The organism is Dactylosporangium salmoneum, from assembly GCF_039532525.1.
GTDB lineage: Bacteria > Actinomycetota > Actinomycetes > Mycobacteriales > Micromonosporaceae > Dactylosporangium > Dactylosporangium salmoneum.
This window is the reverse complement of the sequence record NZ_BAAARV010000067.1, coordinates 115344-171501: the sequence shown is the minus strand read 5'-3', so window position 1 is coordinate 171501 and position 56158 is coordinate 115344. Positions and strand designations below refer to the sequence as shown.

58 protein-coding genes, 1 tRNA gene and 1 riboswitch (2 of these 60 only partly in view) are annotated in these 56158 nt (G+C 71.0%); of the genes, 30 read left to right on the top strand and 29 right to left on the bottom strand.

Going from position 1 to position 56158, the window contains the following annotated elements; genetic code table 11:
* From ABD352_RS34785 to ABD352_RS34770, 4 genes are all read left to right on the top strand, one after another.
* On the top strand, positions 1-198 hold the 3' end of the coding sequence (locus ABD352_RS34785) for a response regulator transcription factor (protein WP_344616812.1). It extends 486 nt beyond the left edge of the window; only the last 198 of its 684 coding nucleotides appear in the window; the start codon falls outside the window, past its left edge; it ends in the stop codon at positions 196-198.
* On the top strand, positions 191-1549 hold the full coding sequence (locus ABD352_RS34780) for a sensor histidine kinase (protein WP_344616769.1): 1359 nt from the start codon (positions 191-193) through the stop codon (positions 1547-1549). The genes ABD352_RS34785 and ABD352_RS34780 overlap by 8 nt, the downstream gene beginning before the upstream one ends.
* Positions 1550-1558: 9 nt before the next feature.
* Positions 1559-2188, top strand: a complete 630-nt coding sequence (locus ABD352_RS34775; RefSeq protein ID WP_344616768.1) for a hypothetical protein — start codon at positions 1559-1561, stop codon at positions 2186-2188.
* A gap of 192 nt (positions 2189-2380) precedes the next feature.
* Entirely contained in the window at positions 2381-2719 is a 339-nt protein-coding gene (locus ABD352_RS34770; protein ID WP_344616767.1) for a hypothetical protein, read from the top strand.
* A gap of 74 nt (positions 2720-2793) precedes the next feature.
* On the opposite strand, the gene ddaH is transcribed toward ABD352_RS34770, so the two are convergent.
* On the bottom strand, positions 2794-3597 hold the full coding sequence (gene ddaH, locus ABD352_RS34765; protein WP_344616766.1) for a dimethylargininase: 804 nt from the start codon (positions 3595-3597) through the stop codon (positions 2794-2796).
* A gap of 68 nt (positions 3598-3665) precedes the next feature.
* Here ddaH and ABD352_RS34760 point away from each other — a divergent pair, with 68 nt between their 5' ends.
* Both ABD352_RS34760 and ABD352_RS34755 read left to right on the top strand, forming a co-directional pair.
* Positions 3666-4157, top strand: a complete 492-nt coding sequence (locus tag ABD352_RS34760) for an Lrp/AsnC family transcriptional regulator (RefSeq protein ID WP_344616765.1) — start codon at positions 3666-3668, stop codon at positions 4155-4157.
* A gap of 1 nt (position 4158) precedes the next feature.
* Entirely contained in the window at positions 4159-6012 is a 1854-nt protein-coding gene (locus tag ABD352_RS34755) for a beta-propeller domain-containing protein (RefSeq protein ID WP_344616764.1), read from the top strand.
* 3 nt (positions 6013-6015) lie between these two features.
* Here the strand turns inward: ABD352_RS34755 and ABD352_RS34750 are convergent, their stop codons facing one another.
* Together ABD352_RS34750 and ABD352_RS34745 are read right to left on the bottom strand one after the other, a co-directional pair.
* Positions 6016-7113 carry a T3SS (YopN, CesT) and YbjN peptide-binding chaperone 1 gene (locus tag ABD352_RS34750; protein ID WP_344616763.1) on the bottom strand — a complete coding sequence of 366 codons (1098 nt, stop codon included), beginning with the start codon at positions 7111-7113 and terminating at the stop codon, positions 6016-6018.
* Between the two features lie 98 nt (positions 7114-7211).
* Positions 7212-8087, bottom strand: coding sequence for an NTP transferase domain-containing protein (locus ABD352_RS34745; RefSeq protein WP_344616762.1), 876 nt, complete (start codon positions 8085-8087; stop codon positions 7212-7214).
* A 456-nt stretch (positions 8088-8543) separates the two neighbouring features.
* Between ABD352_RS34745 and fdhD the strand changes: the two genes are divergently transcribed.
* Positions 8544-9395, top strand: a complete 852-nt coding sequence (gene fdhD / locus ABD352_RS34740; protein ID WP_425553774.1) for a formate dehydrogenase accessory sulfurtransferase FdhD — start codon at positions 8544-8546, stop codon at positions 9393-9395.
* Positions 9396-9585: 190 nt separating this feature from the next.
* Here the strand turns inward: fdhD and ABD352_RS34735 are convergent, their stop codons facing one another.
* The 4 genes from ABD352_RS34735 to ABD352_RS34720 form a co-directional block, all read right to left on the bottom strand.
* Positions 9586-10755, bottom strand: a complete 1170-nt coding sequence (locus ABD352_RS34735) for a DUF4192 domain-containing protein (protein WP_344616761.1) — start codon at positions 10753-10755, stop codon at positions 9586-9588.
* 81 nt (positions 10756-10836) lie between these two features.
* Entirely contained in the window at positions 10837-11370 is a 534-nt protein-coding gene (locus ABD352_RS34730) for a GNAT family N-acetyltransferase (protein WP_344616760.1), read from the bottom strand.
* A gap of 216 nt (positions 11371-11586) precedes the next feature.
* Positions 11587-11787, bottom strand: a complete 201-nt coding sequence (locus ABD352_RS34725) for a DUF397 domain-containing protein (protein WP_344616759.1) — start codon at positions 11785-11787, stop codon at positions 11587-11589.
* A 29-nt stretch (positions 11788-11816) separates the two neighbouring features.
* Entirely contained in the window at positions 11817-12656 is an 840-nt protein-coding gene (locus ABD352_RS34720; protein WP_344616758.1) for a helix-turn-helix domain-containing protein, read from the bottom strand.
* A 173-nt stretch (positions 12657-12829) separates the two neighbouring features.
* Between ABD352_RS34720 and ABD352_RS34715 the strand changes: the two genes are divergently transcribed.
* A complete protein-coding gene (locus tag ABD352_RS34715) occupies positions 12830-13090 on the top strand; it encodes a hypothetical protein (protein WP_344616757.1) in 261 nt (86 codons plus the stop codon).
* 6 nt (positions 13091-13096) lie between these two features.
* On the opposite strand, the gene ABD352_RS34710 is transcribed toward ABD352_RS34715, so the two are convergent.
* On the bottom strand, positions 13097-13816 hold the full coding sequence (locus tag ABD352_RS34710) for a hypothetical protein (RefSeq protein ID WP_344616756.1): 720 nt from the start codon (positions 13814-13816) through the stop codon (positions 13097-13099).
* Between the two features lie 335 nt (positions 13817-14151).
* Here ABD352_RS34710 and pdhA point away from each other — a divergent pair, with 335 nt between their 5' ends.
* The 6 genes from pdhA (at position 14152) to ABD352_RS34680 (ending at position 22223) form a co-directional block, all read left to right on the top strand.
* Entirely contained in the window at positions 14152-15285 is a 1134-nt protein-coding gene (gene pdhA, locus ABD352_RS34705; protein ID WP_344616755.1) for a pyruvate dehydrogenase (acetyl-transferring) E1 component subunit alpha, read from the top strand.
* A complete protein-coding gene (locus ABD352_RS34700; protein WP_344616754.1) occupies positions 15285-16268 on the top strand; it encodes an alpha-ketoacid dehydrogenase subunit beta in 984 nt (327 codons plus the stop codon). The genes pdhA and ABD352_RS34700 overlap by 1 nt, the downstream gene beginning before the upstream one ends.
* A 12-nt stretch (positions 16269-16280) precedes the next feature.
* Entirely contained in the window at positions 16281-17678 is a 1398-nt protein-coding gene (locus ABD352_RS34695) for a dihydrolipoamide acetyltransferase family protein (RefSeq protein ID WP_344616753.1), read from the top strand.
* Positions 17679-17914: 236 nt separating this feature from the next.
* The gene (locus ABD352_RS34690; RefSeq protein ID WP_344616752.1) at positions 17915-18049 is read left to right on the top strand and encodes a hypothetical protein; all 135 of its coding nucleotides are present in this window, start codon (positions 17915-17917) and stop codon (positions 18047-18049) included.
* Positions 18050-18219: 170 nt separating this feature from the next.
* Positions 18220-20388 (top strand): hypothetical protein, encoded by a 2169-nt coding sequence (locus ABD352_RS34685; protein ID WP_344616751.1) that lies wholly within the window; start codon positions 18220-18222, stop codon positions 20386-20388.
* Positions 20385-22223: an NHL domain-containing thioredoxin family protein gene (locus ABD352_RS34680; protein WP_344616750.1), complete on the top strand. Its 1839-nt coding sequence runs from the start codon at positions 20385-20387 to the stop codon at positions 22221-22223. Before ABD352_RS34685 ends, ABD352_RS34680 begins: the two co-directional genes overlap by 4 nt.
* Before the next feature lie 126 nt (positions 22224-22349).
* On the opposite strand, the gene ABD352_RS34675 is transcribed toward ABD352_RS34680, so the two are convergent.
* The 3 genes from ABD352_RS34675 to ABD352_RS34665 all read right to left on the bottom strand — a co-directional run bounded on the left by ABD352_RS34675 (position 22350) and on the right by ABD352_RS34665 (position 24795).
* Complete coding sequence (locus ABD352_RS34675) at positions 22350-23243, bottom strand: LamB/YcsF family protein (RefSeq protein WP_344616749.1); 894 nt, start codon at positions 23241-23243, stop codon at positions 22350-22352.
* Positions 23244-23350: 107 nt separating this feature from the next.
* A complete protein-coding gene (locus ABD352_RS34670; protein WP_425553784.1) occupies positions 23351-24187 on the bottom strand; it encodes a 5-oxoprolinase subunit C family protein in 837 nt (278 codons plus the stop codon).
* Between the two features lie 14 nt (positions 24188-24201).
* Entirely contained in the window at positions 24202-24795 is a 594-nt protein-coding gene (locus ABD352_RS34665; protein ID WP_344616747.1) for a 5-oxoprolinase subunit B family protein, read from the bottom strand.
* A 118-nt stretch (positions 24796-24913) separates the two neighbouring features.
* Here ABD352_RS34665 and trhA point away from each other — a divergent pair, with 118 nt between their 5' ends.
* On the top strand, positions 24914-25546 hold the full coding sequence (trhA, locus tag ABD352_RS34660; protein WP_344616810.1) for a PAQR family membrane homeostasis protein TrhA: 633 nt from the start codon (positions 24914-24916) through the stop codon (positions 25544-25546).
* Positions 25547-25630: 84 nt separating this feature from the next.
* Here trhA and ABD352_RS34655 read toward each other — a convergent pair whose 3' ends face one another.
* Entirely contained in the window at positions 25631-25891 is a 261-nt protein-coding gene (locus tag ABD352_RS34655; RefSeq protein WP_344616746.1) for a DUF6458 family protein, read from the bottom strand.
* An 87-nt stretch (positions 25892-25978) separates the two neighbouring features.
* Between ABD352_RS34655 and ABD352_RS34650 the strand changes: the two genes are divergently transcribed.
* Complete coding sequence (locus ABD352_RS34650; RefSeq protein WP_344616745.1) at positions 25979-26455, top strand: SixA phosphatase family protein; 477 nt, start codon at positions 25979-25981, stop codon at positions 26453-26455.
* 60 nt (positions 26456-26515) lie between these two features.
* Here ABD352_RS34650 and ABD352_RS34645 read toward each other — a convergent pair whose 3' ends face one another.
* The 4 genes from ABD352_RS34645 to ABD352_RS34630 all read right to left on the bottom strand — a co-directional run bounded on the left by ABD352_RS34645 (position 26516) and on the right by ABD352_RS34630 (position 32598).
* Positions 26516-28369, bottom strand: coding sequence for an acyl-CoA dehydrogenase (locus ABD352_RS34645; protein ID WP_344616744.1), 1854 nt, complete (start codon positions 28367-28369; stop codon positions 26516-26518).
* 527 nt (positions 28370-28896) lie between these two features.
* On the bottom strand, positions 28897-30003 hold the full coding sequence (locus ABD352_RS34640; protein ID WP_344616743.1) for a PP2C family protein-serine/threonine phosphatase: 1107 nt from the start codon (positions 30001-30003) through the stop codon (positions 28897-28899).
* A 65-nt stretch (positions 30004-30068) separates the two neighbouring features.
* Positions 30069-30629 carry a septal ring lytic transglycosylase RlpA family protein gene (locus ABD352_RS34635; protein ID WP_344616742.1) on the bottom strand — a complete coding sequence of 187 codons (561 nt, stop codon included), beginning with the start codon at positions 30627-30629 and terminating at the stop codon, positions 30069-30071.
* Between the two features lie 202 nt (positions 30630-30831).
* Positions 30832-32598: a proline--tRNA ligase gene (locus tag ABD352_RS34630; protein ID WP_344616741.1), complete on the bottom strand. Its 1767-nt coding sequence runs from the start codon at positions 32596-32598 to the stop codon at positions 30832-30834.
* 170 nt (positions 32599-32768) lie between these two features.
* On the opposite strand from ABD352_RS34630, the gene ABD352_RS34625 reads away from it, so the two are divergent.
* Together ABD352_RS34625 and ABD352_RS34620 are read left to right on the top strand one after the other, a co-directional pair.
* Entirely contained in the window at positions 32769-33539 is a 771-nt protein-coding gene (locus ABD352_RS34625) for an endo alpha-1,4 polygalactosaminidase (RefSeq protein WP_344616740.1), read from the top strand.
* Positions 33540-33585: 46 nt separating this feature from the next.
* Positions 33586-35538, top strand: a complete 1953-nt coding sequence (locus ABD352_RS34620) for a DUF6311 domain-containing protein (protein WP_344616739.1) — start codon at positions 33586-33588, stop codon at positions 35536-35538.
* A gap of 165 nt (positions 35539-35703) precedes the next feature.
* Here ABD352_RS34620 and ABD352_RS34615 read toward each other — a convergent pair whose 3' ends face one another.
* The gene (locus ABD352_RS34615; RefSeq protein ID WP_344616738.1) at positions 35704-36585 is read right to left on the bottom strand and encodes a TolB family protein; all 882 of its coding nucleotides are present in this window, start codon (positions 36583-36585) and stop codon (positions 35704-35706) included.
* 13 nt (positions 36586-36598) lie between these two features.
* Here ABD352_RS34615 and ABD352_RS34610 point away from each other — a divergent pair, with 13 nt between their 5' ends.
* Positions 36599-36838 carry a hypothetical protein gene (locus tag ABD352_RS34610; RefSeq protein ID WP_344616737.1) on the top strand — a complete coding sequence of 80 codons (240 nt, stop codon included), beginning with the start codon at positions 36599-36601 and terminating at the stop codon, positions 36836-36838.
* 29 nt (positions 36839-36867) lie between these two features.
* On the opposite strand, the gene ABD352_RS34605 is transcribed toward ABD352_RS34610, so the two are convergent.
* The gene (locus ABD352_RS34605) at positions 36868-37158 is read right to left on the bottom strand and encodes a hypothetical protein (protein ID WP_344616736.1); all 291 of its coding nucleotides are present in this window, start codon (positions 37156-37158) and stop codon (positions 36868-36870) included.
* 342 nt (positions 37159-37500) lie between these two features.
* On the opposite strand from ABD352_RS34605, the gene ABD352_RS34600 reads away from it, so the two are divergent.
* The 3 genes from ABD352_RS34600 to ABD352_RS34590 all read left to right on the top strand — a co-directional run bounded on the left by ABD352_RS34600 (position 37501) and on the right by ABD352_RS34590 (position 38560).
* Positions 37501-37872 (top strand): type II toxin-antitoxin system RelE/ParE family toxin, encoded by a 372-nt coding sequence (locus tag ABD352_RS34600; RefSeq protein WP_344616735.1) that lies wholly within the window; start codon positions 37501-37503, stop codon positions 37870-37872.
* Positions 37873-37897: 25 nt separating this feature from the next.
* Positions 37898-38188, top strand: a complete 291-nt coding sequence (locus ABD352_RS34595; protein ID WP_344616734.1) for a helix-turn-helix domain-containing protein — start codon at positions 37898-37900, stop codon at positions 38186-38188.
* A gap of 69 nt (positions 38189-38257) precedes the next feature.
* On the top strand, positions 38258-38560 hold the full coding sequence (locus ABD352_RS34590) for a hypothetical protein (RefSeq protein ID WP_344616733.1): 303 nt from the start codon (positions 38258-38260) through the stop codon (positions 38558-38560).
* Positions 38561-39056: 496 nt separating this feature from the next.
* Here ABD352_RS34590 and ABD352_RS34585 read toward each other — a convergent pair whose 3' ends face one another.
* The 3 genes from ABD352_RS34585 to ABD352_RS34575 form a co-directional block, all read right to left on the bottom strand.
* On the bottom strand, positions 39057-39401 hold the full coding sequence (locus ABD352_RS34585) for a type II toxin-antitoxin system PemK/MazF family toxin (RefSeq protein ID WP_344616732.1): 345 nt from the start codon (positions 39399-39401) through the stop codon (positions 39057-39059).
* Positions 39398-39655, bottom strand: coding sequence for a hypothetical protein (locus tag ABD352_RS34580; protein ID WP_344616731.1), 258 nt, complete (start codon positions 39653-39655; stop codon positions 39398-39400). The genes ABD352_RS34585 and ABD352_RS34580 overlap by 4 nt, the downstream gene beginning before the upstream one ends.
* Before the next feature lie 192 nt (positions 39656-39847).
* Positions 39848-40285 carry a DUF6228 family protein gene (locus tag ABD352_RS34575; protein ID WP_344616730.1) on the bottom strand — a complete coding sequence of 146 codons (438 nt, stop codon included), beginning with the start codon at positions 40283-40285 and terminating at the stop codon, positions 39848-39850.
* A 632-nt stretch (positions 40286-40917) separates the two neighbouring features.
* Here ABD352_RS34575 and ABD352_RS34570 point away from each other — a divergent pair.
* Complete coding sequence (locus ABD352_RS34570) at positions 40918-43593, top strand: Hsp70 family protein (RefSeq protein ID WP_344616729.1); 2676 nt, start codon at positions 40918-40920, stop codon at positions 43591-43593.
* 505 nt (positions 43594-44098) lie between these two features.
* Here the strand turns inward: ABD352_RS34570 and ABD352_RS34565 are convergent.
* A tRNA-Gly gene (locus tag ABD352_RS34565) sits at positions 44099-44169 on the bottom strand.
* 9 nt (positions 44170-44178) lie between these two features.
* On the bottom strand, positions 44179-44685 hold the full coding sequence (locus ABD352_RS34560; RefSeq protein ID WP_344616728.1) for a pyridoxamine 5'-phosphate oxidase family protein: 507 nt from the start codon (positions 44683-44685) through the stop codon (positions 44179-44181).
* A gap of 67 nt (positions 44686-44752) precedes the next feature.
* Here ABD352_RS34560 and ABD352_RS34555 point away from each other — a divergent pair, with 67 nt between their 5' ends.
* Together ABD352_RS34555 and dcd are read left to right on the top strand one after the other, a co-directional pair.
* Entirely contained in the window at positions 44753-45238 is a 486-nt protein-coding gene (locus ABD352_RS34555; protein ID WP_344616727.1) for a MarR family winged helix-turn-helix transcriptional regulator, read from the top strand.
* Positions 45219-45797, top strand: a complete 579-nt coding sequence (dcd, locus tag ABD352_RS34550) for a dCTP deaminase (protein WP_344616726.1) — start codon at positions 45219-45221, stop codon at positions 45795-45797. Before ABD352_RS34555 ends, dcd begins: the two co-directional genes overlap by 20 nt.
* Before the next feature lie 46 nt (positions 45798-45843).
* On the opposite strand, the gene ABD352_RS34545 is transcribed toward dcd, so the two are convergent.
* The 4 genes from ABD352_RS34545 to ABD352_RS34530 form a co-directional block, all read right to left on the bottom strand.
* Positions 45844-46839, bottom strand: a complete 996-nt coding sequence (locus tag ABD352_RS34545; RefSeq protein ID WP_344616725.1) for a C40 family peptidase — start codon at positions 46837-46839, stop codon at positions 45844-45846.
* An 11-nt stretch (positions 46840-46850) separates the two neighbouring features.
* A riboswitch (cyclic di-AMP (ydaO/yuaA leader) is annotated at positions 46851-46994 on the bottom strand.
* 111 nt (positions 46995-47105) lie between these two features.
* Positions 47106-47708 (bottom strand): LamG-like jellyroll fold domain-containing protein, encoded by a 603-nt coding sequence (locus tag ABD352_RS34540; RefSeq protein ID WP_344616724.1) that lies wholly within the window; start codon positions 47706-47708, stop codon positions 47106-47108.
* Positions 47709-47945: 237 nt separating this feature from the next.
* On the bottom strand, positions 47946-48968 hold the full coding sequence (locus ABD352_RS34535) for a hemolysin family protein (RefSeq protein WP_344616723.1): 1023 nt from the start codon (positions 48966-48968) through the stop codon (positions 47946-47948).
* Positions 48965-50290: a hemolysin family protein gene (locus ABD352_RS34530; protein ID WP_344616809.1), complete on the bottom strand. Its 1326-nt coding sequence runs from the start codon at positions 50288-50290 to the stop codon at positions 48965-48967. The genes ABD352_RS34535 and ABD352_RS34530 overlap by 4 nt, the downstream gene beginning before the upstream one ends.
* A 193-nt stretch (positions 50291-50483) precedes the next feature.
* On the opposite strand from ABD352_RS34530, the gene ABD352_RS34525 reads away from it, so the two are divergent.
* A complete protein-coding gene (locus tag ABD352_RS34525; RefSeq protein ID WP_344616722.1) occupies positions 50484-50717 on the top strand; it encodes a hypothetical protein in 234 nt (77 codons plus the stop codon).
* A 110-nt stretch (positions 50718-50827) separates the two neighbouring features.
* Here ABD352_RS34525 and ABD352_RS34520 read toward each other — a convergent pair whose 3' ends face one another.
* On the bottom strand, positions 50828-52975 hold the full coding sequence (locus tag ABD352_RS34520) for a (Fe-S)-binding protein (RefSeq protein WP_344616721.1): 2148 nt from the start codon (positions 52973-52975) through the stop codon (positions 50828-50830).
* A gap of 314 nt (positions 52976-53289) precedes the next feature.
* Positions 53290-53577, bottom strand: a complete 288-nt coding sequence (locus ABD352_RS34515; RefSeq protein ID WP_344616720.1) for a cell division protein CrgA — start codon at positions 53575-53577, stop codon at positions 53290-53292.
* A 130-nt stretch (positions 53578-53707) separates the two neighbouring features.
* On the opposite strand from ABD352_RS34515, the gene ABD352_RS34510 reads away from it, so the two are divergent.
* The 4 genes in view from ABD352_RS34510 to ABD352_RS34495 are tightly spaced (at most 17 nt apart) and all read left to right on the top strand, a layout consistent with a single transcriptional unit that may run on beyond the window.
* On the top strand, positions 53708-54517 hold the full coding sequence (locus ABD352_RS34510; RefSeq protein ID WP_344616719.1) for a DUF881 domain-containing protein: 810 nt from the start codon (positions 53708-53710) through the stop codon (positions 54515-54517).
* Between the two features lie 17 nt (positions 54518-54534).
* Positions 54535-55503 (top strand): class E sortase, encoded by a 969-nt coding sequence (locus ABD352_RS34505; RefSeq protein ID WP_344616718.1) that lies wholly within the window; start codon positions 54535-54537, stop codon positions 55501-55503.
* Positions 55504-55508: 5 nt separating this feature from the next.
* The gene (locus ABD352_RS34500; RefSeq protein WP_344616717.1) at positions 55509-55781 is read left to right on the top strand and encodes a hypothetical protein; all 273 of its coding nucleotides are present in this window, start codon (positions 55509-55511) and stop codon (positions 55779-55781) included.
* A gap of 9 nt (positions 55782-55790) precedes the next feature.
* Positions 55791-56158 carry the 5' portion of an aminodeoxychorismate/anthranilate synthase component II gene (locus ABD352_RS34495; RefSeq protein WP_344616716.1) on the top strand. The gene runs 277 nt beyond the window's last position, so 368 of the gene's 645 nt are visible here — the first part of the coding sequence; its start codon is at positions 55791-55793; its stop codon lies off the right edge, out of view.

The window sequence follows — 56158 nt, the reverse complement described above, 5'->3', positions numbered from 1 at the left end:
TCCCTGCTGGCCCACCTCATGGGGCGGCCCGGCCGGGTGTTCACGCGGGAGGAGCTGCTGGGTTCGGTCTGGGGGTACGCCGCGCACAGCGGCACCCGCACCGTCGACGTGCACGTCGCCCAGGTGCGCGGCAAGCTCGGCGACGCCGCCGCGGTGATCCGGACCGTGCGCGGCGTCGGGTACACCGCCGATGCTTAGGTCCCTCGCCGCCCGCACCGCGCTCGTCACCTGCGTCGTGGCGATCGTGGCGGTCGTCGTCACCGCCGCGGTCGGCGCGCCGCTCACCCTGACCCGCGACAACAAGGCCGCCCAGCAGCGGCTGGAGGACGACGCCACGCTGCTGACCGAGCTGCTGCGGCCGAAGCTCAACACGACCCGCAACCCGGCCGACGAGGAGGTCGTCGCCAAGCGCCTCGCGGCCCGCAACATCGACGTGTACCTCATCCGGGCCGGCCAGCCCGACCGCCCCGGGCTGCCGCCCCTGGTCGTGAAGACCATCGCCGGCGGGCAGAACGTCAAGGCGAGCCGCCGCATGGTCGCCGGCGACGTGCGGATGCTCGTCGGGCGGGCGATCGGCAAGGACGGCAACGGGTTCGTGGTGACCGAGCCGCCCCCGAGCGGTACCTTCGCGCGCTTCTTCGGCCAGCTCTGGGTGGCGCTGCTCGCCGGCCTGGCCGCCGGGCTGATCGCCGGGCCGCTGCTGGCGCGGCGCATCTCCCGGCCGATCCGCGACGTCGCCGCGGCGGCCAAGCGGCTCGGCGCCGGGGACCGGAGCATCACGCTGTCGCCGGACGGGCCGGCGGAGGTCGCCGAGCTCGCGCACGCGGTCAACGGGCTCACCGCGGCGCTGGCCACCAGCGAGGGGCGGGAGCGGGAGTTCCTGCTGTCGGTCTCGCACGAGCTGCGCACCCCGCTGACCACGATCCGCGGCTACGCCGAGGCCCTCGCCGACGGGGTGGTCGGCGAGGAGGGCGCGCAGCGGGCCGGCCAGACGGTGCTCGACGAGGCCGGACGGCTCGACCGGCTCATCGCCGACCTGCTGGTGCTGGCCCGGCTGGAGGCGGCCGACCTGCCGATCGAGATGCTCGACGTGGACCTGACGCAGCTGCTGGCCAAGACCGCGGAGGCGTGGGGCGGGCGGGTGGCCGCGGCCGGGCTGGTGCTGCGCACCGAGCTGCCACCCTTCGCCGTGCCCGTGGTCACCGACCCGGGCCGGATCCGCCAGATCATCGACGGGCTGCTGGAGAACGCGCTGCGAGTCGTGCCGTCCGGCGCGCCGCTGGTCCTGGCGCTGCACGTGAACGCGCCGGAGGCCCGTCTCGAGGTGCGCGACGGCGGGCCCGGCTTCACCGACGAGGACCTCGCCGTGGCCTTCGAGCGGGGCGCGTTGTCGCGGCGCTACCAGGGCGTGCGCAAGGTCGGCAGCGGCCTCGGGCTGGCGCTGGCGGCCCGGCTGTCGCGCCGGCTGGGCGCGCGCATCGAGGCGGGCCACGCCCCCGAGGGCGGGGCGCGATTCACGGTGACCTTCCCGCTGCGGACCGTGTCATGATGCTTGTCTATGCATACCTGGTGGGTCGTCCTCGGGCTGGCCGGCGCCGGCGCGGCGCTGGGCATCCTGCTGATGCAGGTGCTCTTCTGGCGACGGCTGCGCCGGGTCGATGAGGACCCTGTCGGCATCCTCACCACGGGCGTGGCGCTGCGCTGGGTCGCGCTGCCGCTGGCGGTCCTGCACATCGCGCTGTTCCTGCTGCTGACGCGGCTCGACCAGCCCGGCTGGTGGATCGGCGGCGTGGTCACCGTGCTGTCCGTCCCGGTGCGCCGCATGCTCAACCTCAAGGCCATCTCGGTGATCGTGCGCCGGATCGGCTACCAGCGCGGCCCGGTCGTCGACCGCGACGGCGTCCGCGTCGACGAGCAGCCCTACTGGCGCCTCGTGCTCAGTTGGTACCGCCACGAGTACACCGGTCGCGGCGTCGGCGACGTGCTGGCCATCAAGCTGCTGAGCCTGCTGGTCCACCTGCTCTTCTGGCCGGTCGTGGCGCTGGGCGCCCAGGCCTCGCACGTGCTCATGTGCCAGGACCCGGCCGACGCCCTGGGCCACTCGACCGACGGCCACGAGCGCCCCGGCGACGGCTTCCGCGCGCTGGGCGCCCCATTTGTCAAGTTTGCGGTGCGGGATCCGAGGTAGTCGGCGGTTTGGCCCGATTGGCGAGGAGGTACCCCTATGAGACGCTCGCGAATAGGCTTGATCTGCAGTACGGCGGCCCTCGTGGTCGCCGGTGGCCTACCCCCGTTGGCCGCGAATGCCCAGCCCAGCCCCCAACCCAACGCACCGGCTCCCGGGATGACCGCGTCCCCGGGCCAGGGTCAGGGGCATGACATGCTCTCGGGCGTGCTGCACGGCGAGGGGCTCGTGCAGACGACCAAGGGCCCCATCCGGGTCGCGCTGCAGCGGGGCGCGGCGACCAAGCTGACGCCGACGTCGCTGACCGTACAGTCGTCCGACGGCTACAGTCGGTCGTGGACCCTGGACAACAACGTGCGGGTCTACGACCAGCGGCACACCCTGCAGCCCAACGCCCTGAAGGCGGGGGCCCAGGTGACCGTTGCGGGCACCGCTCCGGCCACGAACGCGTCGCCCGGCACGGCCAACGGCACGTTCACGGCCAAGTGGGTCGTGGTCCAGTCGTCCGCGACCCCGATGAACCAGCCTTCCTGACGAAACGCGATAAGTCCGGCACCTCTTGAGCCGGACTTATCGGACATCATTCGTGTTCCACGTGGAACGGCTCTTCAGGCGCGCAACTCGGCGATGCAGCACTTCACGCTGCCGCCGCCCTTCTTGAGCTCCATGAGCTCGACGGGCACCGGCACGTACCCGGCCTCCCGCAGCCGGGCCGCCAGCCCGGTCGCCTCCGAGCTGAGCACCACGTTGCGCCCGTCGGACACCAGGTTGAGCCCGAACGCGAGCGCGTCCTCCTCCGTCGCCAGGATCGCCGCCGGGAAGAGCTGCCGCAGCACCTGCTGGGAGGCCTCCGAGAACGCACCTGGGTAGTACACGACGTTGTCGTCGCTGATCGGCTGCAGCGCCACGTCGAGGTGGTACATGCGCGCGTCGACGAGCCGCAGCGACACCACCGGCCGGCCCAGCGCCTCCTGCGCCTCGGCGTGCGCCGCCGTCTCGGTCCGGAAGCCGTGCCCGGCCAGGATCAGGCCGCCGTGGGCCTCGGGCAGGTAGGTGAAGTCGCCCTCGCCCTCGTTGGTCTGCGACGGCAGGACGTACCGCCACCCGAGATTGTCGTAGAACCGCCGGTGCGCCGCGGCCTCGGCCGAGCGCTGCGGGTACTTGAACCGCGCGCCGTAGACGACGCCGTCCACCGAGAACGCGCCGTTGGCCGCGTAGACCATGTCGGGCAGCCCGATCTCCGGCGGGAGCACGTGGACCTCGTGACCGAGGCGGACCAGCGTCTCGCGCAGGCCCTCCCACTGCTTCACCGCCAGCTCGGTGTCCACCGGGGCGCTGGTGTCCATCCAGGGATTGATCGCGTACTCCACCACGAAATGCTCGGGCGGCGACATGAGGTACGACCGGGTCACGAGATCAAACGGTAGAGAGCGTGTGGTACACAAAACAGCGAGAAAGCTTGCTTTCCGGGAGGGAATCGTTGCGGCTCGACCCGATCGACCAGCGAATCATTGCGTTGCTGCAGGAGGACGCCCGTTCGTCGTACGCGGACATCGGCGAGCGGGTGGCACTGTCGGCCCCGGCGGTCAAGCGACGCGTGGACCGGCTTCGATCCAGCGGGGTCATCCGCGGCTACACGGCCCTCATCGACCCGGGCGCGGTCGGCTGGACCACAGAGGCGTTCGTCGAACTGTTCTGCACGGGCCGCACCTCGCCGCAGCAGATCCGGGCCGCGGCCAAGCGCCACCCGGCCGTCGTCGGCGCGTACACGATCTCCGGCGAGGCCGACGCCCTCGTGCACCTGCGCGCGATGGACATGGCCGGCCTGGAGGAGGCCCTGGAGCGGCTGCGGGCCGAGCCCTTCGTCACCTCGACGCGCAGCATGATCGTACTGTCGCGGCTGGTGGAGACGCTCGCGCCGAAGATCATGGAAGATTCGGGAACCACTCCGGCGCCGCCGTCGTCCCAATGACATGCGCCGAGCCGCCGTCACCCTGAGTGCCGCCTGCCTGTTCCTTTCCGCCTGTACGGCGCAGAAGCCGCACCACACCGAGCCGTCCCCGTCGGACTTGCCGGCCCCGGCGCTGCGCCTGGCCGCGTACGACTCGTGCGACGACCTGCTCACCGGCCTGCGCAAGGCCACGCAGGAGGCGGTCACCCCGTGGGGCCTGGACAACCTGCCCGGCGGCATCCGCACCCTCAACAGCGGCGCCACCGCCAGGGGAGGCGGCCCCGAGGTCGAGGCGGCCGGGGCCGCCGCGCAGGAGTCGACGCAGACGCAGTACAGCGGGACGAACACCCACGAGGCCGGCGTCGACGAGCCCGACCAGGTCAAGACCGACGGCAAGCGGATCGTGGCGCTCTCCCCGGCCGGCGCGCTCACCGTGGTCGACGCCGCGTCGCGCAAGGTGACCGGCGCGCTGGTCGTCGCCGACACCGGCCGGCGCGGGATCTCGGCCACCGAGCTGCTGCTGTCCGGCGACCGCGCGCTGGTGCTCGGCTACGACTACTCCGACCCGCAGCGCGGCGGCCCGATGCTCACCCTCGTCGACCTCGCGGGCACGCCGAAGGTCGCGGGGCGGTACCACATGGACGGCGCCCTGGTGGACGCCCGCCAGATCGGCAGCGTGGCCCGGGTCGTCGTGCGCTCGGCCCCGCGCGTCGCGTTCCCCGACCCGGCGGCGGCCCAGACCCGCGACGAGGACCAGCGGCTGACCGCCAACCGCGCGGCCGTCGCCGCCGCCCCGATCTCCGCCTGGCTGCCGCGGTGGACGTCGGTCGACGCGGCCGGCAAGAGCACCGAGGGCCGGGTCGACTGCGGCTCGGTGAGCCTGCCGGACACGTACTCGGGCACGTCCCTGCTCACGATCGCCACCTTCGACCTGGCCGCCCCGGCGCTCGGCTCCGGCGACCCCGTCACGATCGCGGCCGACGGCGACATCGTCTACGCCAACGGCCCGAGCCTGTACGTCGGCAACGACCAGCGCTGGCGCACGGTCACCCCGCTGGCCAAGCGGGCCGGCGGCCCGGCCGTGGCGCAGCGCACCCAGCTGTTCAAGTTCACGCTGGCCGGCGCCGCGAAGCCGCGTTACGTCGCCGCCGGCGAGGTGCCGGGCTGGCTGCTCAACCAGTACTCCCTGTCGGAGTGGGACGGCCGCCTGCGGGTGGCCACGACCGAGTCGAACGCGTCGAGCACCGTGTACGTCCTGGAGCAGCGCGGCGGCGCGCTGGCCGAGGCCGGCAAGGTCGGCGGCCTGGGCAAGGGCGAGCGGATCTACTCGGTGCGGTTCATCGGCAGCGCCGGCTACGTCGTCACGTTCCGCCAGACCGACCCGCTGTACACCCTGGACCTGTCGAACCCGTCGGCCCCGCGGGCCGTGGGCGAGCTGAAGATCACCGGCTACTCCGCGTACCTGCACCCCGCCGGGGACGGCCGCCTCATCGGCATCGGGCAGGAGGCCAACACGCAGGGCCGGGTCCAGGGCCTGCAGGTGTCGCTCTTCGACGTACACGACATGGCCAGCCCGGCCCGCCTCGCCCAGTTCCAGGTCCCGGGCGCGTCGTCACCGGCCGAGTTCGACCCGCACGCGTTCCTCTTCTGGGCGAAGTCGGGGCTGCTCGTGGTACCGATGCAGCATCAGGACGGATCGTCGGCCCTCGTCCTGTCGGTGCGGGACAAGGCGGTCACGCAGACCGGCGCGATCAAACAGCCGGCGCCGATCGAGCGCTCGCTCATCATCGGCGACACGCTCTGGACGCAGTCGGCCGAGGGCCTGCAGGCCAACGACGCGTCGACGCTGGCCGTGCAGGCCTACCTGCCGTTCTAGGCCTTAGAGGTACATCCCGGTGCGCTCGCTCTCGCCGGCGATCGCCGGCTTGGGCTTGTCGCCCTCGCCGAAGAACCGCTTGCCGCCGAACTCCCCGTGGAGGCGGTCGTCGAGCTCGTCGGCGAGCCCGGTCATCACCTGCACGGCGAGCATCAGGTGGGTGGCTTGGAAGTCACGGCCGAACACCGGGACGCTGGCCCAGACGGTGTCGTTGGTGCAGTACAGGCGCCCGATCGGCATCCGGTTGGTGAGCTCGGACAGCTTGACGTACAGCCGCTCGGTCGGCTCCACCTCGGTGAGGATCGGCGAGAACACGTCGACGAGCGGCGGGTTGTCGCGCACCCGCACGAACACCATCGCCGAGCCGGACCGGATGCCGATGTCCCCGTCGGGGTCGATCGGCAGCTCCTCGGGCGTGGTCTTCATGAGCCGCGCCACGACCGTCGTCACCTTGTCGTACAGCGCCAGGTCCTCGGTCTGCTCGGCCAGCTCGGTCAGGCTCCCGGCGCCCCCGGTCCGCACCACGTCGACGACCCCGTCGCCGTCGGCGTCCACGATCGACGCGAGCGAGCGCGCCACCCCCAGCGCCGGCACGGGCGCGACCCGACCCTCGGCGTCATGCGCGAGGTACGTCAGGAAGGCCGGGTGCGGCGCACCGTAGATGTCCCGGAGCGTCCGCATGATCAGCCGGCTCAGCTGCGGGGACTCGTTCTTGCCGACCCGCAGGCCGAAGGACTCCCCGGACCCGGCCACCACCCCGGGCGGCGCCCATCCGAGCGCCACGATCTCCGCGATGACGGTCCGGTCGAGCCGATACGCGGCCGGCAGGTCGGCGTTGCTCACCGCCGTGGCCGCCAGCTGGTCGCCGTCCTCGCCGGTGACCTGGATCGAGTACACGGCGTCGCCGGTCCCCGAAGCCGTCGGGTCGAGCGTCAGGTCGAGCGTCGTGCCGTTGCCGAGATCCCGCAGCGCCTCGACGAGGTGCCGCGCGAAGTCCCGCCACGCCTCGGCGACCTTTTCCTTCAGGTTGCCGCCCACGGGGTCCTCGTCGTCGAACAGCGCGCTCTCAAACGACGCGGCGTCGTCCCGGTCACCAGCCATGATCGCCTCCCTATCCCCCCGGCCCTCACCCTATCCAGAGGGGATCGCTCACTCGGACCGGGTGGCTGGCTTCTTACAGACGGCCTCCTCCGCCGGCGTCACTCCGCCCGCGTGGCGAGCCGGCTCAGCAGCTGCGCGGCCACCTGGGCATCGGCCCCGCGCCCGACGGCCACGCCCAGCAGAAAGGCGGTCAACGGCGCCCCTGGCCGGGCCACGTTGTGCGCCACGTCGCGGGCCAGGTCGAGCACCGCCGCCCGCTCCTCGCGGCTGGGCGCCTCCACCTCGAGCGCCGCGGCCGCCTCGGCGAGCCACTGCCCCAACACGTCCTCGTTCACGGCCCGCAGGTCCTCCTCGGTATCACAGTCGAAGTAGGGCGGCCGATCCCGCTCCCACCGCACTTCCCGCACGTCGAGCCCGGCGACGAGCCGGCGGACCGACCCTCCGGCCGGCTCCCCGATCCCGCGAACGGCCCTGGTCAACGCCTCGATCCGCCACGCACCGCACAGCAGCTGCCGGTGTCCGTCCTCGTCGACGAACACGGCGCCGTCCTTGTCCCCCACCGCGCGGGTCAGCGCCGAGACGGCCTCCCCGGTGATCAGCGGCAGGTCGGCGGCCAGGAGTGCCACGATCTCCGGCCTCTTCTCCGGCTCTGGCTGGGGCTTCTTCTCCTGCTGCGGCTCTGGCTGCTGCCTTGGGTTTCGCAGCGCCGCCAGGCCGGCCGCGACGGCTGCCACCGGCCCGCCTCCGGGCGGCTCCTCCCGCGCGACCAGAACGTGGCCCGGCAGTCCCTCCCGGTCCGGCCCGACCACGACGATAGGGGCGGCCCCGGCCTCGGCGACGGCGGCGAGCACCCGCTGCAGCATCGGTACCCCGCCCACGCTGACCATCGGCTTGTCCCGCCCGCCGAGGCGAGTAGCCCGCCCGCCCGCGAGAATCACCGCCGCCAGTCCCGGTTCCAGGTGGCCGTCGCCCACATTCAGAACCTACCGTCAACCGAGAACCAGGAAACGCTCCGGCAGAAGGGCGCCCACATGGGCCGCGTCACGCAGCGCCGCACAATCGTCCGCGTCGCCGTCCGCCCGCCGGATTCCGATAAGTCCGAAATATCCGGCATGGGCGCGGGGCACCCAGAACCGTCGCCCTCACCGGCCCGGTCCGACGCCGCGAACGGTTCGGCACCACTCAGCGCGGCCTCGCCTTCCCAGCCGCCCGGCGCTCAGGCAATCGCAGCCGCCGGGAGCAACCCCACCTCGCCATCACAAGCGCCCGCGCAGGCAATCGCGGCCTCCGGGGGCAACGCCACGCCATCCCAGCCGCCCGGCGCCCAGGTAAACGCGGCCGTCGGGGGCGACGCCACCTCGCCATCGCAGCCGCCCCGCGCGCAGGCAGGCGCCAACGGCGGGCAGGCCGGCGGCGGGAACGCGGCCGCCGTGGACGTCCGGCCCGTCGCGCGCCCGGCCCCGAGCGGTGCGCCTGAGGTCGAGGCGCGGATCGGCCCCGACACCCTCGCCGCCGAGGAGCCGCTCGAGATCCGCGTCGGGGGCGGCCCGCTCGCGGTCACCATGCGCACCCCCGGCGACGACCTCGACCTCGCCGTGGGGTTCCTGCTCACCGAGGGCATCATCCGGGGCGCCGACGACGTGCGCACGGCGAAGCTGTGCTCCGGCGACGAGGAGCCCAACTCGTACAACGTGGCCGACGTCCGGCTCGACCCCGCCGTGCCCGCGCCCGAGGTCAGCGTGGCGGCCCGGAACTTCTACACCACCTCCTCGTGCGGCGTGTGCGGCAAGGCGAGCATCGACGCCGTACGCACCCGATCGGCCTTCGACGTCGCCACCGACCCGGTCACCGTCGCGCCCGCCGTGCTGGCCGGCCTGCCCGACGCCCTCCGGCGGCGGCAGCGGGCCTTCGACGTCACCGGTGGCCTGCACGCGGCCGGGCTGTTCACCGCCGACGGGGAGCTGGTCTGCCTGCGCGAGGACGTCGGCCGGCACAACGCGGTCGACAAGGTCGTCGGCTGGGCCGTGCGCGAGCGGCGCCTTCCGCTGGCCGGCCACGTACTCATGGTCAGCGGCCGGGCCAGCTTCGAGCTCTGTCAGAAGGCGTGGATGGCGGGGCTGCCGATCCTCGCGGCCGTGTCGGCGCCGAGCACGCTCGCCGTCGACCTGGCCACCGAGGCAGGGCTCACGCTGGTCGGCTTCCTGCGCGGCCCGACCTTCAACGTCTACGCCGGCCCCCACCGCGTCCAGGGCATCCCCACCGCCACCACCCCCGCCGACTGACCGCCCGGCCCGACCCGTTCACCGCCCCGGCCGGCGCCCGGCTTCACCGCCACGGCCGGCGCCCGGCGCGGCGGGAAGCTCCCGGCCGCACCAGCCGCCCCGACCGCGTCGGCCCTGCGCGCTCACCGTGGCTGGCACGCTGGGCGCGACCGGGATCTCCCGGCCGCACCACCCGCCGTCGGACCTACGCTCACCGCCTCCGGCGGCGCTCGGCGCGGCCAGCGGCTCCCGGACGCTCGGCACTGGCCTGCTCCGATGCACCGGGGCCGGGCGCGGGTGCCGGACGGTTCGAGGCCTCGCGGCGCCCCGGCCGCCCGGCCGCGCGCAGCGCCTTACCCGGCGGCCGCCGACGGCGGCGACCGACCCGCGGAAGCGCCGGCAACTGCTCGGGCGACAGCCCCCGCCCCAGGATCTGCGACATGAGGCCGGCCGCCGAGTACCCCGGATCCGCATCGAGGGCCCGGTCCAACGCCAGCGTCGCCCGCAGCCCGTCCCCGTCGCGCCACGAGAGGTACGCCAGCATCGTCGCCGCCGGTGCCGCCGCGCCCGGCTCGCACCGGCGCACCAGGTCCGTCCACAGCTGCCGGTGCGCCTGCGCGGCCGGGCCGCCCCGCCGCAGGTCGCGATCCAGGCGCCGCCATGCCCGGTCCCGGAACGCCACGATGTGCAGCAGGACCTGCATCCAGGCCACCTCGTCGTCGGTGAGCCGCCGACCCGCCTCGTACTGCCCGAGCGCCCCCTCCAGCGCCGCCCGCCCCGCCCCGAGGAGCAGCGAGCGAACCGCGGCCGGTTCGCGGCCGGTGACCAGGCGCAGTACGCGAAGATTGGCCCGGTTGCCGGCCTCCTCCATCGCGGCCAGCGCGGGTCCCGAGGGGCCGGCGAACCCGGCCTCCACCGCCGAGCGATCCGGCAGCGCCACCAGCCCGGCGAGCGTCGCCTCCGCCGCGATGACCGACGTCGTGGGGTCGAAGGGCCGGCCCTCCGGCGGGCAGCAACCGGGCCGCTCGCAGGCCAGCGACCAGAAGCGCCCCTCGTGCGTGCGCAGCACGTCCAGCAGCGGGATCCCGCAGCCGGTCAGCGCGTCGGCCACGGTGCGCAGGAAGGGCTCGGCCCGGGCCGGCGGGCCGTACCCGATCAGCAGGGCCCCGTCGAGCGCGTTGCGCCGGAACATGTGGGCGTACTGGTCGGCCAGGACGTCGCCGTCGCCGGAGGAGGCGGGCAGGTCACAGCGCAGCAGCAGGTGCAGCGAGGCACCGCGCAGCCCCAGCGCCACGAGGCTGTCGGTCGGGTGGAAGCCGAGCATGTAGGGCATGGCCGAGAGCAGTTCGGCCGGCCCGCGCGGACGGAGTCGGGAAGCCATGCATCGAGCCTGGGCCCCGCCGGGCCCGCCATGGACTAGCGGTTTTCGGCTGTGGATAAGCCGGTTGCCTGTGGATAACTCTCAGCGGCGGAATCGCAGATCGTGCAGGTCGATGCCGTCTTCCCAGACGGAGGCCTTGCGGCCGAGGTCGATCGCCAGGGTCACCCGGGCCAGCGCGTCGTACCCCGCCGCGTGCAGGCATCGGATGGCATCCAGGTTGCGCGCGGACGGCGAGATGCTCAGCTGCCCGAGGCCCCGCCGCCGGGCCTGGTCGGCGACGTGTGACAGCAGCGCTCGCCCGATGCCCTCACCCCGCCGCGCGGACGCCACCACCAGCGGCTCCACCTGCCCGCCGCGGCCGTCCAGCAGCAGCCCGACCATGCCGACCACCGCGCCGCCCGCGTCTGAGGCGACCCACATCCCGGACAGGTCGAGGCGGGTGAGGTACTCCTCGAAAGCCGCCCCCGAGTCGTCCTCGGTCGTCGTGCCGTAGAGCCCGGCATCGGCCGCGGTCAGCTCCGCCCACAGCAGGCGGCACTCTCGATGGTCCGTCGGGCGGTATGCCCGGATCGTGAGGGCCGACACCTGCGGGGCCGGCGACACCTGGGTGGTCATAACTCATAGTTACTCCGCCGGAGCGGGCCCCGACACCCACATCGCAGGATTGCTACCGGGCCCGATTCGCGACTTTTTGCGGCAACGCACTACTCAAGGCCTCGCAGTACCGGCCGGTACCGCGACGTCGTAACATCCAAAACGGCTCGCAGCTACGACGAAGGGACGGCCGGTCGGGGCCGTCCCTTCGCTGTTAGTCCGTGATGGCGACAGAAACTACGGAAGGCGGAATTCGCCGTCCACGTCGACCGCCGCGATGAAGGTCTCCCATTCCTCGCGGGTGAAGCGCACGAGTCCCGCCGCCGGTGCGTTGGAGTTGCGGACCTCGACGACGCCGTCGACGAACCGCGCTTCGACGCACTGTCCGTTGTTGCCGCTCCTGGTGGGCTTGTGCCACCGCTCGTTCAGCGCAGCCATCTGCGCACTCCTTCGGGTCTGGGCCAGGCTCAGTCGGTCGCGTCGTCGATCAATTTGACTGATTCGAGCGGGCTGAGCGCGGCAGCTCGCAGGTTCTCGAACACGTCGTGGTACCGCTGCACGTCGTCGGCGGCCGGATAGATATCACCGGTCATGGCCTCGGCATACACGACGCTTGGTGCACCTTGGAACTTGAGAATCGCGAACGAGCCAGCCATGCCGGCATATGCCCCTCCGGAGAAGGGCAGGATCTGGATCGTCACGTTCCTCGCCCGGCCCATGTCGGCCAGGTGCTTGAGCTGCGACCGCATGACGTCCGGTCCACCGATGCTGCGCCGGATGACGCTTTCGTCGAGGACCGCGATGAGTTGCAATGGCTGTTCGGCACGGGTGATCAGGAGCTGCCGGTCGCGGCGGGCCTTGACGTGCGCCTCGACCGCGTCGTCCGACTCGCCCGGCGAGGCGGCGAGCAGGGCCCGCGTGTACTCCTCGGTCTGCAGCATGCCCGGCACCACGAGCGCCTCGTAGTCGCGCATCTCGATGGCGCTGGACTCCAGCCCGATGTACCGCGTGTAGCTCGCCGGAAGGTCACCGTAGCGCGCGAACCAGCCGCGGGTCTTGCCTTCCTTCGCGAGGACGACCAATGTGTCGATCAGTTCCTGATCTTGTACGTCGTAAATCTCCAGCAGCTTCTCCAGCGCGCTGCGTCGGATTCCGACCTTGCCGCCCTCCATCCGGCTGATGGTGCTGGGCGAGCAGTCCAGTTGCAGGCCGACGTCCTCGGTGGTGAGACGGGCGCGCTCGCGCAACTCACGCAGCTGCTTGCCCAACTGGAATCTGGGGAACGTGGGGCTGTGGGCGCTGGACACCGCTCACCTCCATTACTCAGGACGAGTGTGTCCGTTACCCGGGGCGTGCGCAAGCGCCTCCGCGTCTGAGCGATTGGCTTGCTCTACTCAACTTCGACCCGACGTATTGCCGCCCGAAACCTGCACGTGCATTCTGGGTGGGTCAGATCGCTCCCCGGCCGGAGGGAGACCAAGTGGTGTTCGAGGACGACACGATCCTGCTCGAGGGCGCACCACGACTCTTCGGCATTGTCGCCGATCCACTCGACGACGATCATCCCCAAGTCGTCGCCTGGGGGCACGAGCTGCCCGACCAGGCGGTGCTCACCTGGCGCCTCGGCAACGGCAAGTCCGAGGTCGCCGTGTTCCGCTCGGCCGAGGCCGCGCTGGCCGCGGCGCAGCAGCTGTACCACGCCCGCCTGCTCTGGACCGCGCCCGCGGCCCAGGGGGTCTGAGGAGCATCAATGGCGGTGATCTACGACCACGCGGTGACGGATGCGCGCCGGTGCGTCGAGCGGCACCAACCGGTCCGCGGCCGGTCCGGCCGGGGCTGCACCGCCGGCTGCGCCCAGTGGCCATGCAAGCCGTTCGCGACGGCGTGGGCGATTGTCACGCGCAACTCCAACACGCGCGCCGGGCGATAGCCCAGAAACGCCGAATCGGCCGACCGGAAGTGACCGATCGACCGACCCCGATGGATACCGCTGTCGCCAGGCGACCGGTATCGATTCCCGGTGGCCTTTTATCCCGTCGTCCCAGCCGAGCCAGGCCCGGTCCTGGATCGGCGGCATCGTCTCCTCCTCCGACGTCGAGGACGTGCCCGGCGACGCGCCGGAGGTCCGGGCCGGCGTGCCGTGCGAGCGCCGGGCCTCCGTGCCGCCACCCGAGCCGCCGCCCTTGGTCGGTGCCGAGTTCTGCCGCTCCGAAGGCGCGACCGGCGGCGTCGGCACGTCCCGCGACGGGTGCAGGCCGGGCGTCGGGCCCGAGCCCACCACGACCGGCCCCGGCTGCGGGTCGGCGACGACGGGCGAGCGGGTGACCGGCGCGGTGTCCAGGGTCGCGCTGCCGGCCGCCACGACGATCATCGTCGGCACCGAGGTGAGCAGCACCAGCAGCGCGGAGATCAGCAGCGGCCGCCGGTTCGGGGAGAACAGGCGGTGGTGGCGCACGTCGGACTGCAAGTGGGCTCCAAACGTCGGTTACAACCGGACTAACGCGACGTAACCCCGAAGGCAGTGCCCGACATGGGGTTATTTTCCGGGATCAACCCGGCCGTGGAGCGAGACTCCGGTGTGTCGATCGACACCGGTTCTGCGATGCTGGACACACACCGGCAACGGGGCCGTAGCCTCCGCATACCCTGCGAGGCAGAGCCCGGGGCCGGCTCCCGGGCATGATCAACCGTCATGCCCAAACCGCGACGCGCCGACCCCACCGGGTCGCCGCGTAGCAGCCACCCCCGCTGCGCGGCAGGGTCACCCCCGCTGCCGACGCGAGAGACGACAGGGAGAAACGGATGGCGAAGGGCGAAGCAAAGGCCCGCACCACAGGGACGCGGGCCGCGCCTGAACCCGCGTTCGTGCAGCTACTGACCCCCGATGGCGAACGGGTCGAGCACCCCGGCTACACGGTCGACTTCACCGACGAGGAGTACCGCTCGCTCTACCACGACCTCGTGGTGGTCCGGAAGCTCGACGCGGAGGCGACCGCCCTGCAGCGCCAGGGCGAGCTGGGCATCTGGGCGAGCCTGCTGGGCCAGGAGGCGGCTCAGGTCGGCTCGGGCCGGGCACTGCGGGCGCAGGACATGGCCTTCCCGACGTACCGCGAACACGGCGTTCTCTACACCCGCGGCATCGACCCGATCATGCCGCTGAGCCTGTTCCGCGGGGTCGACCAGGGCGCCTGGGACCCCAACGAGTTCAAGTTCAACATGTACACGATCGTCATCGGCGCCCAGACGCTGCACGCGACCGGCTACGCCATGGGCGTGGTCAAGGACGGCAAGGTCGGCTCGGACGACGGCGAGGCGGTCATCGCGTACTTCGGCGACGGCGCCACCAGCCAGGGCGACGTCAACGAGGCGTTCATCTGGGCGTCGGTCTTCAACGCGCCCCTGGTGTTCTTCTGCCAGAACAACCAGTACGCGATCTCCGAGCCGCTGGAGCGCCAGACCCGCGTGCCGCTGTACCACCGGGCCAGCGGCTTCGGCTTCCCCGGCCTTCGGGTGGACGGCAACGACGTGCTCGCCTGCTACGCGGTGACCCGCAAGGCGCTCGACGACGCCCGGCACGGCCAGGGCCCGTCGCTCATCGAGGCCTACACCTACCGCATGGGCGCGCACACGACGTCCGACGACCCGACCCGCTACCGGATCGCCAGCGAGGTCGAGGCGTGGCAGGCCAAGGACCCGATCCTGCGGCTGCGCACCTTCCTCACCAAGCAGGGTATGGCCAAGGACGACTACTTCGCCGCCGTCGACGAGGAGGCCCGGGTGGCCGCCGTCGACCTGCGCGAGCGGGTGCTCAACATGCCCAACCCCGACCCCCTGACGCTGTTCGACCACGTGTACCCGCACGGCTCACCCGAGCTGGCGCAGCAGAAGGAACAGTTCGCCAAGTACCTTGCGTCCTTCGAGGGGAGTGGGCACTGATGGCCGCCGCGGAGAACCTCACGCTCGGCAAGGCGCTCAACACCGGCCTGCGCCGGGCCATGGAGCGCGACCCCAAGGTCCTGATCATGGGCGAGGACGTCGGCAAGCTCGGCGGCGTCTTCCGCATCACCGACGGCCTGCAGAAGGACTTCGGCGACGAGCGGGTCATCGACACCCCCCTGGCCGAGTCCGGCATCGTCGGCACCGCGGTCGGCCTCGCCATCCGCGGCTACCGCCCGGTCTGCGAGATCCAGTTCGACGGCTTCGTCTACCCGGCCTACGACCAGATCGTGTCGCAGGTGGCCAAGCTGCACTACCGCTCGCAGGGCAAGGTCAGCCTGCCGCTCGTCATCCGCATCCCGTTCGGCGGCGGCATCGGCGCGGTCGAGCACCACTCCGAGTCGCCGGAGGCCTACTTCGCCCACACGGCCGGCCTCAAGGTCGTCTCGTGCTCGAACCCCGACGACGCGTACTGGATGATCCAGCAGTCGATCGAGTCGGACGACCCGGTCATCTTCCTGGAGCCCAAGCGCCGCTACTGGGAGAAGGGCCAGGTCAACGTCGACTCGGCGAGCCTGCCGCTGCACGCCTCGCGGGTCGCCCGCCCCGGCACCGACGTGACCGTGCTGGCCTACGGCCCCATGGTGCGCACCGCCCTGGACGCCGCCACCGCGGCCGAGGAGGACGGGCGCTCGCTGGAGGTCATCGACCTGCGCACGCTCTCCCCGCTGGACATGCGCCCGGTGTACGAGTCGGTCCGGCGCACCGGCCGCGCGGTCGTCGTCCACGAGGCCCCCGGCAACCTCGGCCTCGGCGCCGAGCTCGCGGCCCGGATCACCGAGGAGTGCTTCTACTCCCTGGAGGCCCCGGTCCTGCGGGTCACCGGCTTCGACACGCCGTACCCGGCCGCCCGCCTCGAGGAGGAGTACCTGCCGGACCTGGACCGGGTGCTCGACGCCGTCGACCGCTCGTTCGGGTTCTAGGGGGCCACGTTCATGACCAGGGTCAAGGAGTTCAACCTGCCCGACCTCGGCGAGGGCCTCACCGAGGGCGAGATCCTCAAGTGGCTCGTGCACGAGGGCGACACGATCGCGCTCAACCAGCCGATCGTCGAGGTCGAGACCGCGAAGGCGGCGGTCGAGATCCCGGCGAAGTGGGCCGGCAAGGTCACCAAGATCTTCCACCCCGAGGGCTCCACGGTGGAGGTCGGCCAGCCGATCATCTCGATCGACACCGACCCGGGCGCCGGCGATCTGCCCGCACCCTCGGCCGCGTCGCTGGCCGCCGTCGAGGTGGCGGGCGACGCACCGGTCGAGCCCGGCCTCATCGGTGGTCCCGCTCCCGGGGGCCGCACCGCCGTGCTCGTGGGTTACGGGCCCCGCACCACCGTGGCCAAGCGCCGCCCGCGGGCTTCGGACTCCGCGCCGGTTCAAGAGCCTGCCGCGGTACCGCAGGAGCCCACGCCGCCGCCGAAGCCCGCCCCCGAGCCGGTCACCGCCGCGCGGCCCAACGGGGCCGTGCTGGCCAAGCCGCCCGTGCGCAAGCTGGCCCGGGACCTCGGCGTCGACCTCGTCGGCATCGTGGGCACCGGCCCCAACGGCTCGATCTCCCGCGACGACGTGCTCTCGGCGCAGTCGGCCCCGGCCGCCGCTCCGGCCGCCGTGACCGCCGCCCGCCCGGCCCGGGCCGCCGGCGAGCGGGAGGAGCGCGTCCCGGTCAAGGGCGTGCGCAAGCTGACCGCCGAGAACATGGTGGCCAGCGCGTTCGCCGCCCCGCACGTGACCGAGTTCCTCACGGTCGACGTGACCCGGTCGATGAGGGCGCTGGAGCGGCTCAAGGCCAACCGCGACTGGCGGGACGTGCGCGTCTCCCCGCTGCTCATCGTGGCCAAGGCGGCGCTGGTCGCGCTGCGCCGGCACCCGATGGTCAACTCGACCTGGGCGGGCGACGAGATCGTCGTCAAGCACTACGTCAACCTCGGCATCGCGGCGGCCACCCAGCGCGGCCTGATCGTGCCGAACATCAAGGACGCCCAGGACCTGTCCACCCGGGAGCTGGCCGACGCGCTCAACGCGCTGGTCGGCACCGCCCGCGAGGGCAAGACGCCTCCGTCGGACATGGCCGGCGGCACGTTCACGATCACCAGCGTCGGCGTCTTCGGCGTCGACACCGGCACCCCGATCCTGCCCCCGGGCGAGTCGGCGATCCTGTGCTTCGGCGCCGTCCGCGAGCAGCCGTGGGTCCACAAGGGCAAGGTCAAGGTGCGCCAGGTGACCACCCTGGGCCTGTCCTTCGACCACCGCATCATCGACGGCGAGCTCGGCTCGAAGTTCCTGCGCGACCTCGGCGCGTTCCTGGAGGACCCGGAGGCGGCCCTGCTCGCCTGGGGCTGAGGTACCAACCGGCCCGCTCGCGCTCGCCGAGCAGGCCAATCCGCCCACGGTGGCCCCGCGCTCACGCGCGGGGCCACTGTCATATGGCCGACGAACAGGGCTTTCACCAGGTCACTCACCTACGATTCGTCGGCTGGTGGCCCGCATCACCTCATATTCGCTGGCTATGGATCTTTTGGCGGACGTGTAATGGATGTGAAACCAAGACCTCCTTACACGACCCCGGGAGCCCCGCCATGAGCACCTTCTTCGAGCGCTACAAGGCCCGCCGCACCGCCGCCCGCCGCATGGACGCCATCGAGCGCGCGCTCGCCAAGAACCCGTCCGCAGCCCTCCGCGACGAACTCCACGCCATGATCAACCGCAGTTAGGCATATCCGCCCAAACCGCCCCGGTCCGCGCCTCCCCGGACCGGGGCGGTTTTCGTTGTCTTACCCCCAACTGATTTGCTAGCCCCTACCAACGAACCTCGGCACCGGCTCTGCCATGGCTGTCCCCGGTCGACTACGGTCGCAAGGGTCTTGACCAACAGGAGGCAAGCATGACGTCCGACCAGCAGCACCCGTCCGACGAGCCGGACGAGGCTGCGGCGAGCGCGCCGCCGACCGGCCGCGCCCCGGCCGTACGCGCCACGGCGTCGGTGCCGGTCCCGTCCTCGCCCGCCCCCTCCGCAGACCCGAACCCGTACGACGACCCCGCGTCTTTCGGCGCCCCGCCGGCGGCCGCTTCGTACCCGGCGCCGCCCCAGTTCACGCCGCCGATCTCCGACGAGGACGGCCCCCAGCCCGCCGAGCGCCCCGGCCCGTTCCCGCCGGCCGGCCCCCTCCCGCCCCGCGTGCCACAGGTCCCTCCGGGCGTCGCCCCGTCGAGCGGCGGCGGCGCCTCGGGCAAGGCCTCGGTGCCGGGCCAGTTCCCGCCCCCACCCGCCGGCCCGGCCGGCAGCTTCCCCGGCTTCACCCCGGCCAACCCTGCCCCGCCCGCCCCGGAGCCGAGCTCCTGGGCCGCCCCGCCTCCCCCGGCCGCTTCGGGCGGAGCCGCCGAGGCGAGCCCGTGGGCCGTCCCGCCGGCCGCCCCGCCCCCGGGCGCCCCGATCTCGGGCAGCGCCCGCGTCCCCACCGGATCGGCCCAGGTCCCGACGAGCGGCGCCCCGACGCCGGGCGGCTCCGCCCAGGTCCCGACGGGTAGCGCCCGCGTGCCCATGGGCACGGCTGGCGGGCAGACACCGCCCACCGGATCCGCCCAGGTACCCACCGGCAGCGCCCGCGTACCCATGGGCAGCGCCCAGGTACCGACGCCGCCCGGCAGCGCACAGGTCCCCGCCGGCGGGCACACGCCACCCACCGGATCCGCCCAGGTCCCGACGGGCAGCGCTCGCGTACCCACCGGCAGCGCCCAGGTACCGACGAGCGGCACCCCGGTCTCCGGCGGCTATGCCCAGGTGCCGACCGGCAGCGCCCGCGTACCGTCCGGCAGCGCCCAGGTCCCCTCCGGGAGCGCGCAGGTTCCGACGGGCAGTGCCCAGGTGCCCGCCCCGGCGACGCCCGAGGTGCCCGCCCCGGTGAACCTCGGCCAGATCCCGACGGACGCCGGCCCGGGTCCCCGCACGTACCAGGCCCGCGCCCAGGTCTCGGTCCCGCCCGTCTCCGGCGGCCCGGCCCCCGGAGCGCCCACATCTGCACCGCCCGGAACGGTCGGCAGCTCCCCTGCCTCCTCGGGCTCCGCTGGCGTCTACCCCTCGTCCGCACCCCCTGCCTCGGGGTCAGCGGGGGTCTACCCGTCGTCCCCGCCGCCCGCCTCCGGGTCCGCCGGCATCTACCCGTCCTCCGCGCCGCCCGCCTCCGGATCTGCTGGGGTCTACCCGTCCTCCGCACCGCCCGCCTCGGGGTCCGCGGGGGTCTACCCGCCGCCTGGGTCCGGATCTGCGGGGGTTTATCCGTCTTCGCCGCCGCCCGCGGCAGGAAGTGCTGGGGTGTACCCGGCGGCCGGGGCGTACCACGGCACGGCCTCGCCCTCCAGCGCGCCGCCGTACGGGGCGCCCGGTGGGGAGCCGCAGTACGGGGCGCGGGGCGGGGAGTCGGAGCCCGACGGCGGGTCGCCGTTCGGGGCGCCGCCGGGGAGTGGGTCGCCGTTCGGGGCGCCGGCCGGTGGGGCACCGTACGGGGCGCCCCAGGGCGGCGGGACCTATGGGGGTCCGCCCGGCACCGGGGCATCGTTCGGTGCGGCGCCGGCCAGCGAGGCCGGGGTGTATCAGCCTTCCGGGCCGGGGACGTATCAGACGCCGGCGGCCGGGCCGGTGTCCGGCGGGCCGCGATACAGCGACCTCGTCACCATGCCCGGGGAGGCCGCGCCGGCCATGCCCGCGGTCGAGGGGGACGTGCCGCCCACGCCCGAGCCGCCGGTCAAGAGCCGGCGGGGGCTGCTGGCCGGGCTGGCCATCGTGGTGGCGATCTTCCTGCTCGCCGTGGCCGGGACGGCGATCGTGGTCAAGCTCAGCAACGCCGGCGGGACCAGCTACGCGGTCAACTCGTGCGTCAAGCAGTCCGGGGACGGGGCCAAGGGGACCGACTGCTCGGACAAGGACGCGTTCCGGATCGTCTCCAAGGTGGACAAGCCGGAGAGCTGCTCGGACGCGAGTCAGCCGTACATCGTGCTGCAGCACAAGGGCGAGCCCGAGCAGGTGCTGTGCCTCCGGCCGGCGAGCCAGAAGTGAGCGCCGACTCGCCGCTGCTCAAGGTCCGGGTGCGGGCGCCCGGGCTGCGCGGGCGCGGGTGGCTCAACACGGGCGGCGAGGACCTGCGCCTGGCGGACCTGCGCGGCAAGATCGTGCTGCTCGACTTCTGGACCTTCTGCTGCATCAACTGCCTGCACGTGCTGGGCGAGCTGCGGCCCCTGGAGGAGCGCTTCGCCGACGTCCTGGTCACGATCGGCGTGCACAGCCCCAAGTTCGAGCACGAGAAGGACGCGGCGGCGCTGGCGGCGGCGGTCGAGCGCTACGGCGTGGACCATCCGGTGCTGGACGACCCCGAGCTGGGGATGTGGCAGCAGTACGCCGCGAAGGCGTGGCCGACCCTGACGGTGATCGACCCCGAGGGCTACGTCGTGGCCAACATGGCCGGCGAGGGCCACGCCGAAGGGCTCGTCCGGCTCGTCGAGGAGCTCGTCGCGCTGCACGAGGCCCGCGGGACGCTGCGGCGGGGCGACTCGGCTCATGCCGTACCGAATCCGGATCTGTCGCTCTTGCGCTTTCCCGGCAAGGCGCTGGCGCTGCCGTCCGGCCATTTTCTCGTGGCCGACAGCACGCACCAGTCCCTCGTCGAGCTCGCCGCCGACAACGAGACGCTCGTGCGGCGCATCGGCACCGGTCAGCGGGGCCGCAAGGACGGCACCGAGCCCGAGTTCTCCGAGCCCGGCGGCCTGTGCCTGCTGCCGCCGCACGCCGCCGAGATCGCCGGGTACGACGTCGTGGTCGCCGACACGGTCAACCACCTGCTGCGCGGCCTCAAACTGTCGACCGGCGAGGTCACGACCGTGGCCGGCACCGGCCGCCAGTGGCGCGGCACCGTCGACTTCGACGCGCACGACTCGCTGGCCGTGGACCTGTCCTCGCCGTGGGATCTGGCGTGGTACGACGGCAAGGTCATCATCGCGATGGCCGGCATCCACCAGCTGTGGTGGTTCGACCCGGTGAAGCGGACCGCCGGCATGTACGCCGGCACGACCGTCGAGGCGCTGAAGGACGGCCCGCTGCACGAGGTCTGGATGGCCCAGCCGTCCGGCCTGTCCGCCTCCCCCGACGGCCGCCGGCTGTGGATCGCCGACAGCGAGTCGTCCGCGGTTCGCTGGATCGAGGACGGCGAGATGCACACCGCCGCCGGCCAGGGCCTGTTCGACTTCGGCCACGTCGACGGCCCGGCGTCCCAGGCACTGCTCCAGCACCCGCTGGGCGTGCTGGCCCTGCCCGACGGCAGCGTCCTGGTGGCCGACACGTACAACGGCGCCGTGCGCCGCATCGCCGACGCCCAGGTCACCACGGTCCTCGACGGCCTGCAGGAACCCAGCGACCTCGTACAGTCCGCGGACGGCGACATCGTGGTGGTCGAGTCCGGCGCCCACCGCCTGGTCCGCCTGGCCGCCGGCACCCTGTCCGCTCTCGGTATTGATGTCAACGGCGTGCGCCACCGCACCGAGCGCCCGCCGACCCTCCTCTCGCCCGGGCCGGTCGAGCTGGACCTCATCTTCGAGCCGGCCCCCGGCCAGAAGCTCGACGAGTCGTTCGGCCCGTCGACCCGGCTGGAGGTGTCCGCCTCCCCGCCGGAGCTGCTCGTCGAGGGCGCCGGCGTGACGACCGACCTGCGCCGCCGGTTGGTCCTGTCCGGGGACGTCCCCGAGGGCGTGCTGCAGGTCGTGGCCCAGGCCGCCACCTGCGACATCGACGCCGAGTTCCCCGCCTGCCACCTGACCAGGCAGGACTGGGGCGTCCCGATCCGCGTGTCGGCGGACGGCGCCGCTCGCCTGCCGCTGATCCTGCGGGGCATGGACACGTAGCGCAATCACGGGTTCCACGCTGCGCTCATGATCGAGCGGCTCGGAGATCGCGGGTTTGGTGGCATTGGTTACGGTGAAAGAGAACAGCGTGGCACCACCGCCGCCGCCGAGGTCCGTGCGTCTCCGCTAGACGAACGGCTCGACCGTCACTCCGGCCGCCAGCAGCGCGGCCCGCACCGCGCCGGCCATGTCGACCGCGCCGGGCGTGTCGCCGTGGACGCACAGCGACTCGATCGGCATCGGGATCACGGTCCCGTCGACCGCCTCGACCACGCCCTCGACGGCCATGCGGACGGCCTGGGCGGTGACCGCGGCGACGTCGGTGACGAGCGCGCCGGCCGAGCCGCGGGGAACCAGGCGACCGTCGGGGAGGTACCCGCGGTCGGCGAAGCCCTCGGCCACGACCCGGAGCCCGGCCTCGGCCGCGAGCCGGGCCAGCACCGAGCCGGGCTGGCAGAGCACTGGGAGCCCGGCGCCTTGCCGCTCGCCGGGGCTGCTGCTGCCGGCTTGGGGTTGGTCGGCGACGGACGCTTCGCGGCCGTCCGCGGGCGAGGCAGCCGGGCTGGCGGCTTGGGGCTGGTCGGCGACGGACGCTTCGGGGCCCGGCGGTAGCGTGACGAGCGAGGCAGCCCCGGCGGCGCGCGCGGCGGCGACCACCGCGCTGGCGTGGGCGGGGTCTACGGCGGCGGTGTTGTAGAGGGCGCCGTGCGGCTTGACGTAGGCGACCGGGGCGAACGCGGCCAGCGCGCCGATCTGGTAGCGCAGCTCGTCGGCCAGCTCGTCCGCCGGGACGTCGATGCGGCGGCGGCCGAAGCCGGCCAGGTCGCGGTAGCTGACCTGGGCGCCTACGCGCACGCCCAGGGTGGCGGCCCGGTCGCTCACGCGGCGCATGGTGGTCGGGTCGCCGGCGTGGAAGCCGCAGGCCACGTTCGCGCTGGTCACGATGGCCAGCAGGGCGTCGTCGTCGCCGAGGCTCCATACGCCGAAGCCCTCGCCAAGGTCGCTGTTGAGGTCTACCACGGGATCGGACGATAGCCGCCTGCCCGGCCGAGCCGAGACAGCGGACGAGCCACATGCGTGCCGAATTGGGCACAAATTGGCGCATAACGGGCGACAATTTGTCCGAATTAGGCCAGAAAGGTCACAGCTTCGCCTGGGCGGGCCTGGGCGAGTTGGGGTAAGTCGGTCGCGGCGACCACGGCGATGACGGGGTAGCCGCCCGTCGTCGGGTGGTCGGCCAAGAAGATCAACGGCTGGCCATCGGCGGGGACCTGGATCGCGCCCAGCACGATCCCCTCGCTCGGCAGCTCGGCGGCGGCGTCCGAGCGGCTCAACCGAGGCCCCGACAGCCGCGCCCCCACGCGGTTGCTCTCGCTCGTGATCCGGTACTCCGCCGAGGTCAACACCCCGGCAGAAGCGAACCAATCGGCCCGCGGCCCCCAGGAGATGCGCAGCGAGAGCGGGCCGCCAAGGGCAGGGCGCGGTGCGAGGTCGACGGCGGCCGGCGCAGAAGAGAACGGCCCCACCGGCAGCCGGTCGCCCGGACGGATCACCGGCGGCCCGAGCTGGGACAACACGTCCGTCGAGCGACTGGCAAGGACCGCGGGCGGCGTCAGGCCACCGGCGACGGCCAGGTACGGCCGCAAACCCGACACCGCCCGCCCCACCTCGATCCGATCGCCGGCCCGCACCGCCACCGGGGCGTTGATCGGCGCCGGCCGGCCGCCCACCCGCAGCGGGGCCGCCGCACCGGTCAGCGCGATCGTGCCCGGGTGGGTGGCAACCGCGTGGAACGGCCCCAGCGTGATCTCGAGGCCGGCGGCGGAGGGCGGGTTGCCGACCAGGCGATTGCCCAGCATCAGCGCCGGAGGGTCCAGCGCCCCCGAGCGGGGAACGCCCAGGTGCGCGTAGCCGGGCCGGCCCAGGTCCTGCACGGTGGTCAGCGGGCCGGCCACCTCGACCAGCAGCTCGGCGGGGGTCACGCGGCGCGGAACCGGACGGTGCGGCCGGGGCCGAGCAGGGCGGGCGGCTCGCGATCGACCGAGAACAGCTCGGCCGAGCTGTGGCCGACGATGCGCCAGCCGCCCGGGGACGGGGTCGGGTAGACGCCGGTGAACTCGGCGGCCAGGGCGACCGAGCCGGCCGGGACGCGGGTGCGCGGGGTCTGCAGGCGCGGCACGTTCCAGGGCAGGCCGCTCAGGTAGGCGAAGCCCGGCGCGAAGCCGCAGAACGCGACGGTCAGGTCGGTGCCGGTCAGCACGTCAACGACCGCGTCGGGGGTCAGGCCGGTGTGGGCGGCCACGAACGGCAGGTCGACGCCATCAAAATGGACGTCGACGACGATGGGGGGCTCCTGCGGTACCGGGGCGGAGTCGATCTCCCAGTCGCGCAGTCGGGCGGCCAGGGCGGCCGGATCGGGGACCCCGTCCAGCAGGACCGTACGCGCGCCGGGGACGATATCCACGACCGATAGTCGGCCGGCCTCTCGCTCGGCGTCGAGCGCGGCGAACCAGTCCAGCGGGGTGTCGACCTCCAGCAGGAGCGCGTCGGCGCCGACAGGGCGAAGCTGCACGCTCGTCACGATAGACGTCCCGGCGATACTTGCGAGTAACCTACGGTACCGTAACCTGGAGGACGTGACCGTGAAGACCGAAACCCGGCTGCGCCCGGTTGACCTCGGCAAACCGCGCATGCGCGGATGGCTGCACGCGTACGCGGCCGGGGTGGCCGTCGTCTGCGGGATCGTGCTGTGCTCGCTCGCGGCCGCGCGGCCGGGGTGGGGACCCTTCATCAGCTGCGCGGTGTACAGCCTCACGGTCGTCGCGCTCTTCGGCACCAGCGCGCTGTACCACCGGCGGGTGTGGTCGGAGAAGGGCTACAAGATCATGCGGCGGCTCGACCACTCCATGATCTTCGTGTTCATCGCCGGCACCTACACGCCGTTCAGCGTGCTGCTGCTCAGCGGCAACACCCGGGTGGCGATCCTGGCCACGGTCTGGGGTGGCGCGGTGCTCGGGGTGGGCATGAAGCTCGGCGCCGCGGCGATGAGCAAGCGGCGCTGGCTGTCGGCCCCGCTGTACATCGCGCTGGGCTGGGTCGCGGTCGCCGTGCTCCCCGACATCCTGCACTCAGGCGGCGTGACGGCGCTGGTGCTCACGCTGGCCGGCGGGGCGTTCTACACCGTCGGCGCCGTGTTCTACGCCCTTCGCCGGCCCAACCCGTGGCCGACGGTCTTCGGGCACCACGAGTTCTTCCACGCGTGCACCCTGGTGGCGGCGATCTGTCACCACATCGCGATCTATTTCGCGCTGTACGCCCACTAAAGCTGTACGCCCACTAAAGCTGTACGCCCACTAAAGCCGCGAAGCCCGGGCACCCGAGGGCACCCGGACTTCGAAGGAAGCGGCTCAGTAGCGGCGCATCCGGCGCTCCTCGACGACCTCGTCGGTGGTCGGGGGGATCGCGGTGTTGCCGGCAGGCGGCGGCACCACGACGGTGCGACGGCGCGAGTTCCAGAAGTACAGGGTGAGAACCAGGCCGACGAGCCCGGCGATCTGGAGGATCCAGCCGATCGTGTCGAGGTTGAACGGCCCGAGGTCCTTGTTGTCGAGGCCGAACGTCATAATGGCGCCGACGACGATCAGAAGAATACTTCCGCCGATACCCATCGAAGGCCTCCCGAGGCGTCTATGGGGTAACTGTCTGTGGGAGGGTTACCCACGCGCGTCTCGCTTCAATCGGGCAGGCTTGTCAGCATGACCGTGCGCACGCTCATCCTGCTCCGGCACGCCAAGGCGGCCGACCCGGACGACTACGCCACCGACCTCGAGCGGCCGCTCACCGCGCGCGGGCACCGCGACGCCGCGGCGGCCGGGGCCTGGCTACGCGAGGCCGGCCTGCAACCCGACGCCGCGCTGTGCTCCACCTCGGTCCGCACCCGGGAGACGCTCGACGAGCTCGCCCTCCAGGACGTCCCGGTGATCTACGAGCACCGCATCTACGTCGGCCCGGCGATGGACACTCTGGAGCTGGTGCAGCAGTCGGACGCGAGCGTGCAGACGCTGCTGCTGGTCGGCCACAACCCCACCATTTCGGACCTGTCCGACTCCCTGGCCCCGCGGGCGCTCGACCGCGGGCTGGCCACGTCCGGAATCGCGATCCACCGCTTCGAGGGCACCTGGAAGGACCTCGAGGCCGCCCCCCTCACGGCCCAGCACACCGCCCGGGGCTAGCCGAGACAAGACAAAGGGGGAGGGCGCCATTGCCCTCCCCCTCAGCTCGGTGCGAGACCCCTAGAAGGCGGCCTCGTCCAGCTCCATGGCGTCGAGGTTCGTCGACTCGATCACGCGGCGGTCGGCGCCGACCCGCGGCAGCACCTCGTGCGCGAAGAACTTCGCCGCCGCCACCTTGCCCTCGTAGAAGGCCTTGTCCGCGGCTGACACCTCGCCGGCGAGGGCCTTGAGCGCGACCTCGGCCTGCCGCTGCAGCAGCCAGCCGACCACGATGTCGCCCAGCGCCAGCAGGAAGCGCCGCGAGTTCAGGCCGACCTTGTAGACGGCCTGCGCGTCGCCGGCCTGGGCCTCGCCGAGCCAGCCGGTGAAGATGCCCAGCATCTGCTGCACCTCGGCGAGGGCCTTGCCCAGCGCCACCCGCTCGACCTTGAGCTGCCCGTTGCCGCCCTCGGCCTCGAGGAACGCCTGGATCTCGGCGGCCACGGTGAGCAGCGCCTTGCCCTGGTCCTTGACGATCTTGCGGAAGACGAGGTCGAGGCTCTGGATCGCGGTCGTGCCCTCGTACAGCGTGTCGATCTTCGAGTCGCGGATGTACTGCTCGAGCGGGTAGTCCTGCAGGAAGCCGGAGCCGCCGAAGGTCTGCAGCGACTCGTGGCCCAGCAGCTCGTACGCGCGCTCGGAGCCGACGCCCTTGACCAGGGGCAGCAGGAGGTCGTTCACCCGCTTGGCGATCTTGGCGGCCTTCTCGGCGCCCGCCGCCTCGGCCAGGGCCACCTTGTCCTGCCACGACGCCGTGTAGCAGACGAGGGCGCGCAGGCCCTCGGCGTACGACTTCTGCAGCAACAGCGAACGGCGCACGTCGGGGTGGTTGATGATCGTCACCCGCGGCGCGGCCTTGTCGGTGGAGGCCAGGTCGGCGCCCTGCACCCGGCTCTTGGCGTAGTCGAGCGCGTTGAGGTAGCCGGTGGACAGCGTGGCGATGGCCTTCGTGCCGACCATCATGCGGGCGTACTCGATGATGAGGAACATCTGCCGGATGCCCTCGTGGACGTCGCCGAGCAGCCAGCCCTTGGCCGGCACGCCGTGCCCGCCGAAGGTGACCTCGCACGTCGTGGACACCTTGAGGCCCATCTTGTGCTCGACGTTGGTCACGAAGGCGCCGTTGCGGTCCTTGAGCTCGCCCGTGTCGGCGTCGAAGTGGAACTTCGGCACGACGAAGAGCGAGAGGCCCTTGGTGCCCGGGCCGCCGGCGCCGGGCGTGTCGACCGGGCGGGCCAGCACGTAGTGGACGATGTTCTCGGCCAGGTCGTGCTCACCGCTGGTGATGAAGCGCTTGACGCCCTCGATGTGCCAGGACCCGTCGGCCTGCGGGATCGCCTTGGTGCGGCCCGCGCCGACGTCGGAGCCGGCGTCCGGCTCGGTCAGCACCATCGTGGAGCCCCACTGCTTGTCGACGAAGAGCTTGGCCCACTTCTTCTGCTCCTCGGTGCCCTCGATGCGCAGCGTGTTGGCGAACGAGGGGCCGGAGGCGTACATCCAGATCGGCGCGTTGGAGCCCAGCACCAGCTCGGCGATGGACCACCACAGGGCGCGCGGGGCCGCGGTGCCGTCGAGCTCGGCCGGCAGGTCCAGGCGCCAGAACTCGGCGTTCATGAACGCGCGGTACGACTGCTTGAAGGCCTCGGGCATCCGCACCGAGTGCGTGGCCGGATCGAAGACGGGCGGGTTGCGGTCGCCGTCGGTGTAGCTGGCCGCGAGGTCCTCGCGGGCCAGGCGGTCGACCTCGCCCAGGATGCTGCGGGCGGTGTCGACGTCGATGTCACCGTACGGGCCCTGGCCGAGGACCTGGTCGACACCGAAGACCTCGAAGAGGTTGAACTCGAGGTCCCGCAGATTGCTCTTGTAATGGGTCATCGCGGAGAGGCCCCCGTCTCTGGGTCGCTGCTGATCGGTGTCGAGCATGACCGACGTGGGTTACCAGTCGGTAACAGCCATCTTATTACCGGCTAGTAACGTCAACAAGCGGCACAGGCGAGTGAACCAGGCCACAGGGGTGTCCGATGGGTGCCGAAATGTTGCGATTGGGGGGCGGACACGCCGTCACCGCCGGGTGACGTGGTCGTTGAGCGGTTACTCGCAGTCAGAAGGAGGGCCGCGCGATGATCGTCCGTTTCATGGGATCGCTCTTCGCCCCCAAGTACCCGCGCTTCTACACGGGTCGCCACCGCGCCCCGATGCGCCGACTCATCCCGCGGCAGAGGCCTCTCGAAGCCGCATAACCTTATAGGACCAAATGTCCGCTTCAGTTACAGACCGTTGTTCCCGTCGGCGCCTAGTCTGGGTCGATCCGGCGAAGCTCTATCGAGCCAGACTGGGCGTTGCACCGGTCGGCCCAGGGGCCTCCCTGCCAGCTCCGCTGTGCCAAGACCGCACCGACACCCTCAGGACGACGTGACGCCGGCCCCGCCGATCTCCCAGCTGGGCACCGACGGAGCCGGCTTCACGCCCTGATACTCCACGAGCACCAGCGCGATGTCGTCGTCCAGGCGCCCGCGCACCCACTCCAGCAGCGCACTCTCCAGCGACTTGAGCCCGTCGGCCACCGTGCCGTGCCCGAGCAGTCGCTGCGCCCGCTCCGCCGTCGGGAAGAACTGCCCGTCCCGGCGCGCCTCGGCCAGCCCGTCGGTGAAGAACAGCAGCCGGTCCCCGGGCTCCAGCCGCTCCACCCGCGGCTTGACCACCGGCATGAAGCCCAGCGGCGGCGCGTTGGACGGCGGGTCGAGCGGTATCACCTTCCCGCGCCGCAGCAGCAGCGGCGCCGGGTGCCCGCAGTTGACGATCGTCAGGGTCCCGCCGCGCTCCTCGATCAGCGCCGCCGTCACGAAGTCCTCGTCGCCCAGCGACCGGGCCACCGCGCGGTCCAGGTCGGCCACGATCGCGCGCAGGTCGGCGCGCTCGAAGGCGACGTGGCGGTACGACCCCAGGACGATGCTGGCCAGGCGGACCGCGTCCAGCCCCTTGCCCCGCACGTCACCGATGATCATGCGTACGCCGTACGGGGTGTCCAGCGCCTCGTAGAGGTCGCCGCCGATGTCCGCGGCGGCGCTGGCCGAGATGTACCGGGCCGCGACCGTGAGCGGCCCGACCTGCGGGCCGAGCGGCCGCAGCACCGCGCCCTGGGCCACCGAGGCGAGGCGGGACAGTTCGGCGTACCGCGCGATCTGCCGCTGCCGGATCGCGCCCACGGCGGAGGCGATCCCGCTGGCTACGATCACGCCGCCCAGGTTCAGCATCAGCACGAGCAGCCGGTCGCGGCTGTGCATGAGCTCGACCGAGCAGAAGAAGAAGGCCAGCAGCGTGGAGGCGCTGCCGACGGCGAGCACCTCCGGCCAGGACGCGAACGCGGCGGCCAGGAAGGGCGCCGCGGCCAGCAGACCGACGTAGTCGGCCCGCACGCCGTCGGCGACCTCGGCCACGAGCACGAGGGCGAGCAGCACGAAGGCCGCGCCGACTCCGGCGCGGGCCTCGGGAAGCAGCTGACGTTTCATAGGTCCGGCCAACAGCATGCCACCTACTGACGCCCGGACCGCTCCATCAAACGGCCGGGAGTGCCTTACTTGAGTACCTCATACTTCGCCGTGATGACACCGGCGCCGAGCGAGGCGATCTTCTGGAACGCCGCCCGGGACAGATCGATGCAGCGCCCGGACACGTACGGTCCACGATCGTTGATCGTGACCACCACCTGATTGCCGTTGGCCAGGTTGGTGACCCGCACCTGTGTGCCGAACTTCCACTCCTTGTTCGCGGCGGTCATCGCGTTCGGGTTGAACGGCTCGCCGCTGGCCGTGTTCTGGCCGTCGGAGTAGTACGAAACCTTGCACGTACCGCTCAGCGAGACGCCCGCCGGGGTCGGCGTGGCGGTCTTCGTGGGCTTGGGCTTGGAGCTCGTCGGCGCGGCCGACGACGGGGCCGTGACCTGCGCCGACGCGAGGGACTCGACCGCCGGCGCCTCGGAGGAGGCGCTCGGGCGGGAGCCGCGGTCGGCGCGCTCCTGCGGGCTGCGCGCCGCGTCCGTGACCGCCGAGGCGGCGGGCTTGGAGTCGGCGCTGAGGTTGATGGTGGCCACCGCGCCGCCCACCAGGACGACCGCGGCACCGAGGCCGGCGATCAACGGGACGAGGTGACGGGGACGCGCGACTGAGTGTCGGCCGGACAACGTCAGCACCCTTCGTCGACAGCAAGGCCGTGACCGACGGTATCGGCCGGTCCTGGACAGCCGTCAAACCAAAGCGTGGCTCATGTCCCGATTTGCCCGCATAGGTCCGGCCGAACGGCTGATTCGCCTAGGAGCCGTTCGGCCGAGCCCGTGAGGGTCAGGCGATCGCGGCCTTGACCGCGGCGACGGCGCCGTCCGCGGCGACCTCTTCCTTCGTGCCGGTCTTGCGGTCGCGGATCTCCACCACGCCGTCGGCCAGCCGCTTGCCCACCACCACGATGGTCGGCACGCCGATCAGCTCGGAGTCGTTGAACTTCACGCCCGGCGAGACGTCCTTGCGGTCGTCCAGCAGCACCGTCAGGCCGGCCGCCTCGAGGTCGGCGGCGAGCCGCTCGGCGCCGTCGCGGATCTCCTCGGTCTTGCCGGCCGCCACCACGTGCACGTCGGCCGGGGCCAGCTCGCGGGGCCAGCACAGGCCGCGCTCGTCGGCGGTCTGCTCGGCGACGACGGCGACCGCGCGGGTCACGCCGACGCCGTAGGAGCCCATGGTGACGACCTGGGCCTTGCCGTTCTGGTCGAGCACCGACAGGCCGAGGGCCTTCGCGTACTTGCGACCGAGCTGGAAGATGTGCCCGATCTCGATGCCGCGGGCCTGCTCGAGCCGGCCGCCGTCGACGGGGCAGACGTCGCCGTCCTGGATGCGGACCGCCTCGATCGTGCCGTCGGCGGTGAAGTCGCGGCCGGCGACGAGGTGCACCACGTGCTTGCCGGGCTCGTCGGCCCCGGTGATCCAGGCGGTGCCCTCCACGACGCGGGGGTCGACGAGGTACCGGATCCCGGAACTGTTCTTCTCCCCCAGCACGCCGGGGCCGATGTAGCCCTTGACCAGCGCGGGGTGCTGCGCGAACTCGGCCTCGGTCATCGGGGCCACCTCGGCCGGGGCCACGTTGGCCTCCACCCGGCGCAGGTCGACCTCGCGGTCGCCGGGCACGCCGATCGCGAGCGGCTCGCGCTTGCCGTCGGGCATGGTCAGCATGAGCATGACGTTCTTCAGCGTGTCGCCGGCCGCCCACTCGCCGTCGGCCTTGCGCAGGTCGTCGCGGGCGTTGAACAGCCCGACGAGGGTCTCGATCGTCGGCGTGTCCGGCGTGTCGACGACCTGGGCGGCGGGCAGCCCGTCGAAGGACCGCGCGGCCGGCGCGGGCGTGGTGACCGCCTCGACGTTGGCCGCGTAGTCGCCGTTGGCGCAGCGCACGAACGTGTCCTCGCCGATATCGCACAGCGCGAGGAACTCCTCCGAGGCGCTGCCGCCCATCGCGCCGCTCATCGCCGAGCAGATCACGTAGTCCAGGCCCAGCCGGTCGAAGATGTTGATGTAGGCCACGCGGTGGCGGGCGTAGGCGTCGCGCAGGCCGTCGTCGTCGACGTCGAAGGAGTAGGAGTCCTTCATGACGAACTCGCGCCCGCGCAGGATGCCGGCCCGCGGACGGGCCTCGTCGCGGAACTTCGACTGGATCTGGTACAGCGTGAGGGGCAGGTCCTTGTACGAGGAGCACATGTCCTTCACGGCGAGCGTGAACATCTCCTCGTGGGTGGGGCCGAGCAGGTAGTCGCCCTGGCGGCGGTCCTTGAGGCGGAAGAGGTTGGCGCCGTACTCCGTCCAGCGCCCCGTCGCCTCGTAGGGCTCCCGCGGCAGCAGGGCGGGGAACGTGAGCTCCTGCCCGCCGATCGCGTCCATCTCCTCGCGGATCACGCGCTCGATGTTGCGCAGCACGCGCAGGCCCATCGGCAGCATGGTGAAGATGCCCGGCGCCACGCGGCGCACGTATCCGGCGCGCACGAGCAGCCGATGGCTGGTCACCTCGGCGTCGGCAGGATCCTCGCGCAGCGTCCGGAGGAACAGCGAGGACATCTTCAGGACCATTGCGTCCACCTTCTCAAGGCCGTTTCCGTCAGATTGGACGATACCGAACAAGCCGATTTGCAGTCTCGGGGGTTTCCGCCGGTACACCTTTCCCGTGCGATCCGTCATCGCACTGCGGCCGCACCCGGTTTCCACCCGTCGCGCGGGCGCCCCCGGCCGATGTCGGGGCCATGCGTCGCACCCTCGCCGTCGTCCTGGTCTTCGTCGCCGTGCTGGCCTCAGCGGTACCGGCACGGGCCGCCACCCCCGCCTGGTGGCATCCCGCCGTCGGTCTGAGCTGGCAGATCCAGTTCAGCGGCAAGCTCGACACCTCGGTGGCCGCCGCCGTGTACGACATCGACGGCGCCGACTCGACCAAGGCGCAGGTCGCCGCCCTGCACAAGGCCGGCCGGAAGGTCATCTGCTACGTGGACGCCGGCTCGTACGAGGACTGGCGCGCCGACGCCGCGAAGTTCCCGGCCGACGTGCGCGGCAAGGCGATGGACGGCTGGGCCGGCGAGCAGTGGCTGGACGTGCGCCGCTGGGACGCGCTGGGCCCGATCCTCGCCGCCCGCTTCGCCGACTGCAAGGCGAAGGGCTTCGACGCGGTCGACCCGGACAACATGGACGGCTACGCCAACGACTCGGGCTTCCCGCTCACCGCCGCCGACCAGCTCGCCTTCAACCAGCGGGTGGCCGCCCTGGCGCACTCCCTGGGCCTGGCCGCCGGCCTGAAGAACGACCTCGAGCAGGTCTCGGCGCTGCAGCCGTACTTCGACTTCGCCGTCAACGAGCAGTGCGTGAAGTACCGGGAATGCGGTCTTCTGGCTCCTTTCACGAGCGCGAAGAAGCCCGTCTTCCACGTGGAGTACGGCGCCGCCCAGTGCCCGACCCCGTCCGGGCTGCGCTTCTCGAACGTGCGCAAGCGCATGGCCCTGGACGCCTACCGCGCGGCGTGCTGACCTCGGCCGTCGCCGACGCTGGCCCGGCTCCCCTAGACTCCAGCGCGTGATCCTCAGGCGACACGTGCTGGTCAGGGCCATCGACCCGCTGGTGATGCTGGGCTACGTCCTCAGCGCCGTGTACGTCCTGCAGCATCTGTGGGCCGACCCCAACGGCCGCTACCTGGCACTCAACTTCCAGGACCACTTCACCTTCGAGTGGTTCCTGACCCACGCCACCGAGCTGTTCACGCACGGCCACTCGCCGTTCTTCTCCGACGACGTGAACTACCCGATGGGCGTCAACCTGATGGCCAACACGTCGATCCTGACGGTGGCCCTGCCGCTGACCCCCGTCACCCTCTGGCTCGGCGTGGGCGTCACCTTCGCGATCATCTCGACGCTGGCGATCGCCGGCACCGCGGCCGGCTGGTACTGGGTGCTGAGCCGCGAGTTCGGCCGCTCCCGCATCGCCGCGGGCGTGGCCGGCGCCTTCCTCGGCTTCGCCCCGGCGATCATCTCGCAGGCCGCCGGCCACCCCAACATCGCCGGCCAGGGCCTCATCCCGCTCATCGTCGCGGCGGTACTGCGATTACGGCACCCGGGCCGGGTGTGGCGCCGCGGCCTGTGGCTGGCCGCCCTGGTCGTCCTGCAGGCCGGCATCAACGAGGAGATGCTGTTCTTCACGGCGCTCGGGCTGGCCGTGTTCCTGCTCGCCTACATCCCGCCGCGCCAGCTGCCGTCCCTCACCCGGGCCGCCCTGCCGAAGCTGGGCGTCGCCGTCCTCGCCGCCGTCGCGGTGCTGGCCTACCCGCTGTACTTCCAGTTCTGGGGGCCGCAGACGTACCGCGGCCTCGACAGCGGCGTGCGGGCGATCAACCTCGACATCCTGTCGTACTTCAACTTCGGCCGTTACTCGCTCGCCGGCGACGTCGCCGAGGCCGCCCGCCTCAACCGCGACGGCGCCTCGGAGGAGAACAGCTTCTTCGGCCTGCCGCTCATCATCCTGCTGCTGGCCGGCTCCGTGACCCTGTGGCGCAGCCGGCTGTCCCGCGCCCTGTTCGTCACCGGCTTCGTCTTCATGATCTGCTCGTTCGGCGACGTGCTGCGCTACAACGGCATCGACTACCACGACGCCCACGGCCCGTGGCACTGGATCGCCACCCTCCCCCTGTTCGACTCGATCGTGCCGACCCGTCTGGGCCTGATCGTCACCGTCGCCGTCGGCGTGCAGGTCGCGCTGCTCATCGACGTCCTGGTGGTGGAGCGTCTTCGCCTGGCCTTCGTCATCGAGGAGTTCGAGGAGCTGGAGGACTTCTCCGACATCCCGGAGCTGGACGACATCTCGGACCTCGACCACGTCCCCGCGCTGGTCGGCTCCGCCCCGACCGCGGTGTCCGTCTTCCACACCCCGGCCACCCCGCCGCCGGTCTCTCCCGCCCCGCCGGTGAGCCTGCCGAACGGCCCCCCGATCTCCGCCCTGGTGTGGGCCCTGGCCCTGGTCATCGCCCTGGTCCCGCTCATTCCGCTGCCCCAGCCGGCCGCCGAGCGCCCCGCCCTGCCCGCCATCTTCGCCGACGCCAACTGGCGCAAGGACCTGCCGCCCAACCCGGTCGTCGTCACCCTGCCCAACGGCTGGAACGAGAACTTCAACATCATGCGCTGGTCGACGGACACCCGCTTCGAGGTGAAGTTCGTCGCCGGCTACTTCCTGGGCCCCAACGACACCGACCCGACCGACAAGAACGCCCACTTCGGCCCGGGCTGGCGCAACACCACGAGCTACTTCCTGTGGGTCCGCACCCAGCTGGTGTCCCCGACCGTCACCCCGGCCCAGCGCGAGGACATGCGCGAGGACCTGAAGTTCTGGAAGGCCACGACCATCGTCTTCCCGGTCGGCTGGCGCGACGAGCGGGTCATCCGCGAGACCATCGACAAGCTGGTCGCCCCGGAGGTGGCCCCCGGCCGAATCGTCGACGGCGTCTGGCTCTGGGACGTCCGCCCCATCACCGCCGGCTGATCCGCAGGTCGGGCGTGCTGGGCCTCGCTACCGGCCGCACGCCCGCAACGCCGCGGCCATGCCGGTCAGCAAAGGGCTCCCCCGTAGGTACCGGACCGTTGCTCCCTCCGCAGACGATGGCGGGCGGGGAGCCTGTCCCCGCCCGCCTGTGCGTTGGTTGCGTGGCTACGCGTCGAAGCCCGCCAGGTAGCCGAGTTCCATGTCCGGCAGCCGAACGCTGGCCAGGACTGCGCCGTCAGCGCTGAACACGGTCAGGAACGGGTCCACTGAGCTGCCGTTGCCCCGGTTCCGGTCGGCGATGAGCACCACCCGGCCGTCCGCGGTGAACGCCCCGGAGATCGGCGAGCTGCCCGCCTTGTCCTGCGCGTTGTCGAGGCTGGTCACCTGGCCGGTAGCGGTGTCCAGGATGACGTACTGCTGCGGCGGTGAGCAGCCGCACGATGCGGAGTCGGCCACAGTGGCCACCAGCAGGCGGGTCGACCCGTTCTGGGCGGCGACGACCTCATTGGGCTGCCGGCCGGAGGGCCAGCTTGCCGTGACGGTGCGGGGGTTGGCGCCGCCATCGACAGCCACCAGGTGGTGCTTGGTTCCCGAACGCGACACCACGTACGCGGTCGCTCCGTCGACGGAGCCGGGGCTGCATCCAAAGCCCTCGGCGGAGGTGCCGAGCGCCTTCCGTCCGGTGCCGTCGATGTTGACGGTCTCGAGCGTGTTGCCCTTGCCGCCCGAAGAGACCGTTTGGAACAGCAGATGACGGGAGTCAGCTGACCACGTGACTCCCGGGCACGTGAGCGTTCCAGTGGCGGCGACCACGGTCTTGATGTGGCTACCATCCAGGGCACTGACCTGCAGCTTGCCGTCGAGCACCCAGGCGATGTGCTGGTGGTCGGGCGACATTGCCAGCAGTGGCGGGCCGTTCGGCGGCTGGACGGTCGGGCCCTTGACGGTCGTGTTCTTCTGCCAGTCGCCGTCCGGCGCCCGGTAGAGGAGGTCGTTGGTGGCGGTGCCGTTGCCCTTGTCGAGCCGGTAGAGGTACATGCCGGGCACGGGGTTGACCGAGGTGACGGTCGCGGCGATGTCCCGGCGGTACTGGGCCCGCGAAGCCGATCCGCGACAGCCGGGCGTAGACGCGCTCCCGGGCCTGCACGAGGTCGTCGCCAAGCCCTTGCCGGCGGCGAGCGCGTCGTCCGATTACGAGGAGGTCAGCGCCGCGGACGGGTCGCGCATCGGCGGCAATCGGCATGTCGGCCCCAACGGGTCGTCCAACGAGGTCCAGGCGAACTTTCCTTGGCGCGCGTGACACGTTCACGTGTCAGCTCAGCGGGTTTCCTACGGGCGTCGGACCGCGACCCGGTAGTGCCGGACCAGCAGACAGACACCGGCGACGAGCATGAATGGGCTGCCCGCAAGGCCGAACCAGACCAAGGTTGTCGCCGCCTCACTCTCTGCGGCTTGCGTCGTGAGGTCGGCGGCGGTGGCGTCCTGCATCGGGAAGGAGACTATGGCGGCATAGGCGGTCACCAGGACCGGCGCGGCGATCGCAACCACAACCAACAGACAACCAAGATCATGGCGCCAGGTCGGCCAAACCGGTACCTTCGCCCAGTCCGATGAGTCCATCAGTCCATGATTGACCAGCGAGCAAGACGCTGTGAAGTCGACCGATATGCAGCCGAGCGGAGCAAGAGCGAGCGCCCCACCGGCTCGGGCCCAGGAGAATCGCGAGGACCACCGGTCCGCACTTTCCGCGGACAGAGGGCCCCTAGGTCCGAGCGGGTGAAGGGAATCGAACCCTCACTGTCAGCTTGGGACCCGTACAGGTCGACCCGGCCAGGTACGTGAATCTCCAGGTCGGACGGGCGGCGAGCGGCCTGGACCGGCCAGCCTTCGCCTGGACTAATGGCCCGCTAATGGCTCAGTACACCGTTTGTCGACATACCAAGAACGGTATATCGTTCGAGGGTGGGACGCTACGTCATCGAGTTGGAGCCAGAAGTGCGGGACTGGCTCGAAACCTTACGTCTCACGGAGTACGCCAAGGTCGAAGCGATGGCTGACATCCTTGCCGAGCATGCCGAGACGCTCGGCGAACCCTACTCGCGCCATCTCGGCGGTAAGACCCGTGAGCTGCGGTTCTATCTGGACCGGTCAGCCGTCCGCATCAGCTACTGGCTCGCGCCTCAGACCCGGGTGGTGCTGCTGACCGTGTTCCGTAAGACCCGCCAGGTCGAACGCGCCGAGGTCATGCGGGCTATCGCGGCCCAGCAGACATGCGAACTGGGCCACGAGGAACACGCGCCGGCAACCGAGACCTTCGAGCGAAAATGGCAATGAGGCACAACCGAAAGGCGGAAGGGTCATGACGGCACGTCACTCTCGCTGGGAACGCACCGGCGCCGAGCAGCACAACGCCGCCTACGAGGAGGCCCGGGCCGCGCTCCTGCTCGGCCAGATGGTCCACGACCGTCGCACCGCAGTCGGGCTCACACAGGGCGAACTCGCCGAACGCGCCGGCATGACCCAACCACAACTGTCACGCCTGGAATCAGGCGGCGCTACACCCACCGTGCCGCTGCTGGCCAGACTCGCAGCTGCGCTCGACGCGGAGCTCGACATCACCTTCAAACCCCACCGCGACGCCGCAGCCTGAAGCACTCGGCGCCGGATCGCGCAGCGTTGTGCCCCGGAGAAGGCCGCCAGGTAGACAGGAAGAAGCCCCGTGTCGGTCCACCACCCGCTTTACCACTACAGCGCCACGATCAAGGCAGTAGACAAGCCCGTTCTAGGCGCGCTGCGCGGGCTGTCCTTCGAAGTGGAAACTGCCGCCCATCCCCAGATCGCCTCGGGCGGGACTACCGGCGATGTGTGGGAGAAGAACGACAACCAGGTGAAATTCCGGTTCACGTCTGCGGAGCTCCGGCAGCGCTTCCTGGTGGAGGCCGCCCGCATCTTTCGCGACGGCCTGTTCGAACTCGTGAGCACAGACGATGCGGATCCGGCGACTCCACGTCACAGGTCATAGCCGAAGACCAAACGGCCACCTGAGTCCGACACGTCCGCCCATCGGCAGGCTGAGTCATCGTCCCAACGGATGCTCCCCGAGCACGGCCCACCTTGGCCCACCCGGCGCAAGCATTGATCGTCACGTCTCCGACGATGCTCAGCAGGTGCCACACGCAGGCAGCTGGCAGTTGCCTATGGCACGCTAATGGCCCGTGGGCGGCTTCGAGTGCCCTGACATGCGAACGGCCCTGGCGGGGCATCTGTCCTGGCCAGGGCCTTCGTCGTGGAGCGGGTGAAGGGAATCGAAACCCTCACTGTCAGCTTGGGAACCGTACAGGTGACCCTCCCCAGACGCATGAACCTCCAGATCGCGCCTGCAGCAAGCGGCCTGGAGCGGCCAGCTAACACCTGGGTTAATGGCCCACTAATGGCCCGGATGCGCCTCGGGACCGACAATCGCCACCACCAAGACAAGCTAACGGTCAGCGGGTGATCTCGATGGCTCTCTCGACCGGCTACACATCGATCATCTGTTTTAGCACCGTCTTCACGGCTGATATCTCATCGCCGGTGAGCACCCACGCTGGCCGCTGTCCCTGCAGCCGTGCCCGGGCGACAGTCCGGACCTGCTCAGTGATGACGAACCCAACCGGATGGCCAGCGGGGTGCACTGGAACGCGGTGCAGCCAGCCGGAGCGCTCCCGCGTCGTCACCGGGAGCACGGTGACCAGAGCCTCCCCCGTCAGTCGCAGGTGGAACACGCTAGAGACCACGAGTACCGGACGGCGGCCTGCCTGCTCGCGGCCTTCGGTAGGGTCGAGGTCGGCCCACCAGACCTGCCACGGCTGGATGATCGTCACGCAGCCTCGTCCCACACGTCGGCCGTCGGCGCTGAGGCGCGGTCTTCCCGGTCGGCCTCGGCTACATACTCGGCCCAACCGTCCGGATCGGTTGCCCGGTATGCGTCCAAAGCAGCGATGGCCTTCATCTGCCAGTGCTCGGCCAACAGCCGACGAATCGCCTCATCCGCCGACGCGCCACCGAGATCCTCGCTGGCGACGCGAGTCAGGTCGTCGCGGGTGGACTCGTCCACGCGGATCATCACGCTACCCATGACCCGAGTATATCCACATGGTTACACTGCCGTATACATCAGCGTATACAATACGTCAACGCGGCCCAGACAGAAGTCGCTCCCGATCTCCTCAGCATCAGGCCCTTGTCCGAGTGTCCACCCATAGGTTCCCGTGTTCCGGTCGGGCAGTCCGCGTGCCCATGGACGGTGGATGGCGACTGCCGACTCGATCTACGGCCGCAGCGCCTGCCTGAGGTCTACGGCCAAGCGGGTCATCTCCTCCCCGGCCTCCACGACGAAAACCACCCGGGCCGACCAGGCGGTGTCGTCCCAACTGGGAACGGACGCCCGCAGAGTCACACCGAGCGAGACGTGACCCCGCCCATCATGTCGAGCATCCAGGGCGAGCTCGTGATCCAATGCCCTCCAGGTACGGATGCCGTCCCAGCCGCGCCAGTCGTCCGCCAGCGTCTGGACGAAGGCGGACAGAGTGGTGGCCTGGGAACCGGCGAAGACACCATCCATCTTGGCGCTCGTGGAAGCAATCATGCCGTCGTCGAACAGTTGCGTGACGATCGTGTAGACATAGCCGTCCCCGTACGGATCCTGTGGCGGATGAACCACCCACCGCTTGGCATCGGCGTGTCCCAGCACGAACGCCTTACTCATGGTGGGTGAGTATGCCGATAGCTCCAAGGCAGCCGACGACGGCACCGGAGGTGGCGAGCGAAGAGCGACCACCCACCGTGGGATGACCACCCACCGTGGGGTGACCACCCACCGCGGGGTCTGGGGCTCGGGCCCCAGGAGAAAAGGCGAGGACCCCCGGTCCACGCTTTCCGTGGACAGAGGGCCCCTAGGTCCGAGCGGGTGAAGGGAATCGAACCCTCACTGTCAGCTTGGAACCGGACAGGTCACCGCCGCCAACTCCGTGAACTAGCAGGTCACGCGAGCAGCGAGCGGCCTGGAGCGGCCAGCCTTCGCCTGGGCTAATGGCCCGGCGCGTCTCGGCCGCCGGCGCCATCGCGGTGCCGGTCACGTTCCCCGTGTTCGAGGGACACCGCGCGGTCCGGTGGCGGGTCGTCGGGCACCGCACCGGCGGCGGGCCCGGCGTCAGCTGCGCCTACCTGCCCGCCCACGGCGACATGACGAGTGGTTCGACGAGCCGGGCACCCTCATCCGCGACCGGCTGCTCGCCCCGGCCCGCTGAGCCCGCAGCCGGTCGTGCCCAGGCGCACAGGGTAACCGCTCCGGAACTCACGGGCCGCCCGGCGGGGGCCGCGCCGCGTACGATCCTGGCCGTGACAGCTCCGTTGGCGGGGTCGGGGCATGCGATCGGCATCGACCTCGGGACTTCGAATACCGTGGCGATCCTCCGCTGGCCGGACGGCCGGACCCGGCCGCTGCTCGTGGACGGACGGCCCGTGCTGCCATCCGGGGTCTACGTGGACAGCACCGGCGCCATCCACGCCGGCCGGGACGCCGAGCGGATGGCGCAGGTCGATCCGGGCGGATACGAGCCCAACCCCAAACAACGCATCGACGACGGTGCGGTACTGCTGGCCGGGCGGGAGGTGCCGGTCGTGGACCTGCTCGCCGCGGTCCTGCGCGCGGTAGCCGGGGCGGCTGGCGAGGCGGTCGGGTTCCTGCCGCCGGCGGTGCTCACCTACCCGGCCGCGTGGGGCAGCCTGCGCCGGCAGACGCTGCAGGACGCGGCCACCCGAGCCGGCTGGCCGCAGGTCAGGCTGATGCCGGAGCCGGTCGCGGCGGCGCGGTACTTCACCGACGTCATGCGTCGGCCGGTTCCGTCGGGCGGGACCATCGCGGTGTTCGACTTCGGCGGCGGCACGCTCGACGTGGCGATGGTGCGCCGGGAGGCGACCGGGTTCACCGTCCTGGGCTGGGGCGGTGTGGAGGACCTGGGCGGACTGGACATCGACGCGGCGCTCGTCGCGTACCTCGGGCAGCAGCTCGAGCGCACCGAACCGGCGGTCTGGCTGCCGATCTCGCAGCCGACCACCGAACTCGACCGGCGGCACAGGCGGCAGTTCTGGGACGAGGTCCGGTCCGCCAAGGAGATGCTGTCCCGCGCGACCACGGCGTCGGTTGCGGTGCCCGGGGTGAGCGGCTCGTTGCACGTGACCCGCGACGAGCTCGAGACGCTGGCCCGGCCGCTGGTACGCCGCGGCGTGGCCGAACTGATCGCCACCGCCGAGCGCAGCCGGTTGACCCCGGCCGACCTGTCGGTGGTGTTCCTGGTCGGCGGAGCAAGCCGGATCCCGCTGGTCGCGCACACCCTGCACACCGAACTCGGGGTGGCGCCGACGATGCTGGAGCAGCCGGAGCTGCCGGTCGCGGAGGGGGCGCTCGCCGATCTGATCGCCCAGACCGCGCCGCAGCAACCGCGACCGCCCCGGCAGCCGCCTGCCCCGGCGCCGACCACGGGCATGTTCGATACTCGTACCGGCATCTCAACGTCGGGCGTGCCGCATCAGGTACCGCTGCAACGCCCACCGATGCCGGTCATGCCGGTGTCCGCCTATCCCGCGCCGGCGCCGGTCTCCGCTACGCCGGTATCGCCGGTGTCGCCGCGGCCCGTGCCGGTCATGCCGCCGCCCGCGTTTCCTTATCAGCGCCCAATGCCAGTGCCGCCGCCACCACCGCGCCGGCGCAGCGGCGGCAAGACGGCGCTGCGCGTCCTGCTGATCCTCACTCTCGTCTTCGGATGCATGGGCGGCGCCGTCTACGGGCTCTGGCAGGTGATCAAGCCGAAGCCCACCTTCCAGACGCTGTCCCAGACGGCCTCGATCCAGGTCGAGGGCATGACCGAGACGGACTTCGCCACCGCGTTCCTCACCGAGAAGAAGGCCCACACGGTCACCCAGATCGGCCGCGCGGTCGATGTGGCGACCCTGGACTTGAGCACCTCGACCATCAAGCGCAAGAAGGTCGGCGACGCGGCCAAGTGGAGCCAGGCGCTGATGATCGGCGACTACATCGTGGCACTGGCCGAGCCCGAGAACGGCAAGCGCCAACTCGTCGGCGTCAACAACATCGACGGCACCGAGTGGACGTCCGCCGTGGACACCGACGGCATCCTGATGGCCGGCGACGCCCACCCGTCGACCGGCAGTGCCCTACCCCTGCTGTGGCTGGACCGCAAGACCAATCAGATGTCGCGAATCTCCTCGGTCACCGGCAAGGTCGCCTCCGGCCTTGGCACCACAACGATCGGCCTCCCCACTGGCTGGCGGCTGCTCGGCCCCACCAACACCACCACGAACGTTGTCCTGGTGGCCGCTGGCGGCGCCGTCTGGGACATCGGCGCCAAGGAACCCAAGAAGGTCGCCGACATCCCCGACACCGCCCCGGTCGGCCGGGTCGGCTTCGACGGCCTCGTGTACGCCAGCCAGCAGACCGAGTATCAGGTCAGCACCGTCACCGCCTCGAACAGCAACCCACAGCCCGGCTTCCGCGGCCCGGCCAACCGCTCCCCGGTCTGGATCGGCGGCTGCTCCAAAGGCAGCGACCTGTGCGTCATCGACCAGGTCGGCACCGACGAGTCCACCCGCGAGTTCGCCCGCTACCGCTCCGGCTCCACCGCCGAGCAGATCTGGCGCGTCCCCGCCCCCGACGTAGATCTCCGCCGCCCCCTACAGTCCCTGGGCGGCGACTACGACGACCGCTACCTGATCGTCAACACCACCAAGGGCGGCACCGTCTACGACACCCGCGGCACCACCGTGGCCAGCCACGAGGGCGCCCTGGTCGGCATCGACACGAACCGCGCCTTCGTCTTCACCGGCACCCTGGGCACGAAACCCGCGCCGGTTACCCTCCACGGCCTGGACCTCGACAACAAACTCCGGACCAGCCTCGGCACCCCGACGATCCGCTCGGCCGGCTGCGGGTGGACCTCGACCAGCCTCATCTGCCCCGGCGCCAAGGACTACACCATCTGGAAGTACGCCAAGTAGCCCGGACCACCCACGGCTACCAGCTCGCGGTCCATCGGTACCAACCGCCGCCGAGCGATCGGAACCTGGGCCCTCGAACGACCCCGTGTTCGACTCCGCAGTCGGCCCGACCGGCTGGTACGCGAAGCGGCGTTCTCGAAGAGGTTTGCCGTGCCCTTCGTAGAAGACCGTGCCGCCAGGAACCCAGCCACGGCCAGCGACGCGATTCCGCTGGCCGCACGCCTCACCGATCTGCGTGGACCCGTCAGAGCGACCCACCAGTCCGCACCCACGGCACGCCGTCGCCCCACGCCGAGGCCCTGGACCCGGCCACGGGTGACCGTCACGAAGGATTGCGACGGCACCCAGACGCGCCAGGCGTCAGCCGGCAGGAAAGTGAAGGTGCTTGGTGCGTAGCAACCACGACCGCGAGCACCACAGATCGTGGGGTCTGGGGCTCGGGCCCCAGGAGAAAGGCGAGGACCCCCGGTCCACGCTTTCCGTGGACAGAGGGTCCCTAGGTCCGAGCGGGTGAAGGGAATCGAACCCTCACTGTCAGCTTGGGAAGCTGATGTTCTGCCATTGAACTACACCCGCGAGCGACGCCTACTGTACCGAATCCAAGGGCTTCGTGCACGGACCATTCTGGCGAGGTTTCGGGGGGCGCCGGGTTCTGGCCTTCCAGACGGTGTGCGTCGCGGTGGTCGGGGTGTCGTGGTGGACCAGGAGGGCGACGTCCACCGAGAGCTCGTACAGCCGCCAGTCCACCCGCGGGGCGGCGCGCATCGTGGTGGCGAGGTTGCTCATCAGCTCCAGGTCGGAGACGGGGGTGGCGCGGCCCGAGAGGTAGGCCTCGTCGTCGGTGTCCTCGGGCGGGAAGCTGTGCAGGCAGTAGCGGCCGTCGCGGTCCAGGTCGTGGCGTTTCGGGGATGGCACGACGAAGCAGAACAGGCCGGCGGAGGTGATGACCGGGGACACGGGGTGGATGCGCGGGCCGCCGTCCGGGCGGACCGTGGCCAGGTAGGCCAGGCCCGGGCCGTACTGGCAGACGAGCTTGTGGATGGCCGCGGCCAGGTCCGGCTCGGCCTCGGCGAAGTCAGCCCAGGATGCCATGCAGTCAACGCTACTCGAACACGTGTACGAGAATTGCCAGATTTCCCGAAAGAGGCAAACTGAAGCGGTGAGCGGAGCCGAAGAGCTGATCGTCCTGCTGCGGCAGTTCAACGTCGAGGGCGATCGGTTCGTGGACGTGTTCGTGCGGGCGCACGGGCTGCATCGCACCGACATGAACGCCGTGGCGCATGTCTGGCGGGCGGCGGAGGAGCGCGAGCCGCTCACGGCCGGGGAGCTGGCCCGGCGGCTGTCCCTCTCGCCGGCGGCCACCACGGCGCTCCTGGCGCGGCTCGAGCGGGCCGGGCACATCGAGCGCCGGCCCGACCCCGCGGACCGGAGACGGATCGTGCTGCACATGCGGCCATCTGCGCAGGAGCTGGCGCACGCGTTCTTCGCGCCGCTGGGGGCACACCTGCGGGCGGCTTTTTCGCAGTACACCCGGGAAGAACTGGACATAGCGGCAGATGTCCTGAAGAAAGCGCTACAAGCCACCACACAAGCGGCCGACGAAGCGGCACCGTTAACCTCAGAGGGTGCTGCTATCCGACCGTGACCTGTACAAGGAGCTCGAGGGCGGCCAGCTTCGCCTCGACCCGTTCGATGAAGCGCTGGTGCAGCCGTCCAGCATCGACGTGCGGCTCGATCGGTGGTTCCGGGTCTTCAACAACCACCTGTACACCCACATCGACCCCGCCGTGCAGCAGGACGAGCTGACCTCGATGGTCGAGGTGGGCGGCGGCGAGCCATTCGTGCTGCACCCCGGCGAGTTCGTGCTGGCCTCCACGCTCGAGGTGATCACGCTCGGCGACCAGCTCGCCGGGCGGCTGGAGGGCAAGTCCAGCCTCGGGCGGCTCGGGCTGCTGACGCACTCCACGGCGGGCTTCATCGATCCGGGGTTCTCCGGGCACGTGACGCTGGAGCTGTCCAACGTGGCGAACCTGCCGATCCGCCTGTGGCCGGGGATGAAGATCGGCCAGCTGTGCATCTTCCGGCTGTCCTCGCCGTCGGAGCACCCGTACGGCTCGGCGGTCTACGGCTCGCGGTACCAGGGGCAGCGCGGGCCGACGCCGAGCCGCTCGTGGCAGAACTGGAAGACCTGGCCTACGCAGTAGCGCCGGCACAGTGAAAGGGGCGGGTCCCGAAGGACCCGCCCCATCGCTAAGCGACTCTGCCGTACCCAGAAATCGGCTCTGAATCGATCTTTTTCATCTGCACCGGTTGGCTGGGATTCGGTGCGTGGACCATCCAGCCGCCGCCGACGTAGAGCCCGACGTGGTGGTTGTCCTTGTAGAAGAAGACGAGGTCGCCGGCCTTCAGGTTGGCTCGCGAGACACGGGCGGTGTCGTCGTACTGCCACTGCGTGTAGTGCCGCAGCGTGTACCCGGCCTGCTTCCAGGCGTACAGCGTCAACCCCGAGCAGTCGAACGTGTTCGGGCCCTCGGTGGCCCACACGTACCTCTTGCCGATCTCCGAGCACGCCACCTGGGCCGCCTTGGCGCCCGGTCCGCCGGTGTACTCGAACGGGCAGGCGACCGGCCGCAGGTTCCCCGTGCCGCCCGACGACCCGTAGGCCTTGATCCGCATGTCGTTGAGGTTCTTGATGTCGGCGTTGATCTGGGTTTCCTGCTGCGCCATCGCGGCCTCTTGCTCGGCCTGCTTGGCGACCAGCTCGTCGAGCGGGCCCTTCTGGGCGTCGTACTGCTGCTTGGCGACGAGCACGTCCTTGATCTTGTCCTGCTCGTCCTTGGCCACCATGTTGAGCATCGTCATCTGGTCGATGAACGTGTCCGGTGAGCCGGTGGTAAGCATCGCGTCGAGCTTGGAGAAGCGCCCGTTCTTGTACTGCAGGACCGCAAACGCGCTGACCTTGTCGAAGGCCGCGTCGACCTGGGCCCGCAGCGGCGCGATCTGCGCCTCGAGCTGCTTCTGCTTGGTCTGGTTGGCGGCGAGCTCGATCTTGAGCTGGTTGTGCTGCTCGATGACCGGCTCGATCTGGTTCCACTTGTCGTCGATCTGCTTTTCGATCTCGCCCGGCGTGGGGTCCGCGTGAGCGCCCCCTGTGATGCCGATCGCGAGAGAAAGACCGCCGAGGGTGGCGACGAGGAGCCGTACCAGGCGATTGGGCCGCTTCGTCCACCTCAGATGGGTCTCCACCGAGGAGCTACTCCTTCTTCCCTGACCGCCTACCGGGTTAGCTGACGGGTTCGGGCGGGAAGGTCGCCCTACCGCGCGCTCAGGTGCGCGACGCGGATTCACCCCGGTTGAACGCGTGGGTCCCCGGCTCGACTTCGACTCGGCGGTGTCAGGCCGGCGCGCCGTTGGTTGGCGCGGACATCCGGCCCCGACGGGAATTCACGTTAAGGGGGCCGGGTTCCCAGGTTCAAGGGAGTGCACGATTCCTGTCCGATTTGTTCCGAAAATCACGCGAATCGAGTGACGTAGACGTCGTCGATTACACCGACGAACTGATCGTTGTTCGCGCTGGTCCCCTTGCCGCCAATACACAGCGGATCATCGTTCGCAATGGACAGTGACGAAGGAATTGCGGTGCGTCCCACCTCGACACCGTCCATAGCTACCGTGAGCAGCGCGTTACCGCGCGCACACGCGATCCGGTGCCACCGTCCGTCAGCGACGGAACGCGATGCGAGCGCTACAAAAATGGTATCCGAGCCGGTGCCGACAATCACGCAACTGGGCCGGCCAGCCTCGCCGTCGACCTGCAGCTTGAACTGACTGTCACCGACCGAGAACCCTTTCTGCACGACATTGGCGCCCTTGGAAGTCTCATCGGGCCCGACGAGCACGCTGGCCCCATAGGTGAAGGCGCCGCGGCCCGGATTGAGGAACCCGACGGGCCCGCTCTGCAGGATGGCGCGCGGGCAACTCGGAGCACCGTAATGCGCACATCGCGGGGGAAAACGGACGGCGAGTCCGCCGTCGTGCGGCACCATGGCGAGTTCCCCGCCCGCGGCCTGCCGGGGATGCAGCGACCCGAGCCCGCCGTCGAACGTGTAGCGCACGGCGATCGGGGCGCGACTCGGGGACGGCGACGGTGACGGGCTCTCACCGGGGGCCGATGCGTGGCCGGGCGACGGCGGCCGCCGTACGGGCTCGCCCACCTGGCGGCTCTGGGGCCGCAGGCTCACGAGCCCGGCCACAACAAGTACCGCACAGAGAACCGCCCATAACCATCGGCGTCGGCGCATAACCGGACATATTCCGCCAGCCGCGCCCCGAGCGGTGGAGAACGCCGGAAATTACGCCACCCGCGTGACCGGCTCCCCGACCACCGCGGTCAGCACGTCGTCCAGCGTGACCACCCCGAGCGGCACCCGCCCGTCGCTGACCAGCACGATGTGCTGCCGCTCCCGCCGCATGGCGAGCAGCAGCTCCGCGAGGGTCCGGGTCGGCGGCACGATCCCCAGCGGCCGGATCAAATCGGCCGGGATGGGCGCCCGCCGCTGCGGCCCGACGAACCCGATGACGTCCTTGACGTGCACGAACCCGAGCACCCGGCGGCTGGCCCGCTCCACGACCGGGAACCGCGACCGGTTCGTCCGGGTGGCCAGCACCTCCAGCGACGCCGGCGACACGTCGTCGGCCACCGTGGTGATCTCCGCCCACGGCCGCAGCGCGTCGCGCGCGGTCCGCTGCGACAGCGCCAGGGCCCCGGCGATCCGCGCGTGCTCCTCGGGCGCGAGGAGCCCCTCGGTGGTCGCCTGGGCGGCCAGCCCGGCCAGCTCCTCGGCGGTGAACACCGTCTTCACCGACCCGGTCGCCTCGATCCGCCACAGCGACAGGATCGTCCGCGACGCCCACTTCATGGCCACGAGCAGGGGCTTGGTGGCGGTGCAGAAGGCGTACATCGGCGGCCCGAGCCACAGCACGGCCCGCTCCGGCGAGGCCAGCGTCAGGTTCTTCGGCACCATCTCGCCAACCACCGTATGCGCGAACACGACCACGCCCAGGGCCAGGCTGAAGGCGACCGGGTGGACCAGCCGCTCGGGCAGGTGCATCGCGTGGAAGGGAACCTGCAGGCCGTGGGCCAGGGCCGGCTCGGCCAGCGCGCCCAGGCCCAGCGTGCAGATGGTCACGCCGAGCTGGGCCCCGGCGATCATGAGCGGGATCTCGTTCATGGCCCGCAGCGCGGTGCGGGCCCGCCGCGAGGTGGCCGCCATCGGCTCGATGACCGTGTGCCGGGAGGCGATCAGGGAGAACTCGCCGGCGACGAAGAACGCGTTGCCGAGCAGCAGCAGGACGGTGACGACGAGCTGGATCATTCGGCCGGCACCTCCGGGCGGACCACGCGGACCTGCTCGATGCGCCGCCGGTCGACCTCGACCACGGTGAACTCCCAGCCGTCCTCGTTCCAGGTCTCCCCGACCGCCGGGATGTGCCCCAGGCGGGCCATGAGGAAGCCGGCGAGCGTCTCGTACGGCCCCGGCGGCACGTGGAACCCGGTCACCTCGGCCAGCTCGTCCTCGCGCAGCACGCCGTCGACGAGCAGGGTGCGCTCGTCGCCGGGGGCGGTCAGGTCGGGCATGCCGTGCGCGGTGGTCGGCTCCTCCTCGACGTCGTGCTCGTCGGCGATCTCCCCGACCAGCTCCTCGACGAGGTCCTCGACGGTCACGACGCCGTCGGTGCCGCCGTACTCGTCCACCACGATCGCCACGTCGGAGTTGCCCTTGCGCAGCGCCTCCAGCACGCCGTCGAGGTCGAGGCTCTCCGGCACGAACACCGGCTCCCGGGCGACGGCGGCCACCCTCGTGGTCGGCCGGCGCACCGGCGGCACGCTGAGCGCGTCGGTGACCGTGACGACCCCGGTGACCTGGTCGAGCGTCTGCACGTAGATCGGGAAGCGGCTGTAGCCGGTCTGCACCGAGGTGGCCAGCAGGTCGGCAACGGTGGCGTCGGCACGCAGCGACACGACGTCGACACGGGGCGTCATCGCCTCGGCGGCCCGCTTGTCGCCGAACCGGATGGTGCGCTGCAGCAGCACCGCGGTCTCCCTCGGCAGCGCGCCGGCCTGGGCCGAGATCGCCGCCAGCAGGCCCAGCTCCTCCGGCGACCGCGCGCTGGCCAGTTCCTCCTGGGGCTCGACGCCGAAGCGCCGCACGACCCAGTTGGCGGTGCCGTTGAGCAGCGTGATCAGCCACGAGAAGAGGCGCGAGAACATCCGCTGCGGCCCGGCGGTAGCCAGGGCCAGGGGCATCGGCTTGGCCAGGGCCGCGTTCTTCGGGACCAGCTCGCCGAAGAGCATCGACAGCAGGGTCGCCACGACGAGGCCGAGCGCGTGAGCGGCACCCTGCGTCATCGAACCGAGCACGGGGCGTACCAATGGCTCGATAAGGCGCGACAGCGCGGGCTCGGCGAGGTAACCCGTCAGCAGGCCGGCCAGGGTGATGCCGAGCTGAGCGCCGGAGAGCTGGAACGACAGCTCGCGAAGCGCCTGGCGGACCGTGCGGGCCTTGCGATCACCCGCTGTGGCTCGCTGCTCGATCTCCGCCCGGTCGACCGTCACGAGCGAGAACTCGGCGGCGACGAAGGCCGCGTTCGCCGCGGTGAGCAGCGCGAACGCCAGCAGGGGCAACAGTGTGGTCAACACGTTCGCGCGACGATCCCTTCAGGTGTGCCCCGATTGTTCCACGTGAACCCAAGCCGCGCCCACGGCGCCCGGTGATAACGAGCCACGTGAAGATCGAGATACCTGGATCACCCTCCCACTTTCGGGGTCTTTGCGGCGGCCTGAGCAGCACTGATGCTATTGCCAGACGACCGACGGCGAGGAGGGCTCGATGGGAGTGGCACTGATCGCGGCCGGCATCGCGCTCGCGGCCGGCATTGCCATGGGCAGCGCCGGCGCGAAGGCGAAACGGGCGAGACTCGACTATGTGCGCACGAAGTCCCTCATTCCGGGCGCGCGCAAGACGGCCTGGGCCGAGAACCTGAAGGGCCTCCGGGTCATCGCCACCGCCGCCGCGGTCCTGGTCGCGCTCGCGATGGCGATGAACGTCATCGGTCAGCGGTGATCTTCAAAGGCCGTTTCATGGCTCCGGTCCGTGCAACGCACGACCGTTGCTCCCGTCAGAGACCGGTCGGGCCTGGCGGCCCTCCCTGCCAGGCCCGCGGTGCCAAGAACCTACTGCTGGACGGCCCTCAGCAGGACCGAGGCCACGTCCACGACCTCCACCTCCTCGGGCGCCGCGCCCGCGGCCTTCTTCCCGGTGACGCCGTCGCCGAGCATGGTCAGGCAGAAGGGGCAGGCCACGGCGACCGTCTTGGCCCCCGTCGACAGCGCCTCCTCGACCCGCTCCACGTTGATCCGCTTGCCGATCCGCTCCTCCATCCACATGCGGGCGCCACCGGCCCCGCAGCAGAAGGAGCGCTCGGCGAACCGGTCCATCTCGACCAGCCCGGCGCCGTCGCGCTCCGGCCCGGCGACCGCACCGAGCACCTCGCGCGGCGGGGCGAAGACCCGGTTGTGCCGGCCCAGGTAGCAGGGGTCGTGGTAGGTGACCGACCCGTCCAGCGGCTGGACCGGCGTGAGCTTGCCGGCCGCCACGAGCTGGGCCAGCAGCTGGGTGTGGTGAATCACGTCATAGTGGCCGCCGAGCTGGCCGTACTCGTTCGACAGCGTGTTGAAGCAGTGCGGGCAGGTGGCCACGATCTTCTTCACGCCGGCCTCGTTGAGGGTCTCGACGTTCTGCTGGGCGAGCATCTGGAAGACGAACTCGTTGCCGATGCGCCGGGCCGGGTCGCCGGTGCAGGTCTCGCCCTGGCCCAGGATGGCGAACTTGACGCCGGCCTCGTGCAGCAGCGTCGCCACCGCCCGGGTGGTCTTCTTGGCCCGGTCCTCGAAGGCCCCGGCGCAGCCGACCCAGAAGAGGTACTCGAAGTCCCCCTCCTCGACCTCGGCCACGTTGGGCACCTCGAAGCCGAGGCCCTTGGTCCAGTCGTCCCGGGTGGACTGGGCGGCGCCCCACGGGTTGCCCTTGTTCTCCAGGTTGCGCAGCATGACGCCGGCCTCGGTCGGGAAGTTCGACTCGATGAGCACCTGGTAGCGGCGCATGTCCACGATGTGGTCGACATGCTCGATGTCCACCGGGCACTGCTCGACGCAGGCGCCGCAGGTGGTGCACGACCACAGCACGTCGGGGTCGATGACGCCGTGCTCGTCGGCGCCGCCGATGAGCGGCCGGTCCTTCTCGGCGAGCGCGAGGACGTCGACCTTGGCCAGGGCCTCCTGCGTGGCGTTGTCGCCGCCGGCCAGCAGGTACGGGGCCTTGGCGTAGGCGTGGTCGCGCAGGTTGAGGATGAGCAGCTTCGGCGACAGCGGCTTGCCGGTGTTCCAGGCCGGGCACTGCGACTGGCACCGCCCGCACTCGGTGCAGGTGGTGAAGTCGAGCATGCCCTTCCAGCTGAACTGCTCGACGGTGGCCACCCCGAACTGGTCCTTCTCCGGGTCGGCCTCCTCGAAGTCCAGCGGCTTGCCCTGGCTGGTCATCGGCCGCAGCGCGCCGAGGCCCGAGCCCTTCCGGCCCGGCGTGCGCTTGAAGAAGATGTTGAAGAAGGCCAGGAAGCGGTGCCAGGCCACGCCCATCGTGATGTTGCTGGCGATGACGATGACCCAGGCCATCGAGACGATGATCTTGACCATCGCGATCAGGCTGACCGCGGCGGGCCAGGCCGGCAGGACGGAGCCCAGCGCGTGGCTGACCGGCGCGGCCCAGACCGGCCACTCGAGCTCGTCGTTGGCGGCCTTGAAGCCGCGGATGAAGAAGCCGCAGATCAGCACCGCGAGGATCGTGTACTCGACGTAGTACGCCTGCCACATCGTCGAGCCGGTGAAGCGGGACCGCCGGTTGGGGTTGCTCGGCAGGTTGCGCAGCCGGATGCCGATGAGCACCAGGATGCCGATGAAGCCCAGCACCCCGATCCACTCGGTGACCAGGCCGTAGATGTTCCAGGCACCGACCAGCGGCAGGCCGTTGCCGGGCTTGACCACCTCGAAGTACGCCTCGAGCACCAGCAGCGAGAGCACGATGAAGGCGATCATCACGAACCAGTGCGCGGCGCCGACGACGGTCCACCGCAGCATCCGGGTGTGCCCGAGGGTCTCGGCGAGCATGTTGCGCAGCCGGAGGCCGCGATTGTCGCCGCGGGTCGGGTCGGGCTGGCCGAGCCGGATCACGGACAACATGCGCCGCACGGTCCGCACGACGAGCGCCACCGCGACTACGGTGATGGCCGCCGCGACGACGGTCGCGACGATCTGCACTGCACCCATGCGGAAGCCTCCCACGGTCCGGGCCTGCACCACTTCACTGGAGACCTTAGTCCCTCTTGTTACCAGCGGGTAACGTGAAGTCGGTCGCAACAGACGCTAGGCCACCGGACGTGCAGGATCACGCCTACACCGGAAGTTGTGACACATTCGCCCCCTCGGACGGCGTTGGACCGTCCTCAGGGGCTGCAGTGACTGCGACTCAGCGGTTCAGCGGCTTGGCGGTGCCGCGTGGCTCAACGCCACCGGTTGCCCCCTGTGGCTCAACGCCACCGGTTGCCCCCTGTGGCTCAACGCCACCGGTTGCCCCGTGTGGCTCAGCGCCACTTGGAGAAGACGGCGAGCGACGCGACCAGGAAGCCGAAGCCGATGGCCAGGTTCCAGTACCTGATGTCGGCCAGCGTCGACAGCCAGTCGACGTCGAAGAAGCCCTGCGTCAGGTAGTACGTCACGAGCCAGGCAATGCCGATCACGACCAGGGCCACGGCAAGCGCCGGCACCCAGACCGGGCTCGGCCGCCGCCGGACCGCTGCCGCCTCCCCCTGGGGGCGCAGCTCCGCCGGGGCGGTGTAGACCTTCTTCTTACGAACTGTCGACTTCGGCACGGCGCTCTCCTGGAGGGGTCGTCTGGCCAACACTATCCACGTGACGCCGCCACCTCCGCCAGCGTCGGCCTGAATAATGTTCTGCGACTAGCGTAGTCAAGTCGGCACGCGAGCGCGGGGAGGGGTCGTGGTGGAGTACACATCAGGCGGCTCCTCCTGGACCCGGGCCCTTCGCCGCCTGGGCCGCGCTATGCTGCCCCGCCGGCGCGAGGGACGCAGTTTGACCTGGTCAGCGCTGACTCCGGTGGTGCTCGCGGTGGCCGGGATGCTGTTCTCCCTCTCCGCCGCCACGGCCCAGGGCACGGATCTTCGGGACGACCGCCGCCCGGAATTGACGAACTTGATCAGCCAGCGGCGCCAGGAGATCACCGACTCGCGGGACCGGGCCACCCGGCTGCGCGCCGAGATCGACGCCCAGCGCAAGCGCCAGGCCGGCGCCGATGGCAAGGTGGACGAGCAGCGCCAGCGCGGCGACGCCGAGCAGGCCGCCGCCGGCCTGACCGCCGTACACGGCCCCGGCCTGGTGGTCGCCCTCGACGACGCCCCGCGCCGCCCGGACGGCACCCGCCCGGCCGGCGCCACCGCCGACGACCTGGTCGTTCACCAGCAGGACGTGCAGGCCGTGGTCAATGCCCTGTGGGCCGGCGGCGCGGAAGCCATGACGCTGATGGGTGTCCGGGTAATCGCCACCAGCGCGGTACGCTGCGTGGGGAACACACTGCTGCTCGACGGCCGGGTCTACTCGCCCCCGTTCGAGATCGCGGCCATCGGTGACCAGGCAAAACTGCAGCGCGCGCTCAACGCCTCCGAGGGGGTCCGGTTGTTCAGCGAGGCCGCCGACACCTTCGGGCTCGGCTACCAGGTGAAAGTGGAGACGGACGTGCAGGCCGGCGCCTACGACGGCTCGACCGCGCTGCGCTCGGCCCGGTCCGGGTCCTGACCGGGAACGCGGCCGTCATGGACCACAACCCCCGCCACCGCGCACTCGACCAGGACGACATCGCCACGACGGTCATGCCCCGCTTCGACACGGCCGATCCGGGCGACGCGACCGCGGTTATCCCGAAACTGACCCCGGAAGCCGATCAAACGGCCTATATTCCGAAGCTCAGTGCTGACGAGCCGCCGGCCGCGAAACTTCCACCACCCCCTCAGGACTCACCGGCCGCACGCGACAGTGGCGACCTTGTCGTGCCGTTGCGCCCGGTCCGCACCGAGGAGGGGTACCGCAGCGTGTATTCGGAGTACACGAGAACGAGTTTCGGCAGCGTCGCCCGTGCGGTCAGCCGCACGGCGGGCGAGCTGCTCATCACCTTCGGCCTGGTCGTGCTGCTCTTCGCCGGCTACGAGGTCTGGGGCAAGGCCGCGATCGTCGACGCACACCAGGACGAGCTCAACCACCAGCTCGAGCAACAGTGGGCCCAGCAGCCGACGGTGGGCCCGAGCGCGGCGACCCAGCCGGTGAAGCCCCCGAACGGCGCCGTCATCGCCTCCGTACACATTCCGCGCCTGAACAAGAAGTGGGCCATCGTGCAGGGCGTCACGCCCGCCGACATCCGCTACGCCCCGGGCCACTACCCCGACACCGCGCTGCCGGGCCAGGTCGGCAACTTCTCCATGGCCGGCCACCGCACCCCGGCCATCTGGTGGGACCTCGACCAGCTCAAGCCCGGCGACCCGGTCGTCATCAAGACCGCCGACACCTGGTACGTCTACCTCGTCACCGGCCACGAGATCGTCCTGCCGACCGCGGTCCAAGTGGTCGCCCCGGTGCCGGACAAACCGGGCGAGACTCCCACAAAAGCCATGCTGACCATGACCACCTGCAACCCGAAGTTCAACAACTACCAGCGCCTAGTGGTCCACGCCGAGCTGTCCCGCTCCCAGCCCGTCGCCGACGGTGACCCCGCCGAGCTGAAGGGCTGACCCGCATGTACTCGTGGATCTGGCGGCACATCCCGTTCAAGCAGTGGCCCCTGAAGGCGGCGGTGTCCGCGGTGCTGGTCGCCGCCGCGGGCGCCCTGCTGTGGTACCAGGTGTTCCCCGCCGTGGAGCCCCTGCTGCCCTTCGACGACGTCCAGGTCGAGACCAACGACCCGGGCGCCGACACGACGATCGAGAGCCCGGCCGCCCGCCCGTCGGCGAGCAACCCCGCGGCCCCCGCCCACCCCACCACCCCGCCCCAGCAAGTCCTGCCGAGTTAGGTGCCCGAGTTGCGCGTCCTGGTGATCGACAACTACGACTCGTTCGTCTTCAACCTGGTCCAGTACCTCGGCCAGCTGGGCGTGGAGTGCGACGTCCGCCGCAACGACGAGATCACCGTCGGCGAGATCGCCGCCCTCGCCCCTGCCGGCATCCTGCTCTCCCCTGGCCCGGGCACCCCGGAGCGCGCGGGCATCTGCATGGCGGTCATCGAGCAGTACGCGGGCAAGCTCCCCATCTTCGGCGTCTGCCTAGGCCACCAGGCCTTCGGCGCCGCGTTCGGTGCCACGGTGACCCGCGCCCCTGAACTCCTGCACGGCAAGACCTCCCTGGTCACCCACAGCGGCAAGGGCGTCCTGGCGGGCCTGCCCGACCCGTT

Coding starts and splice junctions, on each gene's coding strand:
- ABD352_RS34780 (WP_344616769.1), top strand. CDS start 191: ATGCTTAGGTCCCTCGCCGCCCGCACCGCGCTCGTCACCTGCGTCGTG.
- ABD352_RS34775 (WP_344616768.1), top strand. CDS start 1,559: ATGCATACCTGGTGGGTCGTCCTCGGGCTGGCCGGCGCCGGCGCGGCG.
- ABD352_RS34770 (WP_344616767.1), top strand. CDS start 2,381: ATGCTCTCGGGCGTGCTGCACGGCGAGGGGCTCGTGCAGACGACCAAG.
- ABD352_RS34755 (WP_344616764.1), top strand. CDS start 4,159: ATGCGCCGAGCCGCCGTCACCCTGAGTGCCGCCTGCCTGTTCCTTTCC.
- ABD352_RS34750 (WP_344616763.1), bottom strand. CDS start 7,113: ATGGCTGGTGACCGGGACGACGCCGCGTCGTTTGAGAGCGCGCTGTTC.
- ABD352_RS34735 (WP_344616761.1), bottom strand. CDS start 10,755: ATGGCTTCCCGACTCCGTCCGCGCGGGCCGGCCGAACTGCTCTCGGCC.
- ABD352_RS34730 (WP_344616760.1), bottom strand. CDS start 11,370: ATGACCACCCAGGTGTCGCCGGCCCCGCAGGTGTCGGCCCTCACGATC.
- ABD352_RS34725 (WP_344616759.1), bottom strand. CDS start 11,787: ATGGCTGCGCTGAACGAGCGGTGGCACAAGCCCACCAGGAGCGGCAAC.
- pdhA (WP_344616755.1), top strand. CDS start 14,152: ATGGCGAAGGGCGAAGCAAAGGCCCGCACCACAGGGACGCGGGCCGCG.
- ABD352_RS34700 (WP_344616754.1), top strand. CDS start 15,285: ATGGCCGCCGCGGAGAACCTCACGCTCGGCAAGGCGCTCAACACCGGC.
- ABD352_RS34695 (WP_344616753.1), top strand. CDS start 16,281: ATGACCAGGGTCAAGGAGTTCAACCTGCCCGACCTCGGCGAGGGCCTC.
- ABD352_RS34690 (WP_344616752.1), top strand. CDS start 17,915: ATGAGCACCTTCTTCGAGCGCTACAAGGCCCGCCGCACCGCCGCCCGC.
- ABD352_RS34685 (WP_344616751.1), top strand. CDS start 18,220: ATGACGTCCGACCAGCAGCACCCGTCCGACGAGCCGGACGAGGCTGCG.
- trhA (WP_344616810.1), top strand. CDS start 24,914: ATGCGCGGATGGCTGCACGCGTACGCGGCCGGGGTGGCCGTCGTCTGC.
- ABD352_RS34655 (WP_344616746.1), bottom strand. CDS start 25,891: ATGGGTATCGGCGGAAGTATTCTTCTGATCGTCGTCGGCGCCATTATG.
- ABD352_RS34650 (WP_344616745.1), top strand. CDS start 25,979: ATGACCGTGCGCACGCTCATCCTGCTCCGGCACGCCAAGGCGGCCGAC.
- ABD352_RS34645 (WP_344616744.1), bottom strand. CDS start 28,369: ATGACCCATTACAAGAGCAATCTGCGGGACCTCGAGTTCAACCTCTTC.
- ABD352_RS34640 (WP_344616743.1), bottom strand. CDS start 30,003: ATGAAACGTCAGCTGCTTCCCGAGGCCCGCGCCGGAGTCGGCGCGGCC.
- ABD352_RS34630 (WP_344616741.1), bottom strand. CDS start 32,598: ATGGTCCTGAAGATGTCCTCGCTGTTCCTCCGGACGCTGCGCGAGGAT.
- ABD352_RS34625 (WP_344616740.1), top strand. CDS start 32,769: ATGCGTCGCACCCTCGCCGTCGTCCTGGTCTTCGTCGCCGTGCTGGCC.
- ABD352_RS34605 (WP_344616736.1), bottom strand. CDS start 37,158: ATGGACTCATCGGACTGGGCGAAGGTACCGGTTTGGCCGACCTGGCGC.
- ABD352_RS34595 (WP_344616734.1), top strand. CDS start 37,898: ATGACGGCACGTCACTCTCGCTGGGAACGCACCGGCGCCGAGCAGCAC.
- ABD352_RS34580 (WP_344616731.1), bottom strand. CDS start 39,655: ATGGGTAGCGTGATGATCCGCGTGGACGAGTCCACCCGCGACGACCTG.
- ABD352_RS34575 (WP_344616730.1), bottom strand. CDS start 40,285: ATGAGTAAGGCGTTCGTGCTGGGACACGCCGATGCCAAGCGGTGGGTG.
- ABD352_RS34560 (WP_344616728.1), bottom strand. CDS start 44,685: ATGGCATCCTGGGCTGACTTCGCCGAGGCCGAGCCGGACCTGGCCGCG.
- ABD352_RS34535 (WP_344616723.1), bottom strand. CDS start 48,968: ATGATCCAGCTCGTCGTCACCGTCCTGCTGCTGCTCGGCAACGCGTTC.
- ABD352_RS34525 (WP_344616722.1), top strand. CDS start 50,484: ATGGGAGTGGCACTGATCGCGGCCGGCATCGCGCTCGCGGCCGGCATT.
- ABD352_RS34520 (WP_344616721.1), bottom strand. CDS start 52,975: ATGGGTGCAGTGCAGATCGTCGCGACCGTCGTCGCGGCGGCCATCACC.
- ABD352_RS34505 (WP_344616718.1), top strand. CDS start 54,535: ATGGACCACAACCCCCGCCACCGCGCACTCGACCAGGACGACATCGCC.
- ABD352_RS34500 (WP_344616717.1), top strand. CDS start 55,509: ATGTACTCGTGGATCTGGCGGCACATCCCGTTCAAGCAGTGGCCCCTG.